Annotated in this window: 67 protein-coding genes and 1 riboswitch (2 of these 68 cut by a window edge); of the genes, 3 read left to right on the top strand and 64 right to left on the bottom strand. The window is 42.7% G+C overall.

Translation table 11 applies throughout. The features are described 5' to 3' along the window. A protein-coding gene (locus NSQ99_RS09380; RefSeq protein ID WP_251666582.1) for a prephenate dehydrogenase crosses the window boundary here: on the bottom strand, positions 1–511 show its beginning. The gene continues 581 nt to the left of window position 1, outside the view; only the first 511 of its 1,092 coding nucleotides appear in the window; it begins with the start codon at positions 509–511; its stop codon lies off the left edge, out of view. Positions 512–514: 3 nt separating this feature from the next. Continuing rightward, on the bottom strand, positions 515–1,612 hold the full coding sequence (hisC, locus tag NSQ99_RS09375; protein ID WP_340836299.1) for a histidinol-phosphate transaminase: 1,098 nt from the start codon (positions 1,610–1,612) through the stop codon (positions 515–517). Between the two features lie 325 nt (positions 1,613–1,937). On the opposite strand from hisC, the gene NSQ99_RS09370 reads away from it, so the two are divergent. Continuing rightward, the gene (locus NSQ99_RS09370) at positions 1,938–2,336 is read left to right on the top strand and encodes a DUF6843 domain-containing protein (RefSeq protein ID WP_340836298.1); all 399 of its coding nucleotides are present in this window, start codon (positions 1,938–1,940) and stop codon (positions 2,334–2,336) included. A gap of 194 nt (positions 2,337–2,530) precedes the next feature. Here NSQ99_RS09370 and trpA read toward each other — a convergent pair whose 3' ends face one another. The 39 genes from trpA to NSQ99_RS09175 all read right to left on the bottom strand — a co-directional run bounded on the left by trpA (position 2,531) and on the right by NSQ99_RS09175 (position 33,924). Then, a complete protein-coding gene (gene trpA / locus NSQ99_RS09365) occupies positions 2,531–3,337 on the bottom strand; it encodes a tryptophan synthase subunit alpha (protein WP_251666585.1) in 807 nt (268 codons plus the stop codon). Next, a complete protein-coding gene (gene trpB / locus NSQ99_RS09360; protein ID WP_251666586.1) occupies positions 3,334–4,530 on the bottom strand; it encodes a tryptophan synthase subunit beta in 1,197 nt (398 codons plus the stop codon). The genes trpA and trpB overlap by 4 nt, the downstream gene beginning before the upstream one ends. Next, positions 4,527–5,210, bottom strand: a complete 684-nt coding sequence (locus tag NSQ99_RS09355) for a phosphoribosylanthranilate isomerase (RefSeq protein WP_340836296.1) — start codon at positions 5,208–5,210, stop codon at positions 4,527–4,529. Before NSQ99_RS09355 ends, trpB begins: the two co-directional genes overlap by 4 nt. After that, positions 5,207–6,004, bottom strand: coding sequence for an indole-3-glycerol phosphate synthase TrpC (trpC, locus tag NSQ99_RS09350; protein WP_340836294.1), 798 nt, complete (start codon positions 6,002–6,004; stop codon positions 5,207–5,209). The genes NSQ99_RS09355 and trpC overlap by 4 nt, the downstream gene beginning before the upstream one ends. After that, on the bottom strand, positions 5,994–7,037 hold the full coding sequence (gene trpD / locus NSQ99_RS09345; RefSeq protein WP_340836293.1) for an anthranilate phosphoribosyltransferase: 1,044 nt from the start codon (positions 7,035–7,037) through the stop codon (positions 5,994–5,996). Before trpD ends, trpC begins: the two co-directional genes overlap by 11 nt. A 12-nt stretch (positions 7,038–7,049) precedes the next feature. Next, on the bottom strand, positions 7,050–8,600 hold the full coding sequence (trpE, locus tag NSQ99_RS09340; protein ID WP_251666590.1) for an anthranilate synthase component I: 1,551 nt from the start codon (positions 8,598–8,600) through the stop codon (positions 7,050–7,052). A 260-nt stretch (positions 8,601–8,860) separates the two neighbouring features. Continuing rightward, positions 8,861–9,226: a chorismate mutase gene (gene aroH, locus NSQ99_RS09335; protein WP_251666591.1), complete on the bottom strand. Its 366-nt coding sequence runs from the start codon at positions 9,224–9,226 to the stop codon at positions 8,861–8,863. A 2-nt stretch (positions 9,227–9,228) separates the two neighbouring features. Next, positions 9,229–10,323, bottom strand: coding sequence for a 3-dehydroquinate synthase (gene aroB, locus NSQ99_RS09330; protein ID WP_340836292.1), 1,095 nt, complete (start codon positions 10,321–10,323; stop codon positions 9,229–9,231). Position 10,324: 1 nt separating this feature from the next. Next, positions 10,325–11,494: a chorismate synthase gene (aroC, locus tag NSQ99_RS09325; protein ID WP_251666593.1), complete on the bottom strand. Its 1,170-nt coding sequence runs from the start codon at positions 11,492–11,494 to the stop codon at positions 10,325–10,327. Between the two features lie 183 nt (positions 11,495–11,677). After that, positions 11,678–12,460 (bottom strand): CheR family methyltransferase, encoded by a 783-nt coding sequence (locus tag NSQ99_RS09320; RefSeq protein ID WP_340836291.1) that lies wholly within the window; start codon positions 12,458–12,460, stop codon positions 11,678–11,680. 21 nt (positions 12,461–12,481) lie between these two features. Then, complete coding sequence (ndk, locus tag NSQ99_RS09315; RefSeq protein WP_251666595.1) at positions 12,482–12,925, bottom strand: nucleoside-diphosphate kinase; 444 nt, start codon at positions 12,923–12,925, stop codon at positions 12,482–12,484. 26 nt (positions 12,926–12,951) lie between these two features. Next, on the bottom strand, positions 12,952–13,926 hold the full coding sequence (locus tag NSQ99_RS09310; protein ID WP_251666596.1) for a polyprenyl synthetase family protein: 975 nt from the start codon (positions 13,924–13,926) through the stop codon (positions 12,952–12,954). 45 nt (positions 13,927–13,971) lie between these two features. Next, positions 13,972–14,688 (bottom strand): demethylmenaquinone methyltransferase, encoded by a 717-nt coding sequence (locus NSQ99_RS09305; protein ID WP_340836290.1) that lies wholly within the window; start codon positions 14,686–14,688, stop codon positions 13,972–13,974. After that, entirely contained in the window at positions 14,685–15,542 is an 858-nt protein-coding gene (locus tag NSQ99_RS09300) for a heptaprenyl diphosphate synthase component 1 (protein ID WP_340836289.1), read from the bottom strand. Before NSQ99_RS09300 ends, NSQ99_RS09305 begins: the two co-directional genes overlap by 4 nt. A gap of 109 nt (positions 15,543–15,651) precedes the next feature. Further along, positions 15,652–16,182 carry a hypothetical protein gene (locus tag NSQ99_RS09295; RefSeq protein ID WP_251666598.1) on the bottom strand — a complete coding sequence of 177 codons (531 nt, stop codon included), beginning with the start codon at positions 16,180–16,182 and terminating at the stop codon, positions 15,652–15,654. Between the two features lie 166 nt (positions 16,183–16,348). Then, a complete protein-coding gene (mtrB, locus tag NSQ99_RS09290) occupies positions 16,349–16,570 on the bottom strand; it encodes a trp RNA-binding attenuation protein MtrB (RefSeq protein ID WP_251666599.1) in 222 nt (73 codons plus the stop codon). 142 nt (positions 16,571–16,712) lie between these two features. Continuing rightward, positions 16,713–16,988 carry an HU family DNA-binding protein gene (locus NSQ99_RS09285; protein ID WP_251666600.1) on the bottom strand — a complete coding sequence of 92 codons (276 nt, stop codon included), beginning with the start codon at positions 16,986–16,988 and terminating at the stop codon, positions 16,713–16,715. A gap of 350 nt (positions 16,989–17,338) precedes the next feature. Continuing rightward, positions 17,339–18,817 (bottom strand): stage IV sporulation protein A, encoded by a 1,479-nt coding sequence (spoIVA, locus tag NSQ99_RS09280; RefSeq protein ID WP_251666601.1) that lies wholly within the window; start codon positions 18,815–18,817, stop codon positions 17,339–17,341. 473 nt (positions 18,818–19,290) lie between these two features. Then, on the bottom strand, positions 19,291–20,022 hold the full coding sequence (locus NSQ99_RS09275) for a DUF3939 domain-containing protein (RefSeq protein ID WP_340836288.1): 732 nt from the start codon (positions 20,020–20,022) through the stop codon (positions 19,291–19,293). Positions 20,023–20,037: 15 nt separating this feature from the next. After that, positions 20,038–20,385 (bottom strand): 2Fe-2S iron-sulfur cluster-binding protein, encoded by a 348-nt coding sequence (locus NSQ99_RS09270; protein WP_251666603.1) that lies wholly within the window; start codon positions 20,383–20,385, stop codon positions 20,038–20,040. 20 nt (positions 20,386–20,405) lie between these two features. Further along, positions 20,406–20,702 carry a 2Fe-2S iron-sulfur cluster-binding protein gene (locus tag NSQ99_RS09265; protein ID WP_251666604.1) on the bottom strand — a complete coding sequence of 99 codons (297 nt, stop codon included), beginning with the start codon at positions 20,700–20,702 and terminating at the stop codon, positions 20,406–20,408. A 26-nt stretch (positions 20,703–20,728) separates the two neighbouring features. After that, entirely contained in the window at positions 20,729–20,908 is a 180-nt protein-coding gene (locus NSQ99_RS09260; RefSeq protein WP_251666605.1) for a DUF2768 family protein, read from the bottom strand. Positions 20,909–21,421: 513 nt separating this feature from the next. Continuing rightward, positions 21,422–21,694 carry a stage VI sporulation protein F gene (locus NSQ99_RS09255; protein ID WP_251666606.1) on the bottom strand — a complete coding sequence of 91 codons (273 nt, stop codon included), beginning with the start codon at positions 21,692–21,694 and terminating at the stop codon, positions 21,422–21,424. Between the two features lie 79 nt (positions 21,695–21,773). After that, on the bottom strand, positions 21,774–22,799 hold the full coding sequence (locus NSQ99_RS09250; RefSeq protein ID WP_340836287.1) for an NAD(P)H-dependent glycerol-3-phosphate dehydrogenase: 1,026 nt from the start codon (positions 22,797–22,799) through the stop codon (positions 21,774–21,776). 2 nt (positions 22,800–22,801) lie between these two features. Then, on the bottom strand, positions 22,802–23,422 hold the full coding sequence (gene plsY / locus NSQ99_RS09245; protein WP_251666788.1) for a glycerol-3-phosphate 1-O-acyltransferase PlsY: 621 nt from the start codon (positions 23,420–23,422) through the stop codon (positions 22,802–22,804). Between the two features lie 8 nt (positions 23,423–23,430). After that, on the bottom strand, positions 23,431–24,753 hold the full coding sequence (der, locus tag NSQ99_RS09240) for a ribosome biogenesis GTPase Der (RefSeq protein WP_251666789.1): 1,323 nt from the start codon (positions 24,751–24,753) through the stop codon (positions 23,431–23,433). A 63-nt stretch (positions 24,754–24,816) separates the two neighbouring features. Beyond that, positions 24,817–25,449: a hypothetical protein gene (locus NSQ99_RS09235; RefSeq protein WP_340836286.1), complete on the bottom strand. Its 633-nt coding sequence runs from the start codon at positions 25,447–25,449 to the stop codon at positions 24,817–24,819. A gap of 115 nt (positions 25,450–25,564) precedes the next feature. Beyond that, on the bottom strand, positions 25,565–26,782 hold the full coding sequence (gene rpsA / locus NSQ99_RS09230) for a 30S ribosomal protein S1 (RefSeq protein WP_340836285.1): 1,218 nt from the start codon (positions 26,780–26,782) through the stop codon (positions 25,565–25,567). A gap of 73 nt (positions 26,783–26,855) precedes the next feature. Next, complete coding sequence (locus tag NSQ99_RS09225) at positions 26,856–27,449, bottom strand: lysophospholipid acyltransferase family protein (RefSeq protein WP_251666610.1); 594 nt, start codon at positions 27,447–27,449, stop codon at positions 26,856–26,858. Next, positions 27,450–28,145, bottom strand: coding sequence for a (d)CMP kinase (cmk, locus tag NSQ99_RS09220; RefSeq protein WP_340836284.1), 696 nt, complete (start codon positions 28,143–28,145; stop codon positions 27,450–27,452). Positions 28,146–28,245: 100 nt separating this feature from the next. Further along, positions 28,246–28,425 carry a hypothetical protein gene (locus NSQ99_RS09215; RefSeq protein WP_251666612.1) on the bottom strand — a complete coding sequence of 60 codons (180 nt, stop codon included), beginning with the start codon at positions 28,423–28,425 and terminating at the stop codon, positions 28,246–28,248. Between the two features lie 61 nt (positions 28,426–28,486). Beyond that, on the bottom strand, positions 28,487–29,149 hold the full coding sequence (locus NSQ99_RS09210) for a flagellar brake protein (protein WP_251666613.1): 663 nt from the start codon (positions 29,147–29,149) through the stop codon (positions 28,487–28,489). Between the two features lie 63 nt (positions 29,150–29,212). Then, positions 29,213–30,541: a germination protein YpeB gene (gene ypeB / locus NSQ99_RS09205; protein WP_340836283.1), complete on the bottom strand. Its 1,329-nt coding sequence runs from the start codon at positions 30,539–30,541 to the stop codon at positions 29,213–29,215. Between the two features lie 95 nt (positions 30,542–30,636). Continuing rightward, positions 30,637–30,789, bottom strand: a complete 153-nt coding sequence (locus NSQ99_RS09200) for a hypothetical protein (RefSeq protein WP_340836282.1) — start codon at positions 30,787–30,789, stop codon at positions 30,637–30,639. Positions 30,790–30,837: 48 nt separating this feature from the next. Continuing rightward, on the bottom strand, positions 30,838–31,533 hold the full coding sequence (gene prsW, locus NSQ99_RS09195) for a glutamic-type intramembrane protease PrsW (protein WP_340836281.1): 696 nt from the start codon (positions 31,531–31,533) through the stop codon (positions 30,838–30,840). A 139-nt stretch (positions 31,534–31,672) separates the two neighbouring features. Then, positions 31,673–32,287, bottom strand: coding sequence for a genetic competence negative regulator (locus tag NSQ99_RS09190; protein ID WP_340836280.1), 615 nt, complete (start codon positions 32,285–32,287; stop codon positions 31,673–31,675). A 353-nt stretch (positions 32,288–32,640) separates the two neighbouring features. Beyond that, positions 32,641–32,973, bottom strand: a complete 333-nt coding sequence (locus NSQ99_RS09185) for a hypothetical protein (RefSeq protein WP_340836279.1) — start codon at positions 32,971–32,973, stop codon at positions 32,641–32,643. A gap of 99 nt (positions 32,974–33,072) precedes the next feature. Next, positions 33,073–33,318, bottom strand: coding sequence for a hypothetical protein (locus tag NSQ99_RS09180; RefSeq protein WP_251666619.1), 246 nt, complete (start codon positions 33,316–33,318; stop codon positions 33,073–33,075). Between the two features lie 3 nt (positions 33,319–33,321). Continuing rightward, complete coding sequence (locus NSQ99_RS09175; protein WP_251666620.1) at positions 33,322–33,924, bottom strand: CPBP family intramembrane glutamic endopeptidase; 603 nt, start codon at positions 33,922–33,924, stop codon at positions 33,322–33,324. A gap of 60 nt (positions 33,925–33,984) precedes the next feature. On the opposite strand from NSQ99_RS09175, the gene NSQ99_RS09170 reads away from it, so the two are divergent. Both NSQ99_RS09170 and serA read left to right on the top strand, forming a co-directional pair. Then, entirely contained in the window at positions 33,985–34,899 is a 915-nt protein-coding gene (locus tag NSQ99_RS09170; protein WP_251666621.1) for a hypothetical protein, read from the top strand. Between the two features lie 215 nt (positions 34,900–35,114). Next, positions 35,115–36,704: a phosphoglycerate dehydrogenase gene (gene serA / locus NSQ99_RS09165; RefSeq protein ID WP_251666622.1), complete on the top strand. Its 1,590-nt coding sequence runs from the start codon at positions 35,115–35,117 to the stop codon at positions 36,702–36,704. A 148-nt stretch (positions 36,705–36,852) separates the two neighbouring features. Here the strand turns inward: serA and NSQ99_RS09160 are convergent, their stop codons facing one another. The 23 genes from NSQ99_RS09160 to sigF all read right to left on the bottom strand — a co-directional run. Next, entirely contained in the window at positions 36,853–38,316 is a 1,464-nt protein-coding gene (locus NSQ99_RS09160) for a HAMP domain-containing sensor histidine kinase (protein ID WP_251666623.1), read from the bottom strand. Next, complete coding sequence (locus NSQ99_RS09155; protein WP_251666624.1) at positions 38,317–39,033, bottom strand: response regulator transcription factor; 717 nt, start codon at positions 39,031–39,033, stop codon at positions 38,317–38,319. It lies immediately after the preceding gene. Between the two features lie 36 nt (positions 39,034–39,069). Further along, the gene (gene ccsA, locus NSQ99_RS09150; protein WP_251666625.1) at positions 39,070–40,332 is read right to left on the bottom strand and encodes a cytochrome c biogenesis protein CcsA; all 1,263 of its coding nucleotides are present in this window, start codon (positions 40,330–40,332) and stop codon (positions 39,070–39,072) included. After that, the gene (resB, locus tag NSQ99_RS09145; RefSeq protein WP_340836275.1) at positions 40,329–42,005 is read right to left on the bottom strand and encodes a cytochrome c biogenesis protein ResB; all 1,677 of its coding nucleotides are present in this window, start codon (positions 42,003–42,005) and stop codon (positions 40,329–40,331) included. Before resB ends, ccsA begins: the two co-directional genes overlap by 4 nt. 2 nt (positions 42,006–42,007) lie before the next feature. After that, positions 42,008–42,535, bottom strand: coding sequence for a redoxin domain-containing protein (locus NSQ99_RS09140; protein ID WP_251666627.1), 528 nt, complete (start codon positions 42,533–42,535; stop codon positions 42,008–42,010). 94 nt (positions 42,536–42,629) lie between these two features. Next, positions 42,630–43,370: a pseudouridine synthase gene (locus NSQ99_RS09135; protein WP_251666628.1), complete on the bottom strand. Its 741-nt coding sequence runs from the start codon at positions 43,368–43,370 to the stop codon at positions 42,630–42,632. 58 nt (positions 43,371–43,428) lie between these two features. After that, entirely contained in the window at positions 43,429–43,962 is a 534-nt protein-coding gene (locus NSQ99_RS09130; protein ID WP_251666629.1) for a spore maturation protein, read from the bottom strand. After that, on the bottom strand, positions 43,955–44,635 hold the full coding sequence (locus NSQ99_RS09125) for a nucleoside recognition domain-containing protein (protein WP_251666790.1): 681 nt from the start codon (positions 44,633–44,635) through the stop codon (positions 43,955–43,957). The genes NSQ99_RS09130 and NSQ99_RS09125 overlap by 8 nt, the downstream gene beginning before the upstream one ends. A 27-nt stretch (positions 44,636–44,662) precedes the next feature. Next, positions 44,663–45,820, bottom strand: a complete 1,158-nt coding sequence (locus NSQ99_RS09120; RefSeq protein ID WP_251666630.1) for a D-alanyl-D-alanine carboxypeptidase family protein — start codon at positions 45,818–45,820, stop codon at positions 44,663–44,665. 157 nt (positions 45,821–45,977) lie between these two features. Then, positions 45,978–46,499, bottom strand: a complete 522-nt coding sequence (gene ytfJ, locus NSQ99_RS09115) for a GerW family sporulation protein (protein ID WP_340836271.1) — start codon at positions 46,497–46,499, stop codon at positions 45,978–45,980. Between the two features lie 84 nt (positions 46,500–46,583). Beyond that, positions 46,584–47,255: a DUF2953 domain-containing protein gene (locus NSQ99_RS09110; protein ID WP_251666632.1), complete on the bottom strand. Its 672-nt coding sequence runs from the start codon at positions 47,253–47,255 to the stop codon at positions 46,584–46,586. A 67-nt stretch (positions 47,256–47,322) separates the two neighbouring features. Further along, positions 47,323–47,928 (bottom strand): SMC-Scp complex subunit ScpB, encoded by a 606-nt coding sequence (gene scpB, locus NSQ99_RS09105; protein ID WP_251666633.1) that lies wholly within the window; start codon positions 47,926–47,928, stop codon positions 47,323–47,325. Continuing rightward, positions 47,897–48,679, bottom strand: a complete 783-nt coding sequence (locus NSQ99_RS09100; RefSeq protein WP_251666634.1) for a segregation and condensation protein A — start codon at positions 48,677–48,679, stop codon at positions 47,897–47,899. Before NSQ99_RS09100 ends, scpB begins: the two co-directional genes overlap by 32 nt. 30 nt (positions 48,680–48,709) lie before the next feature. Further along, positions 48,710–49,180 (bottom strand): 6,7-dimethyl-8-ribityllumazine synthase, encoded by a 471-nt coding sequence (ribH, locus tag NSQ99_RS09095; protein ID WP_340836270.1) that lies wholly within the window; start codon positions 49,178–49,180, stop codon positions 48,710–48,712. A 63-nt stretch (positions 49,181–49,243) separates the two neighbouring features. Then, positions 49,244–50,458, bottom strand: a complete 1,215-nt coding sequence (locus NSQ99_RS09090; protein WP_285855649.1) for a bifunctional 3,4-dihydroxy-2-butanone-4-phosphate synthase/GTP cyclohydrolase II — start codon at positions 50,456–50,458, stop codon at positions 49,244–49,246. A gap of 38 nt (positions 50,459–50,496) precedes the next feature. Next, complete coding sequence (gene ribE, locus NSQ99_RS09085) at positions 50,497–51,153, bottom strand: riboflavin synthase (protein ID WP_251666636.1); 657 nt, start codon at positions 51,151–51,153, stop codon at positions 50,497–50,499. A gap of 28 nt (positions 51,154–51,181) precedes the next feature. Beyond that, positions 51,182–52,291 (bottom strand): bifunctional diaminohydroxyphosphoribosylaminopyrimidine deaminase/5-amino-6-(5-phosphoribosylamino)uracil reductase RibD, encoded by a 1,110-nt coding sequence (ribD, locus tag NSQ99_RS09080; protein ID WP_340836269.1) that lies wholly within the window; start codon positions 52,289–52,291, stop codon positions 51,182–51,184. Positions 52,292–52,485: 194 nt separating this feature from the next. Further along, positions 52,486–52,650, bottom strand: a riboswitch (FMN riboswitch). A 29-nt stretch (positions 52,651–52,679) separates the two neighbouring features. Next, the gene (locus tag NSQ99_RS09075; protein ID WP_251666637.1) at positions 52,680–53,111 is read right to left on the bottom strand and encodes a peptidylprolyl isomerase; all 432 of its coding nucleotides are present in this window, start codon (positions 53,109–53,111) and stop codon (positions 52,680–52,682) included. Between the two features lie 52 nt (positions 53,112–53,163). Further along, on the bottom strand, positions 53,164–54,495 hold the full coding sequence (lysA, locus tag NSQ99_RS09070) for a diaminopimelate decarboxylase (RefSeq protein ID WP_251666638.1): 1,332 nt from the start codon (positions 54,493–54,495) through the stop codon (positions 53,164–53,166). A 117-nt stretch (positions 54,496–54,612) separates the two neighbouring features. Beyond that, a complete protein-coding gene (locus tag NSQ99_RS09065) occupies positions 54,613–56,319 on the bottom strand; it encodes a spore germination protein (RefSeq protein WP_340836267.1) in 1,707 nt (568 codons plus the stop codon). A 26-nt stretch (positions 56,320–56,345) separates the two neighbouring features. Next, entirely contained in the window at positions 56,346–56,774 is a 429-nt protein-coding gene (locus NSQ99_RS09060) for a stage V sporulation protein AB (protein ID WP_251666639.1), read from the bottom strand. Further along, on the bottom strand, positions 56,767–57,420 hold the full coding sequence (locus NSQ99_RS09055; RefSeq protein ID WP_251666640.1) for a stage V sporulation protein AA: 654 nt from the start codon (positions 57,418–57,420) through the stop codon (positions 56,767–56,769). Before NSQ99_RS09055 ends, NSQ99_RS09060 begins: the two co-directional genes overlap by 8 nt. A 97-nt stretch (positions 57,421–57,517) precedes the next feature. Further along, positions 57,518–57,671: the final stretch of an RNA polymerase sporulation sigma factor SigF gene (gene sigF, locus NSQ99_RS09050; RefSeq protein ID WP_251666641.1), read on the bottom strand. 602 nt of this gene lie beyond the right edge of the window; 154 of the gene's 756 nt are visible here — the last part of the coding sequence; its start codon lies off the right edge, out of view; its stop codon occupies positions 57,518–57,520.

Below are 57,671 nucleotides of genomic sequence, written 5' to 3'. Positions count from 1 at the left end.
TTACAATATGCGCTCTTGTATAGGAAAGGAGCTGCTCTAGCTCCTCTATAGCATGCGGAGGCGTATCCTGCTCTGCAGTTAGTACATAAAAGGCATTCTCCAACAATCTGCTCGAGGCAGCCTCGACACCGGAACGCTCTGAGCCTGCCATTGGATGTCCACCAATAAATATAACATTTTGGGCTGCTAACGCCTTCGCCGAATTCATCACCGAGAGCTTTGTACTGCCCACATCAGTAATGATACAGCCTTCCTTTAGTGGAATCGTGCTCAGCTTTTGAATATAATCATCCATCATTCCGACAGGTACGCATAGAAATATAAAATCAGCATCACTCGCTGCTTCCTCAACAGACGTTGTTGCATAATCAACAACGCCGCGCTCAACATACTTCTTCGCTGATGCTTCTCGATTAGAATATCCGCATAGCAGCAAATCCTGTTGTCCTTTAAGAGAAAGTGCGATGGAGCCACCGATAAGACCGACACCGAAAATCGCTACTTTTTTCATCGTTTAATGTAGCACCGCCAATTCTGTTAACACTTCCTCCAGCTCTCGCACGAATTTAATATTTTCCTGCTCTGTTCCAACAGACACACGTATCCATGTAGGGTAATGCTTCCAGCCTGCACGAATAATAATGCCCTTACGAAGCAATAAATCGAAAATTTGCTTTGAAGGTGTACGTACATCTACCAATATAAAATTACCATGACCTTTAAAATATTGCAGACCTAGACGATCAAAAGCTGAATGCAAATAGTCCAGTCCAGCCGAATTTGCAGCAACGCTGCGCGCTAAAAACTCATCGTCAAGCAGCGACGCTTTCGCTGCCACTTGTGCCAGTCTACCTGTATTGAATGGCTCACGCACTTGGTTAATGGTTCTGATTACGCTTGCTTCACCAATTCCATAGCCAATACGATTAGCAGCCAGACCGTACACTTTGGAGAATGTGCGTAGAATTACGACATTAGAAAATCGCGGAAGTAATGATACGCCATCAGTGAAATTATCCGCCGTAACATATTCACAATACGCTTCATCGAGAACGACGAGTACATGCTTCGGCATTTTCTCTAAAAATTGAACGAGCTGCTCATGCTCTACGACCGTACCTGTAGGATTGTTAGGATTACAAATCCAAACGACCTTCGTTCGATCCGTTACAGCAGCAAGCATGGCATCTAAATCATGTCTGCCATCCTTTAAAGGCACCTCTACAATTTTTGCATTCTCAATCTCACAATTATGCTTATATTGTGAGAAGGTTTCATTCGCCATTACCGTCTCGTCCTCAGCTGTTAAGTACGCTCGGCATATCATAAGTATAATATCACTGGAGCCTGTTCCGAAAATGATTTGATTTTCTTGAACTCCGAGCCTTTTTGCCAATACAGCAGTAAGCTCGACGCTTGCTCCATCCGGATAAATATTTAATTGGTCTATTTCATCAAGCATAGCTTCTCTAGCCTTCGGAGAGTAGCCAATTGGATTTTCATTCGAAGCTAATTTGATCACTTCATCTAATCCAAGCTCACGTTTTACATCCTCAATCGGTTTGCCCGGTTGATATACCGGTAAGTGCATAATGTTAACTTTAGGCTGCATGAGCCATTCACCTCTTCGTCATAATTACTTTAAAGCGTTAATTAGCGACTGCTTTTAACTATTTTCTCATAACTGACCCTGCATTTAAAGTAAATCTTTAAAACAAGCGTTTCGACACTACGAATATGCTGTAGTTTCTATTCTCTTGGGGTCTAGTAACCAATAACCACTATACTACCAACAAACCTCTCTTTTCCTGCTGCCAGCATAGTTCCAATATATACAGGTGCTCACGATCCATGGACGCAGTTATACTGAAAGTAAACGAAAATAATTTTTCTTACAAACTAAGCATTATATTGGAATAGAGAGGAAGAACCTTGCCTTGAAAAGATATATATTTGCAGCTCTATTTTTCATGGTGGCTGCTGTCGTTTTTCTATTCGCTACAATCAATAAAAATCCACTGCATATTTACTTAGTACCTGAACATTTTACTGGTGAAGTAGTAGTTACCTTTAATCAAACAGATTCCCAGCTCCTTGCAAAAGAAAAAAATTCATTTGTTTACTCCATACCTGATTCAGGCAAGTTAAGTACCTCATCTGCCCTAGAAAGTGGGCCAGTGGAAGTTTACTTTGTTGACAGTCAGGGTCAACGTATAAAAGTAGATCAAGAAATCCTTCACGGCGTAGCTTCTACACATGGTGGCGACCGAGAAACGATCTCAAAATTTTTTATCGGTACAAGGGAGCAATACGAAGCTTATGTTAACCAACAATAGCTTCACACATATGACCACATGATCCCCAATAAAGATTCTTAGAAATGAATACTAAAAAAACAGGATGGAAAAATGACCGCATTTTTCCATCCTGTTTTTTCATTAATGGAGCTTGTTAGCACCATTTTATATTACAATCTATCATTTCAAATCGCATTCAACGATTTCATTACGATAAATAATTGCATGAATAATTATCCCTTTAACGCTGCCACGAATTGCTTAATATTGTTAAGCCCCTCTTCTCTTGTTGCAGCATTTTGCAAAAGTGGCACATTGTTCTCGATCGTACGAACGATGGCGCTGCCGACGATGACACCGTCACATTTTTGCTCAAATCTAGCAACCTGCTCGCGGGAGGATATACCAAAGCCAATTGCAATCGGTACATCACTGGAGCGTCTTACAAGATCTAGAAACTCATCGACTTCCGTATGGAAATCAGAACGTTCACCCGTTACACCAAGCGACGATACGCAGTATACGAAGCCTCTAGCCTGCTTCGTAATGCGCACAACTCGCTCTTTGGAGGTTGGAGCAACAAGCGGAATAAGGTGAATATTATACTGCTCAGCAAGTCTGCGTAGCTCTTGATCCTCTTCGATAGGCAGGTCTGGTACAATTAATCCGCTAATATGATTTTGAACGACTAGCTCAAAAAAAGCCTCCATTCCAAACTGATAGATTGGATTGTAGTACGTAAACAGAATGAGCGGAATCGTTACACCTGCTTCACGCAGTCTACCGCCGAGCTTAATGCAATCAGTAAGGGTTACTGAATACTTCAATGCACGCTCAGACGCTCGTTGAATAACAGGTCCATCCGCAAGCGGATCGGAATATGGCACGCCTAGCTCAACCATATCTGCGCCTGCCGCTTCTAACGTCTTAACAATATCCACCGTATCATCAAGCGTTGGATCACCGCAAGAAATAAAAGGTATCAATGCATTCTTCTGCTCAGCTTTAAGCTCAGCAAATTTCTGATCAATTAAATTCATGATTCGTTCCCTCCAAGGTATCCCATGATCGCTTCAACATCCTTGTCTCCTCGTCCAGATAGGCTGACAACAACAACCTGATCCTTATTAAGCGTTGGAGCAAGCTTAATCGTCTGAGCAATCGCATGGGCTGATTCCAATGCAGGGATAATTCCTTCGGTACGGGACAGCTCCTGCAGCGCATCCAATGCTTCTTGGTCTGTAATCGGCACATATTGCGCTCGACCTGCATCCTTTAAGTAGGAGTGCTCAGGACCAATTCCAGGATAATCCAAACCAGCTGAGATGGAGTGTGCTGGAAGCACTTGACCGTGTTCGTCCTGTAGCACATAGCTCATCGAGCCCTGGAATACACCGTGGCGGCCTTTCGTCATCGTAGCCGCATGCTCTTCTGTATCAACACCACGTCCTGCTGCTTCAACACCTAACAGCTTAACGCCTTCATCTTCTATGAATGGATAGAACATCCCGATTGCGTTACTTCCGCCGCCAACAGCTGCAACGACATAGTCTGGCAGTTTACCTTCATATTTCATTATTTGCTCACGAGACTCGTCTCCAATAATGCGCTGGAAATCACGAACCATCATTGGATAAGGATGTGGCCCAGTTGCCGAGCCAAGAATATAGTACGTGTCCGTTACGTTACTTACCCAGTAGCGAAGCGTCTCGTTGCAGGCATCCTTCAGGGTACGTGTTCCGCTCGTTACAGGCACGACCTCAGAGCCTAACAGATTCATGCGGAAAACGTTCAGCTGCTGACGCTTCATATCCTCTTCACCCATAAACACTTTACATTCCAAGCCTAGCAGCGCAGCAATGGTAGCCGAGGCAACCCCATGCTGACCCGCCCCTGTTTCCGCTATAACCTTTGTTTTGCCCATACGCTTTGCGAGTACCCCTTGTCCAATCGTATTATTGATTTTGTGAGCACCTGTATGGTTAAGATCTTCGCGTTTTAAGTATATTTTAGCGCCGCCAAGCTTCTCACTTAAATTTTTTGCGTAATACAGTGAGGTTGGGCGACCGGAATATCTATATAGCAAATCTAGCACTTCTGCTTTGAATTCTGGGTCCTTGCTGTAGTGAAGATACGCTTCCTCCAGCTCAAGCAATGCGTTCATTAATGTTTCAGGTACGTATCTTCCACCGAATGGCCCGAAACGACCATTGGAATCTGGATATTGTGTCATGCGTCTATCACCTTTCTAACAAACTCTTTTATTTTAGCGATATCTTTTTTACCATCTGTTTCTACTCCGCTCGATACATCAATGCCATCCACATCGTAATGCTGGAGCAGCTCAGTAACATTACCAGCATGTAGCCCGCCAGCAATGAGTAGCGGCTTGTTAAAATAGTTCGCTGCTTGTTGATAAGCATTAATCGCTTCCCAGTTGAATGTTTTTCCTGTTCCTCCGCCTGGGGCATCAATTAATATGCGTTCGACATACGGCATAAATGGTTCTAGCTCAGCAATTAGCTGAGAAAGCTCTATCTTCTGCACATCTGCAGCAATAGATATAACTTTCCATAGCACTTGCCCCTTAAGCCTTGCATGCAGCGCTGCATAGTAATCAAGCGACTCTGTGCCGTGAAGCTGAATAATATCAAGCTCTACCGTATGCAGTAGCTCAGTCATATCTTCAAGTGGCATGTTTACGAAAACACCCGCTGCCCGTGGCGGCTTTCCATCTCTGCAGACAAGCTGCTTAATAGAAGTAGTGAGTTCTATCCCCTCTTCTACCGAAACCTGTCTCTTACTTGGAGCAAAGACCAGTCCAATTTCAGTAATATCAAGTCCGTCCATCGCAGCTATCGTGGACGTATCTCGCAGCCCACAAATTTTGATATGCGGAGTGATACTACTCATTGCTCCACCTTACCCATTAACGTTTCTATTGCCGCACCAACATCACCTTGACGCATAAAATGCTCACCGATCAATAATCCTTCTGCACCAACAGATCTTACATATTCATAATCCTCATTGCTCAAAATACCACTCTCACTAATTTTGATTACGTTAGAAGGAATAATTTCTATCAATTTAGCTGTCGTTTCAAGGTTGGTCTCGAACGTATGAAGGTTGCGATTGTTAATGCCGATCAATGTCGCTTTATTCATCTGCAGTACACGTTGAAGCTCTTTCTCATCATGCACCTCAACTAGCACATCCATTCCTAGCTGCTTAGCAAGATCGTAGTAATCACTTAATTGTTGATCTGATAATATGGCTACGATTAACAAGATACAATCTGCACCGATCAATCGTGCCTCATAAATTTGCAATGGATCAATAATAAAGTCCTTGCGCAATAGTGGTAAGTTAACTTCGCTGCGAATATCAGTTAAAAATTGATTTTTGCCCTGAAAGTACTGCTCATCTGTTAAAACAGAGATGCAGTCTGCTCCTGCTGCCTCATAGCCTTTCGCTAACGCTACAGGATGAAAATCCTCTCTAATGAGACCTTTAGATGGTGAAGCCTTTTTCACTTCAGCAATTAATCCTAACGCTCTATGACGATTACCTGCACGGAGAGCTTTCTCGAAGCCTCGACAAGCCGGCAGCTCTGCAATCTTCTTCTCTGCCTCAGCAATCGTTAATTGCCCAGCCAATTGTTCAACCTCTTGTTTTTTCGTTTCAACGATTCGATTAAGAAACATGCGTCAATTCACCTGTCTTCTCAATTAATTGGTTTAATTTTAGTGCTGCTTTACCTGAATAAATAATGTCAGCAGCAATGGCAACACCTTCACGATGACTATCTGCAAGACCACCAAGATAAATGCAAGCTCCTGCGTTAGCCAGTACTATCTCACGATACCCGTCTTTTCGTTTACCGTCAAATATTTCACGAATGATTTGAGCATTATATGTCGATTCTCCACCTAATATCTGCTCCAGTGGATACCGTGTTAACCCTAGCTCCTCAGGTGTAATATAATAGGTAGAGACACGACCGTCCTTAAGCTCTGAAACCTTTGTAGCCGCAGAAATACTAATTTCATCAAGTCCATCATCACTGCTGACAACAAGAGCTCTTGTAATACCAAGCTCACCAAGCACTTCAGCAATAACCTCTGTTTTACTAGCATCATATAAGCCAAGCAATTGACGATCGGCATTCGCTGGGTTCGTAAGCGGACCAAGCATATTAAAAATCGTGCGTGTCCCGATTTCCTTTCTCGGAGCAGCCGAATATTTCATAGATGGATGATAGAGCTGAGCAAACATAAAGCAAATGCCGACTTCGTCTAAACAATCCTTTGCTTGCTGAGGTGTAATGTTAATATTGACGCCAAGCGCTTCTAGCACATCTGCGCTTCCAGACTTTCCAGACATCGCACGATTTCCGTGCTTCGCTACATGAATGCCTGCCGCAGATGCGATGAATGAAGAAGCCGTCGATATATTGAACTTGCTGATGCCGGAGCCGCCCGTTCCGCACGTGTCCAGCAGACCCGATCTACTGCTGTTCACACGATTGGAAAAGCTTCTCATTACTTCTGCAAGACCAGTGATTTCGTCCTTCGTTTCACCCTTCATACGAAGTGCAATCACCGCTGCGCCGATCTGAGCACCTGTCGCTTCCCCACTCATAATTTGACGCATCACACCACGCGCTTCTTCACGCGTAAGGTTATCCCCATTAACAAGCTTTTGAATTGCTGCCTGCATCGTTAATTGCTCACTCATCTCAATCTCCTCCTACTTTACGATTTCATAATCAGAATTAACCGCTGTTTGGTTCACTTGACGATTCGGTGAGAACATTTGCTCTGCCACGCGAATTGCCTTCAGACTTGCTTTCGCCTTGTTCACCGTTTCTAAATACTCACTTTCAGGATTCGAATCCCATACGATTCCTGCACCGCTTTGCACATAGGCGCGATTGTCTTTGAAAATAATCGTCCGAATCGTAATACAAGCATCCATCGAGCCGCCAAAGCCAAGATAGCCAATTGCTCCTGCGTAAGCTCCGCGCGCCTCATTTTCCAGCTCAGCAATGATTTCCATCGCTCTAAGCTTAGGCGCTCCTGATACGGTGCCAGCAGGCAAGCAGGATATGAATGCATCGAAAAAGTCTTTATCTTCACGAAGCTCACCAGATACATTAGATACGATGTGCATGACATGAGAATAACGTTCTATCTCCATAAATGAGTCACAGCGTACGGAACCAAACTTTGAAACCTTTCCGATATCATTGCGACCTAGATCAACAAGCATAAGATGCTCCGCTCTTTCCTTCTCATCTGCAAGCAGCTCTTGTTCTAGTCGCTTATCCTCTTCTACCGTTGCCCCGCGTGGACGCGTACCTGCAATTGGGCGAGTTTCTACCTTGCCATTGCTTACCTTAACGAGTGCTTCTGGTGATGTTCCGACGATGACCTGCTCTCCCATTTTTAGATAATACATGTAAGGAGACGGGTTCATGACGCGCAGGACGCGATATACATGTAGTGGATCAACTGTTGTTTCGATATTGAAGCGCTGGGAAAGCACGACTTGGAAGATGTCTCCTGCTCGAATGTAATCCTTCGCTTGGTTAACATTGGCGATAAATTGCTCTTTTGTAAGATTCGATTCGACCTCACCTAGCTCTGGATCCATATCTAAATTGCCATTCGGTATATCCGTTACGATGTTGACCGAACGAATTTCATCCGTCAGCGCATCAATTTTATTCAACGTTGCGTTATATGCTTCCTCGATCTCACGATCATTCGCTCCATCGGCAATATGAATATTGCTTACTAATAGTAGTTGCTGTTTTAAGTGATCGAATACGATGATCTGATCACAAAACATAAACTGAATATCATTCATACCCATATCGTCGATCCGATGAGCAGGTAGCTTTTCATAATATTGCAGAAGATCATAACCAAAAAATCCGATTGCTCCACCTGTAAAAGGAGGAAAGTCCTGAATAACTGGCGTACGGAAAGCTCTCAGCTTTGCTTTAAGCAGCTCCAGCGGCTTATCATACAGCACTTGCTTGCTTCCTTGCTGCTCAAGCACCATTTCACCGTTCTTACCGTACAGCATCATGAATGGATCAGTTCCAATAAAGGAGTAGCGAGCCCATTTGGCTCCCCCCTCCACACTTTCAAGTAAGAAAGCATGCTCCTTCTTCGCAAAATGCTTAAACAGTCGAATGGGTGTTTCAGTATCTGCCATTACTCTGCGAACGATTGGAATTAAATTATAGCTGCTTGCCATTGAAATAACTTGCTGTAGCTCCGTTGTCATCATAGGCACTCTCCTCTAGGCTTTTCGCCGAATCTTTTGTACAAAATTTATGATATAAAAAAGGCCCCTGCCAATGAGCAGGAGCCGTTAGAATTCAATTCAAATAGAAAATAAGTATAAAAAATGATGCCAAAGCTAGAGTGTATTAAAATACACATACTTCAGCCTACCTATTCAACTATTCTCGTCTCATCTCTAAAACATCTCATCTAAACTCATCTCATCTAATTTTTACTATACGCTATTCACCTTAAATTTGTCAATCACTTTACCAAATCAGGTCGAAGCACCTTAGCGCCACCAAGATAAACATGCTTAATCTCATGCTGCGCCTTTTCTGTATTTACAAGGACCATCAAACGCACACATTTTTCGAGACTACCCTGCACAGGAACCTCTAAGGAACACATTAATGGTACGAGCTCCCAGCCTGGAAGCTGTCGAATCGTTTGTGCTGGAAACGCCTGATCCAAATCCTGCGTTACCGTAATGAGAATGCTCGCAACATCTTCAGGCTGTACATCATTCTCCTGGATTAGTGTCTGTAGCATCGCTAGTGTAACTTCTTTAATCTGTGCTGCATCATTCGCCTCAACAGTTGCAGCTGCTCTAATTCCACGAACTCTCATGATTATGCCTCCTGCTTAAGCTCTTCGATTATTTCTCTTACCCACTGTACAGGTACATCTGGCTTTATCTCCACTTTACCGATTTCGGTTGGAACAACAAAAACAACCGTTCCTTCGGAGAACTTTTTGTCATGCATCATCGCTGCAATGATATCATCTGTATCATAATGTGCTGGGATACGCGTTGGCAGTCCACAGCTTTCAAGCGCTAAAGTCGTAACGCGTAAAAGCTCTTCAGAAGCGCCGTATCGCACCCCTAGCTTAGCTGATCCAATCATCCCGATGGAGATCGCCTCTCCATGCAGAAGCTCATTGTAGCCAGCGACAGCTTCTAGTGCATGACCGATCGTATGACCCAAATTCAAAATTGCTCTTAGACTTGATTCTTTTTCATCTTGTGACACAACCTGTGCCTTCACGCCGCACCCTTTATATAACGCATAACCTAAAGCATCAGGCTTCATCTTGATTAAGTCATTGGCATGCTCGATGCACCACTGAACGAATGATTCATCCCAAATCAAGCCATGCTTAACCACTTCAGATAATCCAGCCTTTACTTCACGCTCAGGTAAGCTTTGCAATGTGTTTAAGTCATACAACACGAATTCAGGCTGATGGAATGCTCCGATAATATTTTTAGCCATCGGATGGTTCACCGCAACCTTGCCGCCAACACTGCTATCATGTGCAAGGATCGTCGTAGGAATTTGGATAAATTTTACACCACGCATATAAGACGCAGCAGCAAAGCCAGCCAAGTCTCCGACAACTCCACCACCAAGCGCTATAATCGCTGATTTACGGTCCAAGCCGCCTTCCAGTGCTTTGGAAACAAGCTGTTCCAAATTCGCCAGTGATTTTGACTGCTCACCTGATGGAACGACTGCAGATACTACGCGATAGCCAGCAGACGATAGTGAAGCAGTAAATTCATCTAAGTATAGAGGAGCTACCTTCTCATCCGTCACAATCATGAGTGGAGATTTTTTGCCTATACCATGATTCTCGAAAAAAGAAGAGACCTCAGCTAAGAGGCCTTCCCCTATATAAATCGGATAAGAACGTTCGCCAAGCTCAACATTCAGCTGACGCATTCTAGTAGTTCTCCAATTGCTCTTTATAGTTTTTAAGGTTAGCGTGAATTTCCTCGATCGAATCTCCACCGAATTTCTCAAGGAATGCACGAGCAACTTCCCAAGTTACAACATGTTCTAGCACGACGCTTGCAGCAGGTACCGCACAGCTGTCAGAACGTTCAACCTGTGCTGTAAACTCTTCTTTTGTATCAATATCTACACTACGAAGTGGCTTGTACAGTGTTGGAATTGGCTTCATAACACCACGCACAACGATCTGCTCTCCGTTTGTCATACCGCCTTCGAAGCCGCCTAAGCGATTCGTTGCACGATGATAACCCTTCTCTGGTGTATATAGAATTTCGTCATGTACCTCTGAGCCGCGCAATTGTGCTGCTTCAAATCCAATACCGATCTCTACACCCTTGAACGCGTTAATGGATACAACTGCTTGAGCAATACGTGCATCAAGCTTACGATCCCACTGAACATGACTGCCTAGTCCGATTGGTACCCCTTCAATGATACATTCTACAATACCACCAATGGAGTCGCCTTCCTGCTTAATTTGATCGATGTAAGCTGTCATTTTTTCTTCCGTCTCTTTGTCCACAACACGAACTGATGATTCCTCAGTACGAGCGATAAGCTCATCAATTGGAAGGTTATTTTTAGGTGCCTCAATCTCACCAATACGAATAACCTGACCCGCTACTTTAATACCAAATTCAGCCAGAAGCTGTCTTGCTACTGCACCGACAGCAACACGAGCAGCCGTCTCTCTTGCGGAGGAACGTTCAAGTACGTTGCGCAGATCCTTCAAGTTATACTTCAAGCCACCATTAAGATCAGCATGACCTGGACGTGGACGGTGAACGCGACGTTTTGTCTCATCATTGCCTTCAATCGGCTCGATATTCATCACTTTCGTCCAATGCTTCCAGTCGTTATTCTCAACAACTAGCGCTACAGGCGCACCTGTCGTTTTACCGTGACGAACACCACCTACAATATTCGCAGTATCCTTTTCGATTTGCATACGACGTCCTCTGCCGTGGCCCTTCTGACGACGCTGTAGCTGAAAATTCAGCTCTTCAAAATCTAGCGTTAAATTACTAGGTAATCCCTCTATAATAGCGGTCAGCTGAGGACCGTGGGTTTCCCCTGCTGTTAAGTAACGTAAACTCAAAACTAGCTCCTCCTTCAACATGCAAAACATTGTTCTGCTTTAGTGTAATGCCGTAAACATCTTTGCTCATTATAGTACAGCACTGCGGGTTTGACAAGAAACTGCAAGCAAAAGCAGAACAAGGTGAGCTGTGCGATCAATATGAAGGCACCTGTGCTCACCTCATCATTACAGCCTTGATAGTTAGCATTTTCGATAGAAAAATGTATCGGCAGTTTCAAATCCATATTGTGATGGAGTGAAGATTTGCTCGGTACTGCCAACGAACAATATACCACCCTTTTTCAGCGCTTTTGCGAATTTATGATACAAATCATGCTTAGCTTCTTCTGTAAAATAAATCATGACATTACGACACACAATGAGATCAAACTCCGAATCGAATGCATCGTACAATAAATTTTGCTGTCTAAAGTCGACCGCGCGTTTCAATTCAGGCTTTACGGAGTATACGCCTTCTTCTTCCAAAAAGTATTTTTTTAGAAAGGATGCAGGCACATCTCTTACCGAGCGATCCAAATAATAGCCCTGTTGCGCCTTTTTCAGCACACCTTGATCTAGATCCGTTGCCAGCAAGTTTGTTTTATGAAGAGCTCCCAGATCATCAAGAATCATCGCAAGCGTATACGGCTCTTCACCCGTAGAACAAGCAGCACTCCATATTTTCAGCTTGGATGAGGACGCGCTAATCATATCCGGTAAAAACTGCTGACGCAGTATGTCCCAGCGCTGAGGATTTCTCCAAAACTCCGAAACATTAATAGTCATCCGGTCTAGAAACTCCTCAAGCATAGCTGGTTGCTGCACAAGCGCCTCGTAATAGGTTTCGAACGTTGTGTATCCATGCTTAAGACGAAGAGTAGTGAGTCTGCGCTTCATCTGAGCTTCCTTGTAAAGCGATAAATCTATCGCAGTCTTCTTCTTTATGTTGTCAATAAATCGTAGAAAGTCCAAGTCGTCTGTCATATTTAAGCCCCCCTATCAAGCTTAAATCCAGCGCTGGATGCTATGCTCATACTCGACAAGCTCCTGCTTAGAGAAGAAGATAGATATTTCTCTAGCAGCGTTCTCTTCGGAATCAGATCCATGGATAAGATTAAAATTCGTATGTACTGCATAATCGGAACGGATCGTTCCCGGTGCTGCTTCAACTGCATTGGTTTTACCAATCATCGCACGTGTTAAAGCAATGACATTATCGCCTTCCCATACCATTGCAAATACAGGTCCGGATGTAATGAATTCAACTAATTTATCGTAAAATGGCTTTCCTTTATGCTCTCCGTAATGGCGCTCAGCAAGCTCTTCTGATATCTTCATAAACTTTGCAGCGACTAGCTTCAAGCCTTTTTTCTCGAATCGTGTGACGAGCTCACCAATTAACCCTCTTTGTACGCCATCAGGCTTAATCATTAAGAATGTTCTTTCCATCGATAATGCCCCTTCCCCTAAGCGCATTAGTAATTTCTCTTACCAACAAAATGAGCAATTTCAGTTAGGCTTTTACGTGCTGAATTAGCGGGCAGTTGCTCCAGAACCGCTAACGCTTTTGCAATATAACGATTGGCCAACTCATCTGCAAGCTGGCTTCCCTCGCTTCTACGAATGTAATGAATGGCTTTGCTCGTATCCGCACCGTCGCCCTCGGAATGGATTCTTTTAATCTCCTGAAGGAGAGGCTCACGAACAGCTTCATCCTGCAATGCAAGAATGACCGGAAGCGTAATGTTGCCTTGGCGAATATCTGATCCTGGAGGTTTGCCAATTTGCTTCTCTGTTCCGTACAGATCGAGCAAATCATCCCGAATTTGAAAAGCCATACCAACATTGTAACCATAACGATATAACGCATTATAATGCTGTGGGCTGCACCCGGAGACAATTCCACCGAGCTGTGTGCTAATCGCAAGCAGCAATGCCGTTTTCCGTCTGATGCGCAGCAAGTAATTGCGTATCGACTGATCCGTATTAAAGAAGTCGCGTATTTGTTCCATTTCTCCAATACACATCTCTACAAGTGCCTTTGACAGCATTTGATGTACGATCGGGTTATTAATTTGAGCAATTTGCGTTAACGCTTGGCCGTGAATATAATCCCCTGTGTACATCGCAATACGATTGTCCCATTTAGACTTTACAGTTAATTGCCCTCTGCGCGTAGTCGCATCATCGATTACGTCATCATGCACAAGCGAAGCCATGTGTATAAGCTCGAGTGTGACGGCTACCTTTTTAAGCTCCTCAAAATGATACGACCCAAACTTTCCGCCAAGTAGTACGAAGATTGGTCGTATCCGCTTGCCACCTGCTTTCAGCAGATGAAGCGCCGCATCTGATAGCAACGGTTGCTCGTCCGTCACGACACGCTCTAGCTCATTTTCTATTTTATTAATATCGCCCTTCATTTTGGCATATATTTCCATCAGTTTCATATTCTCACCCTAACCGTTGCGGCAACTATACTTTTTCTCACCCGCTTACTTTTGTCCGATATGCAACGCTGCAATACCGAAAAAAAAGTTTTTTACATAGACGTTTTTGGAGCCTGCTTCCTCAAACAGTGCTTTAAGCTCTTTCGCATCTAAAAAAAGCTGTAAGGAATCTGGCAGCCACTTGTAGGCTGCAAACTGTTTTGCAAAAGCTTTACCAAGCAACGGTACAATTTTCTCGAAGTAAAAATAATAAATGCTCTTAAATGGCTGCGCCTGAGGCTTTGACATATCAAGGCAGACAATTTTCCCACCTGGCTTTACTACGCGCAGCATTTCGGATACGACCTGCTTATAATCAGGTACATTCCTAAGCCCAAATCCAATCGTGACAAAGTCAAACGAGTTATCAGCAAAAGGAAGCTCCATTGCATTACCTTGCACAAGCTTAATTTGGTCACTTAATCCAGCAGCTGCTACTTTGCGTTTGCCAACTGCTAGCATCTGCTCACTAAAATCAAGACCAACTATGTTACCTGTTCCACTAGCCTTAGCTAAATCAATCGTCCAGTCACACGTACCGCAGCATAAATCGAGTGCGGTTTGCCCTGACTTCACATCCATGAGCTGCATCGTTTTTTTGCGCCAAGCCTTATGCTGCCTGAAGCTCATAATATCATTCATTTTATCGTATTTCGGTGCAATATTTTCGAATAGATCATGCACATGACTTTTAGAAGAATCTTGCATAGAGTTAGAACTCATTGGGCCTCCACTCGTTTCATTGAATATTTCGCAACTTTCATCGCCATTTCCTCCATTAATGCATGAAGCTCAAGCTTCAGCTCGGAAAAATGCTCATGATCTAACAAGCGATGAATCGCTTCATGCGCTGTATGTAGCTTGTCTAGCATAAAATGCTGAATCTTATATTTTTCAAGTAAATGCTCATATTCATTTTGTTTAATTAATGTTTTTTCCTCAGCTGTTATCGTCATGCCGAGCAATGACCAGTAAGCGAAGCTGCGCGCATAGCCGCCCGCTGCCAAACTGTTTTTTAGCTCCTCATAGATTACTTCAAAACGAGACACATAGTGAAGCAGCTCTTCCCATGTGCTGTGCAGCGGATCTTCAAAGAATCGCTTAAAAGGCTGAAACATCTCACTTTTAAGATTTATTCGGCTACTTAAATAGTCCTCTGCAGAAAGAGTAGCTGCCTGAACCTTCTCATATAGCGAAACCTTCATGCGATTCACATCTGCAACCGCTTTACTTAATAGCCCAATAAGCTCCACTTCTCCAGCCTTAGCCAACAAGTGGTAAAAGCGCGCACTAAAGTAATCACCTGCTAAAATTTTTAATTGTCTTGAACGCATTTGCTCTTCCGTTCGTTGTCCAATCTCCGTATCGATAAGATCATGGGTATCCATACCTAGTTGAACTAAAGCTGTTACTATATTATATAGCTCCGAACGCTCCATATTGATATTAGAGCTTCTAAGGGCACCGAATAGCAACTGCAATCTAGGCTCTGCATACGCAGGGAGCTCTGTATGTTGCTGAATCATATCATATTGGACAAATGGTGCTGCAGCATCGGCTACACGGTATTTTTTCATTGATGAAGCCTCCGAACAAAAATAGGTAACATTCCTCTTTACAATGCAAATTATTATATCATATATTTTCTGTCATTCCTAGAAAGGTTATTACGACATCGAATCTTTCTTAAATCTCATAGTGTAATGGCCAAAAAGCTGACTTTCTGATTCGAAGCCATTCATTCCAAGTCCGATCTTCAAGCCAATGGATATCCTCTAACTGCTCAAGCCCTTTTTCAAGCCAAACGTCGTCTTGATGAATCGTAAGCTGAAGCAATTGTTGCTGCTCTTGCTTAAACTTCTCTTCTCTGTATACCTTCAGCTTCAGCTGTTCAATATTGTTGCCGTAGTAAAATGCAAGTGCAATATACATAGGTACAACTCGATATAACTGCTCTTGAATCGTTTCGTCTTGCTTTAACAATAACTCAACTTGCAATACACCGTGCTGCAGCTTAATCGCACTTAGCGTCGTTGTATCAATATGTTCAGACAGTACATCAACGAGATTATTGTTAGTCAACGGCTCACTTTTATGATGTGTCATCGCTGCCAAATGAGTTTTTGGCACTTCGACATAACGGCTGACTATTAAAACGATTCCCAATAACAGGATGACGACAACTAATCCTTTAAGCAGTGCTAATGCTATTCTCATTAACAATCGCTCACTCTCTACATCATTTATAACAGTGTACGGTTGACTTGTACACAATATTCAACTTTTCGAGAGTTTTATAGTGATTGCTGCACAATCAACGACAATTAGTGTTAAGGATATAGAAAAATCCCAGCTCTAGTTGCTGGGATTGACTATATATCCACTATTCATCCGTATGAATTTCGCCGTAACGCGTTAAGACGTGAGCCTTACCTCGAATTTTGATTGCAGAAGTATGGTCTGTAAATTGACATATCAGCACTTCGTTTTTATCTAGCTTTTCTGTATGATGAAATCGAGTATCCTGTCCACGAGTTAATCCCATGATCGTTACTCCTGCGTCTTTCGCTCTAATAACAACATAATCACCTGTTTGCTGCTCCATTGTTTATACCTCGCTTTCTGTAACAAGCATTCTCATGCATTATATTGGATATTCGATGAATTCGCAATGCTGAACCGTTCAGTTCCATATAAAAAAAGCTACAGCAGTCATAGAAGACCCGTAGCTTTAATTTTCACATGCACTATTGTGCAACGATTTCTTTTAACTGCTTACCAGGCTTAAACGCTGGGATTTTGCTTGCAGCAATTTCGATTTCTTCACCTGTTTGTGGGTTACGGCCTTTGCGTGCTTGACGCTCGCGCACCTCAAAGTTACCAAAGCCAACAAGTTGAACTTTGTCCCCGCTCTGTAGCGCATCACCGATTGCTTCAAATACAGCATCCACTGCTTTACCTGCATCCTTTTTTGATAGACCAGATAGCTCTGAAACCTGATTAATTAAATCCGTTTTATTCATAGTTTCACCTCCTTAACGTAGGCTGTTATTTCTCATATTGACCTTTTTCTAGAAATATATACCTTTTGACAATAAAACTATAGTAATACAAGGGACGAGCAAATACAAGTATTGCTGTAACTTTTATATAATTGCTTGAAGTGACTTGTCTTTTCTAAGTTTTGAGCTAGGTTTGTTTCATCTTAATACGATTCTTTCAACGAAGCTAGTAGCCTCAGAACTATTTCCAAATTCGCTTGTCCTATTCCAAGCTATCTTTACTCTTTCAACGTACTATCTTACATACGATACAAAAAACCTCCTGTTATCGTCATCGATAACAGGAGGTTTTTGACTAACAGCTTGGAGCATTATAATATGATTGCAATTAGACCACCAGAGCCTTCATTTATAATTCGGCCAAGTGTTTCCTGTAGCTTATAGCGTGCATTGTCAGGCATCATTGCAATTTTTCCTTGGATGCCTTCTCTTACGATGTTATGCAGCGAACGTCCGAATATATCAGACTCCCAAATCTTAATTGGATCGTTCTCAAAGTCCTGCATTAAGTAGCGCACTAGCTCTTCACTTTGCTTCTCAGTACCGATGATCGGTGCAAATTCTGATTCAACATCAACTCTAATCATATGGATTGACGGAGCTGTTGCCTTCAATCTTACACCAAAGCGTGAGCCTTGACGAATCAGCTCAGGTTCATCCAGCGCCATTTCTGCAAGAGAAGGTGCTGCTATGCCGTAGCCTGTCGTTTTAACCATCTCAAGTGCCTCAGCAAATCGATCATATTCCTTCTTCGCATGAGCGAATTCCTGCATCAGTGCTAGCAGATGGTCTTTGCCGCGAATCTCAACGCCGACCACTTCCATAAGAATTTGATCGTATAGCTCATCAGGAGCATATAGATCAATTTCAGCTACACCCTGACCCATATCCATACCGCTCAAGCCTGCACGACTAATGAACTCGTACTCCATGAATTGACCGACAACACGATCAACATCGCGTAATCTGCGAATATCCTTCACCGTGTCACGGACACAATTCTCAAAGTTCGTACGAAGCCAATGCTGCTCGTTTAATACCATAACCCAGCTAGGTAAGTTAACATTTACTTCGTGTACTGGGAATTCATACAGCACCTCACGTAAAACAGCTAAGCCCTCTTCTTCGTTCATCGTTGCAACGCTTAAGGCGATAACCGGAATATCGTACTTTTCTTGAAGCTCATCTCGTAACGCTAATGTTTCTTCACTGCGAGGCTTAGTAGAGTTCACGATTAGCACGAAAGGCTTACCGACCTCTTTAAGCTCTTCAATGACACGTTCTTCAGCTTCCACGTACGAGCTGCGAGGGATCTCAGCTATGGTACCATCGGTTGTAACTACAACACCTAACGTGGAATGCTCTTGAATCACTTTACGGGTCCCAATCTCTGCAGCTTCCTGAAACGGGATCGCCTCATCAAACCACGGTGTAGTAATCATACGCGGACCGTTTTCATCCTCATAGCCCTTTGCCCCGTCTACAGCGTAACCTACGCAGTCAACAAGCCTCACATTAACCTCAAGTCCCTCGGAAACTCTTAGTTGAACCGCTTGATTAGGTACAAACTTCGGTTCAGTCGTCATAATTGTTTTTCCTGCGGCGCTTTGCGGCAGCTCATCAACAGCTCGGACACGCTCAGACTCTACTGGAATGTTGGGAAGTACCACAGTCTCCATAAATCGTTTAATGAAGGTTGATTTGCCCGTACGGACAGCACCGACTACTCCGAGGTAAATATCCCCGCCAGTTCTTTCGGCAATGTCCTTGAAAATATCTACTTTATTCACTGAATATCCCCTCCCAATTGATTTTCCGGTTCGCCGCCATCCACCGGACAAAAGGGCAGGCCAGCGACGCAACTCGTACATACTTATTGGACTTGTAATATCATATGTTTGCTTTGTCCAAATATTCCGATAGCATACAATTTTTCTCACTGCTCCGCTATCTCTCTTCCAAGACTGAAATATATGTATCACTCTATCGTTATATTCATAGTTGCTTATGTTTATGACCAATTGTAGAATGTGCTGAATACATGAAAACGTAAAAAGGCTTGCTTTTGGGTGGTTAAGTGCTCAACCAAACAAAAGCAAGCCTTTTAGAGGTAGTTCAAAAATCTCAATTTTGATCACGAAGTGACACTGAAGGTGGCTCGACGGCGAAGCTTGAATTCAGCCGAGATTTCCGGTGCTCACGTACCTATTGCGTACGCTGCGCTTCTCAATCTCTAGCTTCATTCGATCTTCTTAGTAAAGTGTTATTCATATGGTACAGGCTCATCGTTTTGCAGCCTGTACTTGGCTGATTTCACAGGCACGTAATCACTGTACATGACAAGCAGCTCGCGTAGGTCGTTTTCATCGGTAAGCTCATAATCAGGATGCTGCATCATCATTTGATAAATATCGCTAGCATAATTAATATAGACAGTGCCGCTTTCGCCGAGCAGCAGCTCAGATATGCTGCCTGAGTAGATGCTGTGAAGCTGAGGAGCCTTCATATCCAATGCTCCGTAATCTATAGCGTAAAAGCCGTCATAGACTTGATCAGCTACGGGTAGCACACCATTGTTACCCTTATAAGCATCCACCTGTCGCTGTACATCGATTATTTTTTGGATCAAGTAAATGCTTTGTGCCTTGACTGTAGGCTTTGTATCCTCATTAAGAATTAAGAAATAATAATTCCCACCGCCCTCGAACGAAGAGCTTGGCAATACTTCTACATAACCTTCCTGCTTCAGCATATCAAAATTGACACGGAATTTTTCATAACGATCTACAGTCGAATCGCTATTATGAATCGGCAAAATACCTTTGTCAGTCATATATTGATCCACTGCCGCCTGTACATTGCGCATTGATTCCTTCGATACTATAGTTGACGAAGAAGAATCCGTTTGCGGATACAAGCAGCCTGATAATAGTAAGGCGATAAGTGTAACAGTTATTGAAAGCTTAATTTTATTCATATTGTAATGCTTCGTCATGTATCTAGAACTCTCCTACCATAAAGTGTCCTCCTCCTGCCGCTGTGCCAGCTGCTTGGCAATCGCAGCTCGCAACGGATCAGGTGGAAGCTGTATTACCACTTGTCCTTCCTGCAAGACTGTCTGGCAAGCCAAGCGAGTTCCCGTTTGCTCTAGCCCAGACAGCTTTCGTCGTTCATTCTCCTTCATAGGTGCGAGACCCGTCCAATCTTCGATATGAACCTTACACATAAAGCACGAGGCATTACCACCGCAACGAGTTACTATTGCGACGCCTGCTCTTCTCGCAGCCTGTAGCACTGTTGTCCCTGAGCGGACCTTTACTTTACGAGCGAGCGGCTCAAACGTTACTTGTACGTCCATTGGGAGCACCCCCGTATCACTTAAAAATATGTTTTATTTTTGGCTACAATCTTTGCGTCACTGCTGTTTATGACGGCCTGACAGCCTAAACGGTAGCCTTCATCAAATTCTTCAGGCTCCAATCGATCCCATTCTTCATCCGTAATTTCTTCTAAATATTGCGCGCCCTCAACAATGAGACAGCGACATCTTGCACATGTTCCTCTTGTGCAAGAAAAGCTCCAGTCCACATTATGCTTAATCGCATGATCTAGCAAAGTTAATCCTTCTTCTGCTTCTACTTTTTTGGTGATCGTCCGACCAGTTAATTCAATCATATTTTACCGCTCCTAATCGTTATGCCTTATATTATTGAGATGACTCCGAGAAAAAAACCGATAATTAAGCTGAAAAATGCAATTGTTGAAAGTACAAATTTAATTACACCCTTTGTCTTATAGCGCGCAAACGTAATTAAAAATGCGGCAAGTGCCATAAGACCAATGCCAATAAGTGAAACCCACATCTTTGTCATCGGATCCATAAACATAATTCCCCTATCCTAAATATGTATGTAAACGTTAATCGTTTCTATTATAGCATCACTCTAGTAATGTGACAAAGCTTGTCGGCGCTCCGTACATAGTGAGGTTTCAATTGCTGTTGTCAGCGCACATAGTGAGGCTTCAATTGCTGTTGTCAGCGCTCCGTAAAGGTGTTGTTTCAATTGCTGTTGTTCCCAGATTTCTCAAAGTATTTTATTGGTCGAAATCTGGATACAAAGGCAACCGCTTCGCTTTTACGCTCTCACTATTACTCCGCTGGGGCTCTTTGCGGGCTCGCTACGCGGGCTTGCCTCACTATTACTCGCCGGAGCGTTTTTTAGGCAAATCTTCGTAGAGATAACCTCACTATTACTCCTCTGGGGTGTCTTTGGGGCTACTCCGGCGATGTGCACCTCACCATCTACTTCGCCGCACAACAAAAACAAACAAGCGCTGAGGAAGCTTATCCTCACCGCTTGTTATGATTATTTCATATCATATTGTTACTGGACTTATTTCATCATTATCTTCATTAGCGATTCAAGGTTGGAGGTTTTCACTCCACTTGATTGGATCGTATGAGCAATCTCATTGATCTTCGCATCTGTCAGCTTAATATTCGCCATCGTGGCTACACGTTTAATTAGCTTTCTTAGCTCAACGTCGTTCTCTAGCGTGTCGGGTTGTACGGTGCTGGCCACTTTGCTTACTGATGTCGTTGAAATATTTTTTCCTGTTTTCCGTTTAATCGCGCCTAGCACATCTTTCGATAAATCCTTTGACATATTCTTACCTCCTCCACTTCGCACATTTCTGTACATCATATGTGGAGATAAGCTATCTGGTTACGAAAAATACTTTGGCCTACGAATTCATCTCGTTCGTTTTCATCCGTCCCATTAATGCTTCAATAGAACGATCGATTGGCTGGTCACTAAACAACACCTCATACAATTGCTCCGTAATCGGCATCTCTATGTCGTATTTCTTTGCAAGATGGTAAGCGGCCCGTGTCGTTTTAACCCCTTCCACGACCATACCCATTCGCTCCAGTACAACTTGAAGTGGTGTACCATCGGCAAGCATATATCCTGCACGCCAGTTACGGCTATGCTGACTTGTAGCTGTGACGACAAGATCTCCGACTCCTGCTAATCCTATAAAGGTCAGTGGGTTTGCACCCATTGCTACGCCGAGGCGTGAAATTTCAGCAAGCCCTCTCGTAAGCAATGCTGCCTTGGCGTTGTCGCCAAGCTGCAAGCCATTCACAAGCCCAGCAGCTAGCGCAATAATATTTTTTAGCGCCCCTGCCACTTCGATCCCTACGACGTCTGTATTCGTGTATACGCGGAATGAAGAATTCATAAACGCCTCTTGAGCTTTCTCAGCGATCTCATCCTTCTCCGATGCTACCACCACCGTCGTAGGCAGCTTTAGAATGACCTCCTCAGCATGTGAAGGGCCTGAGATGACTGCTATTTCGTCCTGTGGACGACCTAGCTCCTCGGCTAACACAACAGACATACGCTTCAAAGTCTCAGGCTCGAAGCCCTTCGTTGCATGAACGATAATACTCGATGGATCAATAAAAGGAGCAGCAGCCTCTGCCACTGAGCGCATCGCACTTGATGGCGCAACAAATAGTGTGATGCTAGCGCCCTCTAATGCTTGTCTCATATCCGTTGTTGCAGTGATGTTGGGTGGAAGCACTCGATTGGGCAAATATTTTTCATTATGATGCTGCGTAGTGATCTCTTTCGCTTGAGCCTCCGTACGCGTCCACATTGTCACTTCGAATTGATTACACGCTAGTACATAAGCAAGTGCTGTTCCCCAGCTCCCTGCTACAAGTACAGCTGCCTTCTTGTTTAATGTAGATTCAGTGCCCATAATTAAGCCCCTTTCTTGCTGCCTAGCTTATTCTCTGTCCCATTCCACAGCTTAACGATGTTTGAGCGATGACGTATAAAGGCGAAAATACAAATAATAACAGTACCGATCACATTAGCCCAGCTATATTGGGTACCACCTTGTGTAAAATGGAAAATGGTAACGAAAATCGGTGTTAAAAACGTAAATATTAAAGATCCTAATGATACGTATCGCGTAATAAAAATACTTGCAATCGCAATAATACCAGCGATTAAGGCAGGAATAAAAACAAGAACGGACAATACGCCAATCGCTGTTGCTATTCCTTTTCCACCTTTGAATTTAAACCAAATCGGCCAGTTATGGCCTACAATGGCCGCTAAGCCACATGCAACAGGAAGCCATTCAAGGTCTGATAAGGCGCGTGCAAGCACAACGCCTCCCATTCCTTTCAGCAAATCCAATGCAAGCACTGCAATAGCTGGACCAATTCCTAGTACACGCAGAGTGTTCGTGGCACCAGCATTACCACTACCGTGATTCCGTATATCAATGCCTTTAAACAGTTTCGCAATAACGATACTAAAGGTAATTGAACCTACCAAGTAACTTATGACTATCGCTACAAATGGTAACAATATGCTCTCCCCTAATCCTGATCAGATTTTTTTCGAGAATAGATGCGTACAGGTGTGCCTTCGAAGTCGAACGCTGCTCGAATTTTATTTTCCAAATAACGTTCATAGGAGAAATGCATCAATTCTGGATCATTTACAAAGCAAATAATGGTTGGAGGCTTTGTCGCCACCTGTGTAACATAATTAATACGCAATCGTTTACCTTTATCTGTTGGCGCAGGATTAATGGCTACAGCATCAGACACGACCTCATTTAACAAATGAGTCGGAATGCGTAAGGCATGCTGCTCAGATACATGATTGATGACTGGGATCAGTTTATGTAATCTTAGCTTTGTTTTAGCAGATAGGAATACGATCGGAGCATAAGTCATAAATAAAAATTGCTCACGAATGCTCGTTGAAAAATTCTGCATCGTTTTATCGTCTTTTTCAACAACATCCCATTTATTTACGACGAAGATTGAAGCTTTTCCAGCTTCATGAGCATAGCCCGCAATGTGCTTATCTTGCTCGATGATCCCTTCTTCACCATTAATAAGAACAAGCACGACATCCGCACGCTCAATTGCTTTCATAGCACGCATGACGCTGTATTTCTCTGTCGTTTCATATACTTTTCCGCGTTTTCTCATACCAGCGGTATCAATCAACACATACTTTTGTCCATCAACCTCAAATGGTGTGTCGATTGCATCACGAGTTGTTCCTGCAATGTTACTAACGATTACGCGGTCTTCTCCAAGCAGAGCATTAACTAACGATGATTTCCCAACGTTCGGTCTACCGATTAAGGCAACCTTAATGACATCATCATCATATTCCTCTTCTTTTGGTGCTGGTAATAGTGCAGTAGCAGCTTCTAATAAATCACCTATTCCAAGACCATGAGCGCCAGATATTGCAATCGGGTCACCGAAACCAAGTGCATAAAACTCATAAACCTCTTCCTGTCTATTTTCATTGTCCACCTTATTAACGGCCAATACGACAGGCTTTTTTGAACGATATAGCATTTGCGCTACTTCATCATCTGCGTGCGCAATCCCTACCTTCGCATCAACCATAAAAATAATAACATCAGCTTCTGCTATAGCGAGCTCAGCTTGCATTTTTACCGAGCGCATGATTTCATCATCGCCATCAATTTCAATTCCGCCTGTATCTATTATGCTGAATGGTATTCCGTTCCATTCCGCAGTTCCATATAAACGGTCTCTTGTTACCCCCGGTTTGTCCTCAACTATGGCAAGGCGATCACCAATAATGCGGTTGAAAATCGTAGATTTCCCGACATTTGGTCGACCGACAATTGCAATTACGGGTCTAGCCATATGGATGTCCACTCCTCTAATCATACTTTCGTACTCCATCATAGCAAAAAAGTGTTCGATTGGCTAACTTTTCATCTTTTTTCCTAATGATTGCACGACAGTTAACATTAATCTTCCTACTATCGTCCATACTGATTTGATCACAACTGTACATAACATGGATAATGAAACGTAATCCCACCAAAGCAAGCTACCTAGTGTTCCATTGTATTCTCCACGCTGCTGCCACATAAGCAAAGGCTCCGCGAGCGTCGCTCCCCAGAAGAGAATTAGCGCATAGGTAGAGTAGTGAAGCTGCAATAGCACAAGGAGCATCCCACTTACGAATGCAATATTAACTAATGTAATATTCGCACCAGCCCAAGGTGATATGGCCGTAAATGCTCGCAGCATCGTTAATGATAAGGCAAGCACCATCGTATAAAGCGCGACCAGCTTTAGCTCAATTCTAGTATTCAATATTAGAGCGATGAGCTGCAGCAAGCTAATCACAATAAACGAGGATGAAATAGTAAGCACACTATTGCTTATAAAAACATCAAAGCTCCAATTTATTAATTCTCCGATCCAAATGAGTATAACAATCGGTATAAGAATGACTAGCTTAATATGCCTTTCGATCCAGCGTTTCCAGCCTGTTGCAATCATAATTATGAGCATAACACAGCATAATGCAGTCCAATATCCTTCAACCATTGTGATCACCCCTACATAATATGCACGGTTCGAAGCACAATTATTGCTAAAGCAGCAAAAAGCCCCAACCTGGTCTTCATAAACCAGGCTGAGGCTTCATCACATTAACATTCGCTTACTTAAATTGGCTTAGCTTATCTCCAAAGCGTTCTGCCAAGGAGTAGCTCATATTGTTACCGTTTAAGCTTACATCAGGATTGTTGATTTCCTTCATATCAGGCACTGGATGATCAGTTTCCTCATGAGCTGGAGCCTCTTGTGTTGCTTTAATGCTTAGGCTCACGCGCTTATCAGCTGGATTAAATTCAAGAATTTTCACTTGAACCTCTTGTCCTTCTTTCACTACCTCATATGGGGAATTAACATGACGATGAGCTAGCTGGGAAATGTGCACGAGACCTTCAACACCTGGTGTAATTTCTACAAATGCACCGAAAGTAGTCACTCGTTTCACTTTGCCGTCAACAACGTCATCAACATTGAATTGTGTTGCTGCTGTTTCCCATGGACCAGGCTGAGCTGCTTTAATAGAAAGGCTAATTTTTCCTTTTTCAGCTTCTACCTTCAGTACCTTCACCGTTACCTCTTGACCAACAGATACGACCTCTGCTGGATCTTTTACATGCTCCCATGCAAGCTCAGAAACATGAACTAAGCCGTCTACACCACCAAGATCAACAAAAGCTCCGAATGGCGCAATGCGTTGAACAGTAGCTGTTAGCTCTTGCCCAACCTGCAATGATGCAAGCTTGGCTGCTTTTTCTTTTTCATACTCAGCTTCAAGCACATCTTTTTGAGATAGAATAACTTTATTGTTTTCGCGATCAATTTCCTTAACGATGACGCGAAGTGTACGACCTTTGTAATCACTGAAATCTTCAACGAAATGACGTTCAACCATCGAAGCTGGAATAAATGCGCGTACGCCAACGTCAGCAACAAGGCCGCCTTTTACTACATCAGCAACGACAACTTCAAATACATCACCTTGCTCAAAATGCTTTTCAATGTCATCCCAGCCTTTTTCGTTGTCAACAAGACGTTTGGATAGCGTCATTGTTTCCTTGCTGTCGTTAATGGAAAGAACTTTAAGCTCAACTTCTTCGCCCACCTTAACAACATCAGCTGCTTGTTCTACAGGAACGGATGATAGTTCACGCAGTGGAATGATTCCATCATATTTATAACCAACGCTTACATAAGCTACGTTATCTTCAATTTTAACAATTGTACCCTTCACAGTGTCGCCTTTTTTCAACGACACCATTTCATCTAATGCTGCTTGATTCGATTCCTCAACTACAGAATCTTGAACTTTAGTTTCTTCAGACATGTATATAACCTCCTCAATTCATAAACCTTATTAATATTTAAAGCTCAATACAGAAAGGTATTCAGCAATAAAACTATTTAACTGATGCTTTTAACTTATGAATTTGGTTCATAATTTCTCCTGTAACTGCTTCATAAATGTCCTGTCCTTCACTGGCCGTAACGGCTTCAATGTCAACAGGCTTGCCGTACACGATAAGAGTACGACGAAACAGCTTGTAGTTTCCTACAATTGCGACAGGAACAACAACCGCTTTACTGCGTAGAGCAATCATGGCAGTTCCCTTTTTAGCTCCAAGCGACGCGTTGGGATCATCTGTTTTCTGACGAGTTCCTTCAGGGAAAATCCCCATTACCTTACCTGATTTCAGTATATTGATGGATGACTTAATCGCATCAATGCTTACTCCACCACGCTTTACAGGGTACGCTCCAAAGGATTTAATTAGCGGACCAAGCAAAGGGATTTTGAATAACTCTTCTTTCGCCATGAAATGAACTTTGCGCTCAATGAGCACACCAACAGCTGGCGGGTCTAGTAGACTTATATGATTAGAGGCAATAATTACTGCCCCTTCTGCTGGAATATTCTCAGTCCCCGTAGCTTTAATTCGGAATAACACTCGATAAATAAATCGTAAAATAGCTCTGAATATCGTATAGGACATTTATTCACTTACCCCCATAAGCTTTGTATTACCAAGCTTTACAATGAAGGCTACCACTTCATCAATGGACATATCACTGCTATCAAGCAGCAGTGCATCCTCGGCTTGAATTAACGGGGCAATATCTCTCGTTTCATCGAGTCTATCCCTTGCAGCAATTTCAGCTTCAAGCTGTTCAAGCGGAATGTAATTGCTCTCTGTTAACTCACGATAACGTCGTAAGGCACGTTCCTCAACCGAAGCAGTTAAGAAAATTTTCAGCTCAGCATCAGGCAGTACATGTGTGCCAATGTCACGTCCATCCATTACGATGCCTTTATGCTTAGCGAGCAAGCGCTGCATATCGCCGAGTTTTTTTCGCACATGCTCATCAGAGGCATAATGAGATACCTGAGCAGTTACCTCTCTAGATCGAATCAGCTCTGTAACGTCTTCATTATGTAGCAGGATTTTTTGTCCTTCTGGTGTTGGTACTAGCTTTAGATCTATCGCTTCTACTAAAGCTTGCAGCTCAGACGCTTGCGATGGCTTTATGCCATTGCGTAAAGCGTGCAAGGCAACGGCACGATACATTGCCCCTGTGTCCACATAAACATAGTTCAATGCTGCGGCTACTTTACGAGCAACTGTACTTTTGCCAGCCCCAGCAGGACCATCGATCGCTATATTAATGCGATCAATAGAAGTTAATGTCATAGCTATGGGCAACTCCCTTCAAGATGAGGCCAAACAAAAAGCAGGCCACGCCTGCAATTATCGATTAATATTGTACCATAGTTCTAATTTTGTTGCAAAACTACGGCTCGAGCAGCCGCCTTCCTTCCCAGCGCTCAGTCGGAACGAGAACATCACGTACAATGTCAAATTGCATAAAAAACTGAGTAATAAATATAACAAGCAAGCAGATCAGAACGACCATTATCGCTCGCTTACAGTAGTGGTCGATCCATTTCGTATAGTGACGCCAAGGCTTCATGGGATCCTCCTTTTTGGATGATATCATTATCCTTACCGCCTATACTCCAAATATTCACATATTAACGATCACGGAACTGAATTTGCTTCTCGAATAAAAATCGAATGACGCGCTGACGTTCTTGCTCGGCAATTTCATCAAATTTAACCATAATAATTTTGCGACCAGTTTCTAGTTCCTTTTCTCGCAGCACCTCTGCTTCAAAACAGCTGTGCTCAATCGTTCCGTTACGGTGTGGCAGAAGCAACCAACAGCTAAGCTTCTCACCAGGTTCGAATGATTGATTACGATTAATCATAAAGGAAACACCGCCGCCACCGATATCATCGGTTTTGAATACGAATCGCTGACCTTGTTTATTTTTTACTGCTATATCCACCTCAATATCAATCCGGAAAAAATTACGGCGTTGGACCGAGGTCATCGCATCTTCTGAAGGTCTCGCGATCTCATAGAAAATCAGCTCACCTTCTGCGGCCTCTCTAACCTTCGTTACATAGGTTTCGAAAAAATGCTTTACTCCTGTATTGGTTATAAATGAGGCACTTAGCACATCCCCGGCTTGAAGGCGCTTCATGCGTCCGTTTTTCGTATTAATAGGTAGTTCAATCACAAGCACCTGCTCATTCTCATCTGCTACCCTAGTTTTATATTCTACAGGTTCTTTTGTTAATTCTTCTTTAAGCTGAAATATAATAACCTGACTAACCTTTGGCACGATCACAAAAACTCCTCCCTCCGTAAGGGATATTATACCACTTACGTACTAGAGGAGCTATATTAACTTTTAGCTAGATACCGCCTGATCACTGCGACTCATTTTTTCTATTTTCTCTTCAATACCTGTTTCAGCATTGATATAGATACGATAAAGCTGATCATTAATATTGCCAGTAAATTCGTAGCATAATACCTCTTCTCCCAATTCTCCGTCTATTATCGCTAATCGTTGGTCTTTGATCGAAAAATCAGGATTCAAAGCAGTTATGGCTTGATTTAGAGATATGCTTGGTTTATTCATTTGGCGATCACGGTGATGCGCTGCATAATCAGCAGCGTGAAAACCGATGACTTCGCCATCATCTAACGCTACCTTTACTGTTATTTTATCTGGATATACGAGCGTATCGTCTTGCATTTCATATACATAGGTGAAGGTACCGGTATTATAATATTCATCATAGCTTACCGCCTCCATATCATCATAGCCATGCTTCTCAATGAAGCTTTCTGCTTTTTCCTCAGCCTGATCCAGCGTTAGCGTCGCTTCAGAGACATCTCGATAATGTGCATACATAACAAGCTTACCGCCCTTTGCTGCAATACTCACCTTCTTGTCTCCATCAGCATCATCCTTTACTGAAGCCATATACGTAGGGAAATCACTATCCTTACCATTCTCTTTAATTTCTATGTTTGAAACATCTGTATCCATAAACTTAGCAGCGATTTTCATTGCTTCCTCTGCAGTAATAGGCTTACCGCTAAGCAGTTTAACACGCTTATCCGTATACATACTGTTAACTGCAGGTCCCCACTCTACTTCGCCATACTGAGTCGACTGATCGTTGACGTGACGCAAGCTGCTTACGACAGGGTTAGATGTTCCGCTTTCGTTAGCTGATAATGCAACCTCAACATCCATCCAACGCAGGCTGCTGCTCATAATATTATTTTGAAGCTCACTAAGTTGAGATGAGATTTGATGTGAGCTGTTATAAAGTGATTTTAATGTTTTAAATTCCTCACCGCTAAGCGGTTGTTTACCTAAGTCGCGCACCGATGTTTTATAAGCAAAGTTGGAAACGCGTGACAAGAAGTTTTCAGTATCAGCAAATGGAAGGTAGCTTAGTGGAAGCTGACTAATCGCATGCTGAGCCTCACTTGTTATTCGCCAGACATTAACAAGCCCCTTACGTTGAAAATCTTTAGATGCGGAATTCACGGCAAGCGTATTTCCAAGTTCATCGTTAAGCTTATGAACATAATATGTTAAGTCACCGAAAGCACGTTGGTAACTATTCTCCGCCTTAAGCAGCACATTGTTTTTCTCTTGGTGTTCCTGATAACCCCAATACATCGCACCGATAAAAAGCACAGTCATTATCGGAAACATTATCATACTTAGACGTCTGTACATACAAAAAGCTCCCTTCAAGTTCCAATCTAATCTTAGTTTGGATCGTTAAAGGAAGCTTTATACATCAAACATTACATAGGATGTTCCTCGATTTCTAGATCATCCACATTATCACAAATACACATTTTGAAACCTGTTTCATAGATTCCCTTATCTCTTCGGCCACGCAAAATATATTTTTCCCCGCATATCCTGCAGCGAATGACAACTTTCACTCGCGTCATGCCAACCCTCCTAATACAATTCTTATTGCATTAGTATGGACCGGAATACTATAAATTAACCTCATCTTTCGGACGAACATATCGAAAAGGAGATTTTACATGAGCAGATTTCATTTTAGATAGACCAAATAACCATAGCAAAGCCATGAAAGGTATAATGGCGATTAGCCAATCGTTCTCTCTCCATACAATAATCCAATCATAAAGTCCATGAAGGATGATCGGCAGCAATAACGATAGTATTAAATGAAGGTTACGCCTTTTTGAATTAGAGAATTTGGCCCTTCCTAAATAATATCCCATAACAATACCAAACAGCATATGACCAGATACAGGTAGCATTGCCCGCATGAGCATCGCACTTAAGTCTGCTGGCATAAATATGGAATACAACAAATTCTCTGTAGTAGCAAACCCTAAAGAAATCGCTCCTGCGTATAAAATACCATCATACGGCTCATCAAACTCAACATGATTATAGATGAGATGGAATAACACAAACCACTTAATAAACTCCTCAACACTGGAGGATTGAATAAAAGCCATAACAAAGCTGCTGTCACCAAGCCATATCTCTACTCCACGCTGTAATACCATTATAGGAATGACAAGCAAAATGCCGACTAAGAAAACTTTTAGTACCATATGGATTGGCTCTGCCTCGTATTTATCCTTAAGGTATAGAAAGGTCAGCAAGGATAAGCCTGGCGCCAATGCAGCTGTAATTATGGAAAAAATGACCATTCGTTTTCCTGCTTTCCCTGCGCACAACGTATCGTGCAACATTTAAATATAATCTAATGGTTATATTATAACGAAGATTTAAACAAAAAAGAACATTGACTTTTTGCCGTCAATGTTCTTTCCTCCTGTGTACGTATATTTACTGAAAGTGAGTACAAATTTGCGTAACTGCATCATCAGCCATAATGATCTTTCCGTATTCCTCTAGCATGGCATAGGTCACGGATGTTGCATCACCATATTCGGCTAATACTGCAAGCACCGAGTTAAACGTTGATGATTCTATATCTGATGGTTCAATGGACAAGATCCATTTATTGTTATAAGAATATAAGGTTCCGCCCTCGGTGAGCTGCGATGCCTTTAAACTTTTACATACCGAGATGACATGTTCAAAATCATTGAACGAATACATGATGATATCGCTATGCTCCATCGTTACATCCAGATCATAAATATCATCTTCTAGCTCGTCGTCCTCACCAAATCCGTCTACAGTATCGCCTCCACGTTTACCACGTGTAACAACTACAAACATCCCCTGTGCAGGCATTGCGTATACTTCCACAGCTAGAGGTCTGCCACTTGCTTCAAAGCCGAGCTCATTATAAGCCTGCTCCATAAGTTCCATAAAAAGATCATGAAGCTTTGGAGGCTCACGTAACATGTCTTCCTTTTGGATACCCCGCTCCAACAAATCGTCGTAAGTCAGGAAAATCCTAATCTTGTCCTGACCCAATCTTTCGATCTTCATGACAGGATCCTCCTTTGCAGCATCTGACTATAGCTTATGTATTTCAAATTAGATTGTGACCAATTCTACATACAATAGCCTTATGTTTACTTTAACATGTCTTTCTCTTTATTGCACTACTTTAGCAAAAATTAAGTCATTCATTAAGTAGTCCATACGAAGTTGTAGCGAAATCGTTTCATAAATTATGTAGTACTAAGTTTTTTTGCTGATAATTATTATTTTTATGCGTAAATATACGCCTTAATGAGTACCTAAATAAACTTTAGCAATTTTCAAAATCTTTTACCTTCATATCATAAAGGGAGCTGGCTTACTAAGAAGCCAGCTCAGCTGAAGTTATCTTTAAAGAATTAGTGCTTAATGGATGAGGAATCACTTTTAATATCTTCGACTGTCGCTTGCAGCTCAGGATCGCTGTTAATAATTCCTTCAATCATCGACACATTCATTTGATGGTTTGCAGGAACATTAGATGTGCTGCCGGAGCTTTGCTTCTGTGCTTGACCTTGACCTGCTTGATTCGTTGCTTCACTTTTCGTAAACTTTGACATTGCCTTAGACATGACATTGCCCTTCATATCAGACATTGCAGTTTGTACGGCCTGTGCCATTCCTGATTTACGCTGCATAAGCATGACAGCTCCAACCATACCTAACATACTCCCTAGAAAAAAGCTGGTCATTCTCATCTTGAACACCTCTCTTTAATATGACTTCACATGTAGCTTGACCTGAATACAGTGGAGTCATACAAGTTAGGTTTAGGTAAAACAACCAAACAGCTACTGTGTTTCAGTTGTTGTTGGATAGTAGCTGCTGCCGTACCACAGAAGGAAAAGCACAAGCGCTACAAACAGCACAAATACAACATTATAATAAATTCTTGTCAGTTTACCTTTGCTCGAAGGGTATTTTTTGGAGCGAGGTGGAAGGGAATTTTCTTCCGCATCCTCGAAGTTATGAATAGCACGGCCAGTCTCATGGTGTTTAGCTCTGTTTGCTCGACTGAACTTTTGCTTTCTACTCATAAATTATGATTCCCTCCTATATTTGATCATTAGTCCCATTATAAAATCAAATAAGAAATGTGCAAACATCGGTGCCCAGATCGTGCCAGTTTTGATATAGATCCATCCTAAGGCATAGCTAATACAAAACACTAGCCCTGTTGGGATCCAATGTTTTAAATATCGAACATGTATAACTGCAAAAATAATACTTGTCCAATAAGGACCGATGGCATGCTGAATTGCTCCACGGAATAGAAGCTCCTCACAAAAACCAACAATTAGACAGATGACTGCAATGTGCCACACTGGACGGTTAGCGAATATTTTTTCATTGATTCCACCGTCATCTGCAAATTCATCAGGTACGAATCTTGACAGAAAAAAGTCTGCCGCTACCGCAGCTAGCGCTAATCCTCCCCCCCAAAATAGAACATCAACAATTTCGTCAGGTATCGACAAAAGTGAAAGTAAATTTTGGTGTTGAAAAAATACCCATATTAAGCCGATAATAAGAGTAAGTGCTTGGGTGAGATATAAATTAATAAGCAGCGTACGATCATCTAGCTCATCGATAGACACCTGCCGGAATTGAATTTTTCTGAATTTGAATTTATTTCTTTTCACCAAAACACTTCCTATTCTGCGTTAATTCTACAAATGAACATATCATAAAGGAGCAATAACATGGACAGAACCTTCAATCGCAATGCAATGATTTTTAGTACATTATTTTTAGTGATGCTTGTCGTCTCAGTAGCCGCATTTTTCTATGGGCTAAATATTGGAACTAAAAAAGTGGAGGCAAAATATGCACACTTAATAAGTCCTGAGTCCACAGCAAATGATTATGTGTATCAGCAGCAAGATCTTGTGTCATTCTACTTAACAGTATACGCACCTTATCGTGAATTCCAGCTATCATGGAATGATGCGCTGAAAAAAATCTCAAATAATGAAGTGAGCAATGTAGCTTCACTTTACAAGGAAATCGAAGGGCAAGCAAGTAAAAAAGCTGAAGAAGCTGCTAGCTTTAACTTACAGCACGCCGGTTTGCTCGGTCAAGCACAGCAAAGCTATATTCGTAGCTTAGATCAATTTGAAAAAGTAGCTGTCGTTCTTCAACGAAAAAATGCAGCAACCACGTATGAAGGTATTACAAACTCCCTTAAAAATAATGATGTATACCAAGCTGCCATATCGCAGGCATTAACTGGACAAGGACAGTTTTATGAAGCTATGGTACAATGGGGAATATCAATAGATCCGAACATTCCAAGTGAATATGACCGGAATGTTAGCCAAAAACTAACGGATTGGAGCAGTAAACCACTGTTAATTAAGAATGAAATCATTGCCAACTATTTACTTGATTCCAAGCAGTTTGTGGAATATTTGCCACATGACTTAGTAAGTAGCATCGATCAATTTATTACATCTGGACAAGCTGAGTCTATGAATCTTACTACAGTTGAGGGCATTATTTCTCTTCTAATGAATACTGCTGCTGTTCGTGCAGGAGACTATAATCTGCATCGTAACTCACTGTACACAGATGAATTTTTGCCACAAATTCCATTTTTCTATCCAAATGTGGACTAAATAAGAAATTAAATAAAAATTGTTGAATGTTAGTGAAATTTCGTCTTTTTGTTTATGCTAGAGATTGATTTAAATAGAGTACTTGCTATAGAATAGGAATTGACCGTTATGTTCGTTGATGAAACTCTCGCCCACATCCTTCATCGATGCGGCGAGAGTTTTTTAGTTTACATTATTTGCGAGCAGTCGCACACATTCAGGAGGTAGTTATCGTAATGTTTAAAGTTTTAGTTTCCGATCCGATCAGTGACCAAGGAATTCAACAGCTAGTCGATGCTGCAGACATTGTAGTAGACAAAAAACCAGGTCTCTCCGAAGATGAATTAGTAGCCATTATTGGTGAGTATGATGCTTTGCTTGTTCGTAGCCAGACGACAGTTACGGAGAAAATTTTAGAGGCTGGAAAGAAACTAAAGGTTGTTGGTCGTGCAGGTGTAGGCGTTGACAACATTAACCTTGAAGCTGCAACAAAGCTTGGCGTAATCGTTATTAACGCTCCAGACGGCAATACAATTACGACATGTGAACATACGTTTGCAATGATGATGGCGTTAGCTCGTCACATTCCGCAAGCATATAAGAAAACTACTGAAGGCGTTTGGGATCGCAAATCCTTCCTGGGCGTTGAGCTTCGCAATAAAACACTAGGCGTACTTGGTATGGGCCGTATCGGTAGTGAAGTTGCCAAGCGTGCAAAGGCATTTGGTATGAAAGTGCTTGGTTACGATCCTTTCCTAACTGAAGAACGTGCTCAGCAGCAAGGGATTACACTTGCATCTGTTGATGACATCGTGCGTAACGCTGATTTCATGACTGTTCATACCCCGCTTACTCCTGAGACAAAGCATATGATTGGTAAAGCACAATTCGAGGTAATGAAGCCTGGCATGCGTATTGTGAACTGCGCTCGCGGTGGAATTATTGATGAGGGCGCACTCGTTGAAGCAATCGATCAAGGAATTGTTGCAGGTGCTGCATTTGACGTATTCGAGGTAGAGCCCCCTGCTGCAGATCATCCATTCCTGAATCATCCGAATATTATCGTAACGCCGCATCTTGGCGCTTCCACTGTAGAAGCACAAGAAAACGTTGCGATTGATGTTTCCGAGCAGGTGCTTCACATTTTACGTGATGAGCCGTTTATGAATGCTGTAAACATGCCTCCAATTCCAGCAGAGGTTCGCAAAGTGCTTGAACCATACTTTGAGCTTGGAGAAAAGCTTGGTCATTTCATCGCTCAAAGCACTGAGGGTGCAATTGAAGAGATTACAGTAAGCTACTCTGGTGAATTATCTGAGGTTGATACACAGCCACTAACTCGTTATATCGTTCGCGGCGTACTAGCTCATCATCTTGGAAAAGACGCGGTCAACGTCGTCAACTCTATGCATATTGCTAAGCAACGCTCATTGAATATTGTGACGAATAAATCACGTGCAGCACATAACTTTACTAACCTGGTTACTGTTTCACTTCGTACGAACAAAGGTAACCGCTCTGCTTCAGGTACATTACTTGCTGGTTACGGAGCTCGTATCGTACAAATCGACAGCTACAACATTGACCTTACGCCAGAAGGACATTTCATCCTTATCTCACATAACGACAAGCCTGGTATCATCGGTCGCGTAGGTACACTACTTGGCAACAATGATGTAAACATCGCAACGATGCAGGTTGGTCGTCAAGATAAAGGCGGATCTGCTATTATGATGCTTCGTGTAGATAAAGGCACACCTAAGGAAGTACTAAAACAGCTATTAGATATGCCTGAGCTTATCAGTGCTAAAGAAGTTATTCTGTAGTTCATAAAGAAAACGCGCCAGAGACGCTGTAAGCGTCCTTGGCGCGTTTTTATGTTGTTCCACGACAAACAATAACTTTCCTCTTCTTCCGTCCTGTATCGACGTGTATGGACGTTTCTCGTTGAGGATTTATATCGAATCATTTACTTTATTGTATCTTTTCATGAATGGATATAGGCAACAGAATCGTAAATGTCGTTCCTTGCCCAACCGTGCTTTCTACCGCGATCTTTCCTTCATGCTGATCAATAATATTTTTAACGATAGCAAGACCTAAGCCAGTACCTGATCTGGAGCCGCGCTTTCTTGCTTTATCTGCTTTATAGAATCGTTCAAAAATGTATGGCAAATCTTCGGCAGGAATTCCTTGGCCTTCGTCTTTGAATTTAAGCTGGACGAATGAGTCATAGTTTAATGATACGACACTAGGAAGAATCATTACACGCTTTCCGGTGTCTGTATGCCTTAAAGCATTATCGATTAGGTTAGTAAATACCTGCTCTAAACGATCCTCATCTGCATGCTGCAGCACAAGCGACTCTTCTGATGGAATATATTCAAGCTCTATCCCTCTTTCCTTCGCATATACGAAAAACTTTCGAAAAACACGCAGCAGTATATGACTGACATCAACAATTTGATATTTCATATTGATATGACCAGCTTCCATGCGTGCCACATCGAGAAAATCATTCACCAGTCTTCCCATTCGAACGGATTCATCATGGATAACCTGCACAAGCTCTTGTCTTTCCTCAGGGGATACGACGATATCATCTATGAGTGCCTCACTATAGCCTTGCAGCATTTGCAAAGGTGTACGAATTTCATGAGAAATATTTGCAACGAAATCACGACGAATTTTATCTATTTTGTGTTCTTCTGTCACGTCACGAATAACAGCTACGACTCCTCGCATAATACCGTTAGATAGCAATGGTGTTAATACTACAGACCACATATAGCTTTGTACATGAACTTTATCTGTGCTGTCCTTGCCGTGATTGAGAACTTTGATATAGTTTTCTCGAATAGGCGCTGGAACCTTAGGATAATTTAAGCCTTCACTTAACACCCATTCATCTTCAATCGCCTGCCATTGGTTCAGTAGGATATGACCCTGCGGATTGGTAAGTATAACCTCTCCATTAGCATCGAACGTAATAACCGCATCTCGAATACTCCGAATTACGTTAGACAAATGATTACTCTCATGATTAAGGTCATGGATCAGCTTTTCAAGCTTTTCAGTCATCTCGTTAAACGTATCAGCTAACTGACCAATTTCATCAGACGATGAAATATTGACACGTGTAGAATAATTACCCTTTGATATTGAAACTGCTGCATCCTTAAGCTGCAGCAGAGGCTGCTGTAGCTTTGCTGATAAGAAAAATGCGAAAAAGGTTGATAATAAAAAACCTATAATCGCCGTAATGATGAACAGCAGCTTAATGTCATGTGCATCCTCAGCAAATGAAACATCAATATACTGCAGCAAAAATGCACCTAGTATCAATAATACGACAGCTACAAGCACAATAATCGTCACCCATAGCTTACCGATTACACTATGCCACAGTAGATTGAATATTTTACGCAGCCACCCCATTTACTTAGGCACCTCAAGCTTGTAGCCAACGCCCCAAACCGTTGTAATCATGCTAGCAGCCTCACTAGACACTTTATTCAGCTTTTCACGTAGACGTTTGACATGCGTATCTACTGTTCTTAAATCTCCAAAAAACTCATAGTTCCATACATCCTTTAGCAGCTCTTCACGAGAGAACACCTTATCTGGCGATATCGCTAAATAATGAAGCAGCTCGTACTCCTTAGGTGTTAAGCTAACCTCTTGTCCACCTGCTGTTACACGATGAGCATCATGCTCAATAATAAGGTGTGGGAACACAATACTGTTAGATGTATTCATTTCCTTTGTTAAAAAGGCTGTAGCAGATGAACGCCGCAAAATCGCTTTAACACGATAGATAACCTCACGAGGAGAAAATGGCTTTACAACATAATCGTCAGCACCTACTTCAAAGCCCTGCACACGATTCATCTCTTCTCCTTTCGCCGTTAACATAACGACAGGAGTAGCCTTAACCTGACGAAGTCTTGTGCATACCTCGATGCCATCGATTCCTGGAAGCATAACATCAAGTAAAATTAGCGCATAGTCTCGATTCATTGCTAATTGCAATGCGCTTTCGCCGTCCTCGGCTTCATCAATTTCATAGCCTTCCTTCTCAAGATACATCTTCAATAAGCGACGTATACGCTCCTCATCATCAACAACTAGAATACGATTAAAGTAATCAGCCATAGCAACAAGCACCCCTTTCAATTATTCAGCTTAACATTAATCTACCCCTGCATATGAATGCATACCGGCAATAAGTAGATTTACTCCGACTAACGTAAATAGAACGATAACAAATCCAATAACAGCTAGCCATGCAGACGGTCTACCATGCCAGCCGCGTGACAATCTAAAATGCAAGTACGCACTGTAGTACAACCATGTAATTAGTGCCCATACCTCTTTCGGATCCCAGCCCCAGAAACGTCCCCATGCAATCTCTGCCCATATCATCGCAAAGATTAATGCTCCGAGCGTGAAGATTGGAAAGCCTATAACGATCGCACGATAACTAATTTCATCCAAATCATCTGGATCGATGCCCTCGAGCTTAGGATGTATGGCAGCACCTAACGGTTTGCGAATGATTAAACGAATTATACCATAAAGAATTAGTCCTACAATAATCGACCAAACGACCGTATTCAGCTTACGTCCAGAGTTCACTCCGTTGAACCATGATGGTGTCTCGAACAAGCCATCGGTCATTCCTAAAAACTCAGTCACTTGCAGTGCTTCACTATTATATGGTTTGAAAATAGGGGGCATCGTATACTCAACAACATCATATGATGTAGTAAGCTCGCCTACTTGTGATACATCTACTGTTTCTTGCTGAAATTGTGCAACGTAGCCAGCACCCTTAAAGCCAAATGCCGCTACGATAAAGCCGATTACAATGAAAATGGAAATAAGCGTGAACTCAAGCCAGCGCTGTGCTCGTTTCCCTTTTTTCGTATGATCGTTATAGTCAATAACGCGTAAAAGGTACATGAGCCCTGCTGCGAAACCAACTGCAAAGAATGCCTCACCTAATGCTGCCATTGTTACGTGGATTTTCAGCCAGTTCGATTGTAGTGCTGGTATTAACGGCTGGACCTCTTGGGGAAATACAGACGCATACGCAATGATAATAATCGTTAGTGGTAATGCGAACATCCCAAGCAGCGGCTTTTTATATATGAAATGAATAATGGTATAGGCAATCATGATGGTCATGCCTAGTAGCGTTATAAATTCATACATATTGCTCGTTGGGATCTGGCCACTGCCAATCCATCTTGTAAAGAAAAACGAAAGATGCGCAAGTAAGCCAAGAGAAGACGTTATAAATGCTATTTTACTCCAGCGCGCCTCATGCTGCTTAGCATCTCTTTTCCCCCATTTCTTACCTGCTACGGCAACCATATAAAAAATAAAAGCAAACACATATAAAAAGAATGCAGCAATAAAGCTTGAACTACTAAAATCTAACCAATTCATCCTTTGTGTCCTCCATTATCAAGACTTTTGGGATCAAGCTCAATGCCGCAACGCTTCAATGCGTATGCTGCATCCGCCCGCAAGCCAAACCAGTTTTTATTCGTGTGAGCTCCTAGCGTCAGCTGATTGTCATCGATGCGCAGCCATATTCTTCGATGCTGCCAATACGTTCCCATAATCAAGCCAAGCATACTAAAGAATGCTCCGATCCAAAGAAACTTCACTGCCTTATCAATACGAACATTTAAATACGTTGTAGCTGCAGAGAAATCAACGTTTTCCATGCCATCAACCTTAATCTCTAGCTTATTGGCCAGCTCACGATTAATCGTATCCTGTGAGAAGCGTACTTTATCCTTCTCTAACGGAAAATACATAAACATTTCTCCGTCTTCAGCTAAATTAGGACCCTTTATATTAAAAATAAAGGCTGGAGCGTTCGGACTGCTTGAAAGTGTAATCGGCTCACCTTCACTATTAATTGAAAAGTCCATATATTTGTCGATTAACTCCATAGAGTACGGTCCAACCTCGTAATAAAGCTCAGGATCAACCATTGTTAAATGAAATGGCCCGTAGCTCTCTCCTGTTTCTTTATTAATGATCATTGGAGAAACTGCATTAATTCTAGGTGTTAGATTAAAATCAAACTGATGAAGCTTTAACTCTTTATAGCGAAGCGGATCGTTAACAAGAATCGTATGCTGTTTAACCTCTTGAAGCTCTGGCTGTAGAAAATCGTCTCCACAATTAGCTGCACACTCGTATAGAACAACATCCGTTTTGAACGTCTTCACTCGACCGGAGTCTTTAAGCTCGATGGGCAGCTCATCGTTATCGTACAATTCCATAGAGAAGCCATCGCTTTTTACATAGTAGTTCGTTCCAACGATCGGAACGGTATCTCCATCCGTAATACTTACATATGTATCTACATTCCAGTCAGGAATGCTACGAGCTAGAACCGCTAAAAGAAATAATATAAGCCCAATATGGTTAATATAGGGACCCCAGCGGCTAAAACGGTTCTTTTCTGCTAGTAGTGCAGTGCCAGACTCATCGATATGTACCTTGTAGCCCTTTTTCTTCAGAGCCTCTCCATACTGCTTTGTCCATTGAACCGGCTCGTCTGTCACTTGACCGCTATAGGTCGCTTTTTGACGTTTTAAGAAGGCGTGGTGCTTTCTAATTTGCTGCTTGTTCAATGCACGATACAATGGCAACACACGGTCAATACTGCAGATGACAAGTGAGGTTCCGATCATCACTAAAAGTGTAATAAACCACCAGCTTGAGTAGGTGTTGTGCAAGCCAAGGAAATAATAAATTTCCCCTGCCAGTCCATACTGCTCACTGTAATAAACTTTTGGATTGAAAGTGGCAGAAATAAATGTAGAGGCCTGCGGGAAAATCGTTCCGAGCATTGCGCCTAAGAATGTAATAATAATGAGATAAATGGCAATCTTAACGGAAGAGAAGAAGTTCCAGATCTTATCTAGAAAATCTGGATTCGCCTTCTGTGAACGCCGAGCAACGCCATCATAACGCATTTCGAGCGGTTCATTTGACTTCATTAGCTGCTCTTCAAGTGGCTTACCACATGCTTCGCATAATACAGTCCCGACTGCATTTTGATGGCCGCATTCACATTTTGAGTTCACAGGTAATAGCACAGTTAACCTCCTACTATTTTTTCAATATGCTCATGAATTTGAGATTCCTTCATCTCACCGACAAAAACAGAGGATAATGTCCCATTCGGGTTCACAAAAAATGTTGTCGGATAGGAGCGTAGACCGTATTTTTTTTCTGTTTTGCGATCAACATCACGCAATATGGTGTACGTTACACCAAGCTTTTTCACATAATTAGAAACAGTCAACGTATCTTCGCTCAAATTAATGGCAACAACTTCAACACCCTTATCCTTCCACTCTTCATACTGTCGTTCGAAAGAAGGCATCTCTCGTATGCAAGGCTCACAAAAAGTACCCCAAAAATTAATGACGAGGGGTGAACCATTATAATCTTGCAGCGAAATTGGCTCTCCTTGCAAATTAGCCAAGCGAAAATCTGGTACAGCCTGTCCTTCTTTTATCGTTCCTGGAGTATCGTTTGTAAACGTTTGAAAAATTGCATACCCACCGATTACAAATGCAAATAGAAGAACGATGATTTGAACTTTTTTGCGGTTTTTACCCAATATGTATTACACCACCTGCATAAGTAGTATCCATGCTACAATACAATTCTCATTATAACGAAAATTCGACGGCACGATATGCCGTCGTCTCTTCTTATTTTTGAACTTTATGTGACTTACGCGCCTCTTGTAACATAGCCTTCACTTCATATTCCGTCAAATGACGAAACTTCCCTCGAGGCAGCCCCTCTAAAGTAAGCTCTCCAAATCGAACACGCTTCAGCTTCATCACCTTATGACCAATCGCATCAAACATTCTACGAACCTGCCGATTACGGCCTTCATGGATCGTAATCCGAATCGTCGCTTCATTCGATTCCATCTTCACATCATGATACTCTACCTCAGCAGGAGATGTGATGCCGTCTTCAAGCATAATTCCTTGCTGCAGCTTCTCTAGCGCCGTACCATGCGGCACTCCCTTTACTGTTGCATGATAGGTTTTTGGTACATGATGCTTAGGATGCGTCAGTAAATTTGCAAATTCACCATCATTGGTTAGCAGCAACAAGCCTTCCGTATCATAATCAAGTCTTCCGACTGGATATACCCGCTCCTTAATGCCCGGAAGGAAATCTGCAACGACCTTGCGGCCTTGAGGATCCTTAGCGCTTGTGATTACGCCTTTTGGCTTATTCAGCATTAAGTATATCTTTTTCTCACTACGAATTGGACGACCATTCACAGTTATGACATCAACGGCAGGGTCTGCCTTCGTTCCTAAAGTTGTGACTGGCTCACCGTTCACTTCTACAGCACCTGACAAGATCAGCTCTTCACATTTTCGCCGAGAAGCAACCCCTGCTTGAGCTAATATTTTTTGTAATCGTTCCAATTATGTTCACCTCATCTACCATCATAACGAGTTCATGAAAAAAGCACAAGCATTGCTGTTAGAATACGAGCATACAGATGACAATTGCCGCGACAAATCCAACAACATCAGAGAAAAGTCCAACCTTTAATGCGTATTTTGAATTTCTAATGGCGACTGCTCCAAAATAAACAGTAAGCACGTACAATGTCGTATCCGTGCTGCCTTGAATCGTGGAAGCAATTCGACCAATAAGAGAATCGGGTCCGTGAGTAGCAATTAAGTCTGCTGTAAAGGCAAGTGAGCCTGCACCTGTTATCGGTCTTAGAATACCTAGAGGAAGCACTTCACTAGGTACACCAAACCAATCGAACACTGGCTTGACCACCATCAGCATCGCATCCATTGCTCCAGATGCTCTAAACATGCTAATGGCCACCATCATACCTACCAGATGAGGTATGATGCCTATCGCCGTATCAAATCCATCCTTCGCACCATCGACAAATACCTCGTAAACCGGCTGCTTCTTACGCAGCATCGCATATAAAGGAATGAATACGATTATTGCAGGGATCATATAGGCGGATATTTGCGAGAACAGCTCAACCATTTCCGCTACCACCTCCTATTGCAGTTACCGTCGATGGAGTATGGACATCTGGTGCCGTACTTAAGCCATTTTGTTTCTTATATGGCACAGGCGGCCCTTTATCTCTATTGCGATACCATCGATCCGCTAATATAGCTGCACCTGTAGCGATAAAAGTAGCAGCCAAGGTAGTACCGATAATCTCGGCTGGATTAGCTGAGTTATAATTCATGCGAATAGCAATTAATGTAGTTGGCACTAACGTGATGCTGGACGTATTCAAGGCAAGCAAGGTACACATAGCCGGCGTTGCTGTATGCTTATCGGGATTTATACTCTGAAGCTCCTGCATCGCTTTGATACCCATTGGTGTTGCAGCATTACCGAGCCCGAACAGATTCGCACTTAAATTACTCATTATGTAGCCCAGAGCCGGATGATCCTTAGGTACATCTGGAAATAACCAACGAACGACAGGATATAGCATGCGGGAAAGCTTTTCCAGCAATCCCGCCTGCTCTGCTATTTTCATCATCCCTAACCAAAATACCATAATGCTTATTAACCCAAAGCTAATCGTCACTCCTGATTTGGCCCCATCAAAGGCTGCCTGAGTGATGCCATCCATATTGCCGTTAATCATTCCAAAAATTACGCTAATTACAATTAAAAAAAGCCATATCCAATTGACCATCATTCATGCCTCCCCCAACATGAAATGTTATTCAAACCATTCTTTTAATGTACCTAGCAAGCCTTGCTCCATCCAATTTTGTCGTTTAAATTGTGTAAAGCTTTGCTCTGCACGATGTTCATGCTTTTTCAACCGCGAGCTCCCCTTTTCGTACAGCGGAACAGAACCGATTGGTTCACCATTTAAATAAAATTGCATGCGTCCTCGTTCTCCAAGTATATAGTGTGGACCACTTGGATGAATAAGAGATACGGTAGCTTGAATATTGCCTAATTCATCCTCCTTAAGAGGATAGTTAAAATTTGCTCCGTATACGAGCGAACTTCCCGGTACTTCCTCATGTACTTCAGCTAGCCTTGATAGCGGAAAATGCTTAAAGCCCCAGTCTAATAAGTTTCGATGATCTCTCCAGTCATCACCATCATTCAAGGTTACAGCTACAAGCTGCTGACCATTCCTTGTCGCTGAGCTTACTAAGCAACGGAACGCTTTCTTTGTAAAGCCTGTTTTCACCCCGTCTGCCCCTTCATACATTCGCAGCATTTTGTTTTTGTTACGCCACGAATAATTCCACTTTTCGTTTGGATTAGGTGCCTGCTTAAATTCGGTTTTTACGATTTCCGCGAAGATTTTATTTTTAAGTGCATATGCGGTCAGTACTGCCAAATCATTAGCGGACGAATAATGACCATCTTCATCCAAGCCGTGTGGATTACGGAACTGCGTATTCCTTAGCCCCAATTCCTCTGCCTTTTGATTCATTAAAAACACGAAGCCGGCTTCTGATCCACCCACATGCTCAGCTATAGCTGTAGCCGCATCATTCCCTGACCTGAGCATTAAGCCATACAATAGGTTGGAAAGTGTAATTTCCTCACCAACTTTTAAATAAATCGATGAGCCTTCCTTACCCGCTGCACGTCGAGATACTGTTACCTTATCCGATAAATCACCTTGCTCAATAGCAACAATCGCTGTCATTATTTTCGTCAAGCTTGCAATACGTGTTTTTACATCCCCATTCATGTTGTATAGCAATCTTCCTGACTGCACATCGATAAGAGCCGTTGCATAAGCATTAGTCGAAATGGAAGGCGATGCGTGTGCCGGATGTCCACCAATGCCTGTTACGAAACAAGCTGCAATCGCAATATAGGCAACAATCATCTTAAGCTGTTTGTTCATAGTTGTCCTCCTGCATTTCTTTTGCTTATATCTCGTCTTTAGTATATGCAGATGCTCGTCTTTGTAGACGAGCATTCATCGCTTTCCTTAATCTGCTTACGATTAACAATAAAAAGCACATTGCGATTTTCCCGCAATGTGCCACTAATGAAGCTCGTTATTGAAAAGTAGTGCCGCTACCGCTACCCGTAGATGAAGTTGTCAGATCAGAGCTTGAACCGGATAATGTTGCAGAGGATGGATTCACTTGGCTAGCTTGACTTGAGCCGGTGCTGCTATTAGAGCTGCCACCAAACATGCCAGACATTTTATCGATAATTGCCGGCGCAGAGTCAATCACCTTATCCAGTAAATGCGTTTGATTATCCAGCGGAACAACCTTCACACCCTGAACACCAACGACTAGAAATGCGATCGGTGTAATCGAAACACCACCGCCGCTACCTCCACCGAATGGCAATGAGTTTGGATGAATGGAGCCGTGATGTGCTTCCTCTTGATCCATGCGAAGCTCACTGCCTCCAGCGACAAAGCCTACGCCAACACGTGAAATTGGTAAAATCGTATCGCCCGTAGGCGTATGGATAGGGTCGCCAACTATTGTGTTAATTCCGAGCATTTCTTTAATCTGTCCTAACGATACACCAACTAAGCCTTCTATATTATTGGTTGTTGTCACAATCATCCACTCCTAACGTATACGTATTAGTAAATACGCAGTTAGTGTGCTCAATTCTGCTTTCATTATTAGGGTAAGTTCTGGCTAAACCTTAGATACAAAAGCTTTCCATAAGCTTATCCCTCTACGTAATGTTGAAAAATGGAAAAGTAAGTAGACAGACGCGAGCAGCAAAGCTCCTAGCTTTAGCTTAAGCTTGCATGACCATTCTGTTGAAAACCATTTTTCTTGATAAAGGGGACTTATTGTGACACTCGGTGTGTTGACCACCTTGACGTAGCGAGATACCGTTCCAAACAGCAAGCCCTTAACTGACCATAGCATTCCGCACGTGAGTGCAGCTGACATCGCTTCACCTGTACCTGCTCGACTATGCCAGCTCCAATCTGACAATTCAATTTTTCGCAGCAACGCAAGAAACCATGATTTAAAATCTTTAAAGATATCGATCGCTTCATTCATACTACGATATTTAGTTATTGCCTTTTTCACATCAAGCTCTGCATCTGTTTCTTGCCCGCTTTGTCCCTTCACCTCAAAACCGATTCCTTTTGCATTTAATCTAAGCTTAGGTAGCTTAAAGGTGTAAGACACAATGCCTGACAGCGCTGAAACCTTAATCTTTGCGTCATCATTCTCTTTTTGTCTGCGAGCATATAGCTCTAACGTTATTGTAGTAAAGCAAGCTGCAACAATACATATAACCAAAAAAAGACTGATCCATAGCGGCCAGTAGCTTGCAATGATAGGAAGCATATCCTCCCTCCCAACTGTAAACATGACCATAGTATGAACCAGTCTTCTAAATTATATGAATAAGTAATTAGTCCTTCACTTCGTCCAGCGTCATCTGACGACCTTCAAACCGCTCAAATAATAGCTGCGATTGCTCCTCGAAATCTTCGTCCTCAAGTGATACATCCTTCGGCTCCGGCAGCTCTTTTAATGACGCAAGGCCAAAGCTATCAAGGAATGCCTTTGTCGTTCCATATAGTATAGGGCGACCAATCGCATCGGCGCGACCAACTTCCTCGATCAAGTCCTTAACAACTAACGTATGGATCGCACGCTCACATTTAACGCCGCGTATCTCTTCAATCTCCACACGTGTAATGGGCTGCTTGTAGGCAACGATCGACAATGTCTCCAGTGCCGCCTGTGATAGCTGCGCCCTTGTCGGGGTATACGCCATTCTTTCGAAATATTCGGCATGCTCCGGGTGGGTAGTTAACCGAAAAGCACCTGCCAAGATTCCGATTTGCACTCCTCGTTCTTCCCGCTCCAAATCACGCTGTAAATCAAGCACAAGCTCCTCAGCATAATCCGCATCGATAGACATTATATCAGCCAGCTGTCGCTTCGTTAAGCCCTCGTCTCCGGCCATAAATAATAGTCCCTCAATAATCGATTTCAATTTCTGAAATTCCATCTACAGCCCCTTCTCCTCTCCACTGGATCACAATATCATCGAAGAGTCCGTGCTGATAGCAACGGATATGCTTCATCTTCATTAATTCAAGGATAGATAAGAAAGTAACAACAATCTCCGGCTTGCTCATATGATCTCGTATAAGCTTGGAAAATCGAACCGTTTCAAATTGCTTCAATACGTCAACAATATCGCGAATACGATCCTTCACGGATATTTCATCCCGCTGTACCGTTGCAATAATATCTCTACGATTGGCTCTTCTTAGCGCCTTTTGGAATGCTCGGACAAGCTCTGAAACCTGTAAGCCTTCAAGCGGGTTCACAGAGGTTTCCTTCATATATTCGGACAAATCATCCGGCTCTCGTGAGAACACAAGACTGCGTGCATATTCCTTTTCCTTGAGATCCTCTGCAATTTGCTTGAACTTTCGATACTCGATTAGCTTTTGAATGAGCTCCTCTCGTAGATCAGGCCCATCATCTATCCACTCATCAAACTCATTATCAAAAACAGGAGGAGGCTTTGGTAGCAGCTGCTGGCTTTTAATGCTCAGTAAAGTGGCCGCCATTACCAAAAATTCACTTGTTATGTCTAGCTCCAATTCCTTCATGGCATGCAAATATTCCATATATTGTGTAGTAATCTCACTAATGGATATTTCATGGATATCGATCTCAGCACGATCGATCAGATGGAGCAATAGATCAAGCGGACCTTCGAAAGAATCCAGCTTATAAAGTACGGACACACCACAACCTCCTGTTACGAATATTGCTTATTATGCTTGTAATGCTTTTGTTAGGTTAGCCATTTCAATAGCAGACACAGCCGCTTCGTAGCCTTTGTTGCCAGCCTTTGTGCCTGCACGCTCTATCGCCTGCTCAATGGAATCAACAGTAATGACACCGAAAATAGATGGCACGCCTGTTTTTAGCGCAACCGCTGATACACCCTTCGCTGCTTCATTACATACAAAGTCAAAATGCGGTGTTGAACCACGAATAACTGCGCCTAATGTAATCACTGCATCATACTTTCCACTTTCTGCCATTTTTTGTGCGATCAATGGGATTTCGAATGCTCCAGGTACCCAAGCTACTTCAACATCTTCTTCTGCTGCACCGTGACGCTTAAATGCATCAAGCGCACCAGATAATAGCTTGCTGGATATAAATTCATTAAAACGGCCTACCACTACACCATATTTTAAACCTTCAGAAATAAGATTGCCTTCATAAAATTTTGTCATCTCATATTCCCCTCTCTTATTTTAAGCATGTTTGTCGAAAATTGCATTACTTTTATTTTCAAACTAAAATTTAAGCATATGTCCTAGCTTCTCTTGCTTCGTATGCAGATACTTTTCGTTATCCTTATTGTGCTGCAGTTGAATCGGTACGCGCTCCACAATCTCTAGACCATAACCCTCTAAGCCTTTAATTTTACGTGGATTATTCGTTAGCAGACGAATTTGTCGAACACCAAGATCTTTAATAATTTGTGCACCAATACCATATTCGCGCAAATCAGCCGGGAATCCGAGCTTAATATTCGCCTCCACGGTATCATAGCCTTCCTCCTGAAGCACATAGGCCTTCAGCTTATTGATCAAGCCAATGCCTCGGCCTTCCTGTCTCATATACAAGACTACGCCAGTACCTTCCTCTTCAATACGTTTCAAGGCAGCTTCTAGCTGTGGCCCGCAATCGCATCGATGCGAATGGAACACATCTCCAGTTAAGCATTCGGAGTGTACACGCAGCAGCACTGGTTTCTCTGGATCGATCTCGCCTTTTACGATCGCTACATGCTCTTTGCCATCAACGACATTCGTATAAGCAACGATACGGAACTCACCGAAGTCAGTAGGCAGCTTACAGGATACTTCGCGTGTAACGAGCTGTTCCTTGCAGCTGCGATAAGCGATCAGATCTTTAATTGTAATAAGCTTCAAATTATGCTTCTTGCGAAACTCCATTAGATCATCCATACGAGCCATGGAGCCGTCCTCTTTAATAATCTCACAAATAACGCCCGCTGGTTTCGCTCCTGCGATGATAGCAAGATCGATTGCAGCTTCAGTATGACCAGCACGCTGCAGTACTCCACCTTTTTTAGCAATTAGTGGGAACACATGTCCAGGACGACGAAAATGCTGGGGCTGTGCATCATCTGCGATTAATGCCTTAACCGTTTCTGCCCGTTCATGCGCAGAAATGCCCGTTGTTGTTGACACATGATCGACGGATACTGTAAATGCTGTGCCGTGATAATCCGTATTATGGTTAACCATTAATGGGAGATCAAGCTCTAATGCACGCTCCTCAGTAATAGGCGCACATACAAGACCTCGACCTTCCTTAATCATGAAATTAATCGTCTCCGTTGTCGCATATTGAGCTAATGCAACTAAGTCGCCTTCGTTCTCACGATCCTCATCGTCGACTACGATGACAACCTTGCCTTGCTTAAGATCCTCAATCGCTTCCTCAATTTGATGAAACAAATATTGTTTGTTGTCACTCATGCTGCTTCCTCCTTCAGTATAATGCCTAATCATGCCTATTACATAAAGCCATGTTCCTGTAAAAATGATGTAGTAATGTTTGATTGTTTTGCGACATGACCTGATCTAAATGATAATAAGTGCTCAACATATTTACCAATAATATCGCACTCTATGTTAACGAGATCTCCCGATTTTCTATATTGCAGAGCAGTTTCAGCCAAAGTATGTGGAATAATCGAGACAGAAACTTTACTGTTTTCTACATTTACCACGGTTAGGCTTATTCCATCAATTGTGATCGAGCCCTTCGGTATTATATAGCGAAGCTGTTCTTTATCCTGCAGCTCAAGCTCATATACGACAGCATTTGCATCCTCATAAACCGATGAGATTATCGCTAAGCCATCCACATGTCCCTGTACAATATGTCCGCCAAACCTTGCTCCGAGCTGCATCGCGCGTTCTAAGTTCACGGTAGATCCAGTCTTAAGTGAAGACAATGAGCTTTTACGATAGGTTTCTGGCATAACGTCTGCAGAGAAGCTAGAATGGTTAAAGCTTGTTACCGTTAAGCACACACCGTTGACCGCAATACTATCTCCAAGCTTTACTTGCTCCAGCACCTTATTCGCGCGTAGCGTGAGCACCATCGCTTCCCCTTTGCTTGATACATGCTGTACATGTCCAACCTCTTCAATTAATCCAGTAAACATAGCGTTCTCCCCCTTCCAACCAAGCTTGCTACTCAATACTTCGTTTTGGGTAACCACTCACACGAATATCTTTTCCTATAAGCGCTACTTCTACCCCGTCAAGCGTATAAGCATCATGCATTAGCTCCACACCGCTCATATCAAATAAGGAAGGGGCTTGACTTCCTCCAACGATTTTCATGCCGTAATAAACGATGACTTTTTGAATGAGGTCTGCCTCCAGCATTGCACCGTTAAGCTTTCCTCCGCCCTCTAACAGTATCGAGCTGATCTCGTGCTCACCGAGCCATTGCATCGCCTGATCTAGATCAACACGATCACCGCTACCGCAACGAACAACGGTAACGCCTAGCTGCCTCAGCTCTTTCTCCTTCTCCTCAGAAGCAGCGTCTGTTGTTATGATGATTGTACGTGTCCCACTAAGCTCTATAACTTTTGCGGTAAGTGGTGTTCTTAGCTTAGCATCAACGATAATAGGAATCGGATGCTTCGCTTCAACCTCTAATCTTGTCGTGAGCGATGGATCATCCTTCAGCAGCGTATTGACACCAATCATAATAGCTTCATGCTGATGTCTAAGCGTATGTACCTCTGCTCTTGCTTCTGGTCCGCTTATCCATTGAGAGCTTCCGCTATAAGTAGCAAGCTTCCCATCAAGTGTAGAAGCTGACTTTAATGTCACATAAGGCCTTCTCGTCGTAATATAATGATTAAACTTTTCATTAAGCAGACGGGATCTTTCCTCCAGCACACCTACCGTTACTTCGACTCCCGCTGCTTTCAAGCGCTCAACACCGCTGCCAGCAACGATAGGGTTCGGGTCAAGTGCCGCAATTACTACTCGCTTGATACCGCTAGTAATTAGAAGCTCTGCACAGGGTGGAGTCTTGCCATAATGACTGCAAGGCTCTAACGTCACATAAGCAACTCCGCCCAAAGATCGCTCTCCTGCCATTCTGATCGCTTGCACCTCAGCATGACCTTCACCTCTGCGCAAGTGTGCACCCATCCCAACGATACTGCCTTCATTCGTAATCACACAGCCTACAACAGGATTAATTCCTGTTTGACCCATTGCTTTACTTGCCATTGAGATAGCTAAGTCCATGTAGTATTCATCATTGATGATGTCCAACAAACAAAAAACCCCCATAACAGCAACAGAGCCATTCGGGGGTAAATATGATATGAGAAAAAGTTTCGACACCAAAAAGAGCATATAGCTATACCGTAAAATTATACCTTGTGAATTTTAGCACAAAAGCATACGAAATAAGCTATACTTGATCGTCATATTAAAAAAAACATAACGAAATGCAGAAATGCCGAAAATTTCTCCTTCTCCCATCCAGACTTTACTGTCGGTTCTAGATTTGCACTAGATCAGCCGACATACAAATTGCATATGCCGGGTCACGGACTTACTGTGAAAGAAGGCAAATGCCTTCTCCACAGATCACCGCCGGTTGGGACTTTCACCCGACCCCGAAGGAGTTACTAATTATTTAATTGATATTACTTTACCATTATACTTCGTAAACTTCAACTGTTTCCATTTGAGAGCCATTAGACAAAGCGTCAACAAACTCCATGCCTTTAGCAACTTTACCAAAAACAGTATGCTGTCCATCTAGATGCGGCTGTGCTTGATAGCAAATATAGAATTGGCTACCACCTGTATTACGACCTGCATGAGCCATTGCTAGAGTACCACGCTCGTGCTTGTTAGGATTTATCTCACAATCGATTGTATATCCTGGACCACCAGTACCTCTACCCTCTGGGCAACCGCCTTGAGCTACAAAGCCAGGAATGACACGATGGAAAATCAAACCGTTATAGAAGCCGCTATTAGCAAGCTTTTCAAAGTTGGCAACCGTATTCGGTGCGTCTTGGTCGAATAGATCAAGAATCACTTCGCCGCCTGTAGCGAGTTTAATTTTTGCTTGTTTTGCCATGAATGACATCACCTTTCTAAGTTAAGATAACATAACGTTACCAATTTCCAGCTTATTTCGCAAGTGAAGATTTCTGAAGTCGCGCAGGAATGACGTCATTGCACACAATATTGTCAAGAGATTCACGTTGAACGACGAGATCCGCTTGACCATCCTTTACAAATACGACAGCTGGTCTGCGAATACGATTATAGTTGCTAGCCATCGCATAATTGTACGCACCCGTACAGAAAACAGCTAATAGATCTCCGCTTTTTGCTTCTGGCAGCTTCAAGTCCCAAATCAGCATATCGCCGCTTTCACAGCATTTTCCTGCTATTGAAACTTCCTCTGTTGCTTCTTCATTTGCTCGGTTCGCGAGAATTGCTTCATATTTTGATTGATAAAGCGCTGGACGAGGGTTGTCCGTCATACCACCGTCAACCGCTACATATTTGCGAACGTTTGGAATATTTTTGCTCGTACCCACTGTGTAAAGTGTTGTACCCGCATCGCCTACCATACTACGACCTGGCTCAACCCAAATTTCAGGCAATTCATAATTTGCCGCAGCAAAGTTTGTTTTAATGGCATCTGCGATGGCTTGGATGTATTCAGCAATTGGCAGTGGAGAATCTCCTTCTACATAGCGTATTCCAAAGCCGCCGCCAACATTGATAACTGAGAACAAGATGCCATGATCATCACGAATTTGTACAGCAAATTGAGTCACTTTCTCAACAGCCATACGGAAGCCTTCTACCTCAAAAATTTGAGATCCGATGTGAGAATGTACACCAAGCAGGTTGAGATTAGCAAGCTCATTAGCCTGAACAATCGCCTCACGAGCTGAACCATTACCCAAATCAAAACCAAATTTTGAATCTTCTTGACCTGTAGAAATATAATCATGCGTATGTGCCTCTACACCAGGTGTAATGCGAAGCAATACATTAACTACTTTATCCTTTTTCGCTGCCAGCTCATTAAGCATGTGAAGCTCGATAAAGTTATCGACAACAAAGCAGCCAATCTCTACATCAAGCGCCATGTTGATTTCTTCCTCGGTTTTATTGTTACCATGGAAATGAATTCGCTCTGCTGGGAAGCCTGCTTGTATTGCAGTATATAGCTCACCATCGGAAACGACATCCAACGATAGATTTTCTTGCTCGGCAAGCACACACATTGCTTTTACAGAAAAAGCTTTGCTTGCATAAGCCACTTGGAATTTTAAGCCTGACTCGCGAAAGGCTTGAACATATTCACGTGCACGTTGACGCACAAGTGCTTCGTCAACAACATATAGTGGTGTTCCGAATTGCTTCGCCAACTCGACAGCATCTACGCCGCCAATTTCTAAATGGCCATTATTGTTAATTTTACTTGTTCCGTGTAAATACATAGTTCCCCTCTGCTTTCCTCTATCATTGCAAGATAGACCCATTTATATCATATTCCCCAGTATAACCTATAACACTTGCCCGGTGAAATGGATATTTGCGCACTAAATTTGTATTATTTAGTTGGATTCACCGGAATCATCATTAGGCATACGATCAGATTGCTGTGGTCTCATAATATTTGGACGTGTTCGATTATACAACACTGGCTTGCGAATGAGAATATTCAAAGCAGCTTTTGCATCAAATGGGATGAATGGCCATAAGTATGGACGATTCACTGAACGCTCCATCGTAAGCAATATTGTGATTAGCGTGACCGGAATAATGAGTCCTGCTAAGCCGAACCAGGCGACAGTACATATGAGTACTAGTCTTACGAGTCGATTAGCAAGCCCAAGCTCATAGCTCGGTGTGGCGAACATCCCGACCGCTGCAATCGCAATATATAGGATGACCTCGTTAACGAATACACCGGTCTGTACTGCTATATCCCCGATTAATATTGCTGCAACTAAGGACATCGCTGTGGCTAATGAGCTCGGTGTATGCACAGAAGCCATCCGCATCAGGTCAATCCCTATCTCCGCCAATACAAATTGCAAAATAAGCGGTATTGCACCTGTCTCCTTTGGTCCAAGAAAGGCTAAAAACTCTGGCCTGTACTCTGGATATTGGACGAACAGCATCCATAGTGGCAAGAGCAGCAGCGATCCAATAATTCCGATAAATCGCACCCAGCGCAAGTATGTACCGACGAGTGGTGTTTGACGGTTTTCTTCCGCATGCTGCATTAGATCAAAGTACGTAGTAGGAAGCGTCATTACACTTGGAGACGTATCAACGAATATAGCGATCGCGCCCTCCATTAAATGAGATGCTACCGTATCTGGACGTTCAGAATATCGTACGAAAGGAAAAGGATTCCAGCCACGCTTAATCGTCGCTTCCTCTAGCTGCTTATCGGCAAGCGGCAAACCGTCAATTTTTATCATTTCGATTTTACGCTTAACCTCCTGAAGCAGCTGCTTATCCACGATATCATCGATATAAGCGATACATACATCCGTTTTCGTACGCGCACCGACCCGAACCAGCTCGTAGCGAAGCTTAGGGTCCTTCAGGCGGCGGCGAACGAGAGATACATTGACCATCAGCGTCTCGATAAAACCGTCTCTAGAGCCTCGTACAACCTTCTCAAGAGAAGGCTCCTGTAGTCCGCGAGCAGGGAAATTACGTACCTCTATGGCAAGCGCAGTAGGCTCTCCATCGATATAAAGTACACATTCTCCTCCCATCGCAGCCGCAAGCGTTAGGTTCCAATCTTCTTCCTTGCGAACCTGGGCAGCAGGAATATAGTATGTGAAGAAGCTTTCCAGTACGTCAGGACCAACCTGTCTTGCTTCAAGATAGGTTAGTCGCTTGAGAACCTCTAGCATAATCGTGTCCTTGACTAGTCCAGTCATACATAGCATAGCGATCCGTGTCTTGCCGATGGTCATCTCACGAACAGCTACGTCAAAGCTTTTTTTATAGCCAAGCTCTGTTTCCAAGCGCAGCAGGATCTCATCCATACTTGTTGGTATAGGCTCAAGCGGCGCAGTTTGGATTTGTTCCTTTTGATCGTCCTTCAGTCCATGCTCATTCTTCTCGTTCTGGGGCCCAGGGGAAGGAGAAAGCCACACTCCATAATCGACAATATTGCGGAAGCCGCTATTGCTTTCCTCTTGTTCTTTTTTTAGCTCATCTTGCATTTGAAAAGGTTGAAATGACTGCTGTTGATGTTGTCCGTTACTTGTATTTGTGTTTTGATCTTGATCTCTCAATGTCTACACCTCACTAGATTACGAAATTACTTATGAAACAAAAGCCAGTCGACAAGTGAACCTGTTATTTTCCCAAGCACCATCGCCATCATTAATGCAACCATAGCCTGTGAAATTTTTAAGCGCTTCGCAATAATGGGAAGCACGTTCATCACTTCCGTTAGCGCAGCTGCAAGCATGCCAACAAACATCCCATTGAACAAACCGGTAATGATGTTACTAAGCACGAATGGCAGCTTTATCGTAATATCAAATTGATCTGCAACTATAAAATATAGTGCTCCACTTATTAATGCTGTTTCAAACCAATGCGACAAATGATAGGCATTCGACAGCTGAGCAAGCCTTGGAATAAGGTCAAATATAACAAGCAATGCAACAAAGCTTGTTCCGACAACAATACCGCCTGCCAATGCTATAAAAACCGTTGCAGCTAGTTGAGCAGCGTTAATCATAGCCTTCTTCTCCTAGCTTTTGCGCTTCTCGCTTACCACGATTGCGAATTTCTTCAGCAATGACATAGGTATTAACGTTTTCCTGATACATAAACATTTCGACCTCTAAAGGATTCGGTTCCTCATTAAACTTCTTTTTGAAAATATGATTAAAAAACAGAACCATCCCTGCTCCGACGCCGATTGAATAAGGAATTTGAAACCATAGTGGACGCTCCACCCGCTGGCCTGTAATGAGCTCGACGATTCGAATATGCGTCTCCTTCATATTGACATCCGAATGAAAGTTCATAAGTGCAAGCCCTGAGCCGCAAAACAGCAGCAGCCATGAAACAACGAGCACAACATAATGTGGCTTCCGTCCTCTCTCTGAAACCATAACGAGAATCTGAGGATCACCGTAAACATCAATTTGCAGGTCTGGCCATTTCTGTTTGAGCAGCGCGATAATTTGCAATAAATCAATGACGACACGATTACCATCCTGCTCCTTATGGCGGTATAGAATCATATCTTTCAGTTGCTGTTCAATGCTCTTGTCATCTGCTAATACATGCGCGGCATCCTTAAGCTTAACAATCTGCTTTTTGCTTATACTGATCCGTTTTTTCAGACGTAAATAGATAGAGGCAGACGAATTCGCCATATTAACCCCCCTCTCATGTCTATGTAACCTCTCGTTAGTATGAACAAATCAGCTATTTTTATCCTAAAGTCATCGACAATAAAAAAGATCAGATCACCTATAAGGCGATCTGATCTTTAATAAGCTTTAATATTTTCTTCTCTAAACGAGACACTTGAACCTGAGAGATGCCGAGCCTGCTGGCAACCTCGGATTGCGTCTTGTCTCTGTAATACCGCAAATAGACGATAGTCCGTTCACGCTCGCTCAAG

The organism is Paenibacillus sp. FSL W7-1287, assembly GCF_038004245.1.
GTDB lineage: Bacteria > Bacillota > Bacilli > Paenibacillales > Paenibacillaceae > Pristimantibacillus > Pristimantibacillus camelliae.
Note: the sequence above shows the minus strand (reverse complement) of the source record. Positions and strands in the feature narration are given on the sequence as shown.

Coding starts and splice junctions, on each gene's coding strand:
- hisC (WP_340836299.1), bottom strand. CDS start 1,612: ATGCAGCCTAAAGTTAACATTATGCACTTACCGGTATATCAACCGGGC.
- trpA (WP_251666585.1), bottom strand. CDS start 3,337: ATGAATTTAATTGATCAGAAATTTGCTGAGCTTAAAGCTGAGCAGAAG.
- trpB (WP_251666586.1), bottom strand. CDS start 4,530: ATGACACAATATCCAGATTCCAATGGTCGTTTCGGGCCATTCGGTGGA.
- NSQ99_RS09355 (WP_340836296.1), bottom strand. CDS start 5,210: ATGAGTAGTATCACTCCGCATATCAAAATTTGTGGGCTGCGAGATACG.
- trpC (WP_340836294.1), bottom strand. CDS start 6,004: ATGTTTCTTAATCGAATCGTTGAAACGAAAAAACAAGAGGTTGAACAA.
- trpD (WP_340836293.1), bottom strand. CDS start 7,037: ATGAGTGAGCAATTAACGATGCAGGCAGCAATTCAAAAGCTTGTTAAT.
- trpE (WP_251666590.1), bottom strand. CDS start 8,600: ATGATGACAACGGAGCTACAGCAAGTTATTTCAATGGCAAGCAGCTAT.
- aroH (WP_251666591.1), bottom strand. CDS start 9,226: ATGAGAGTTCGTGGAATTAGAGCAGCTGCAACTGTTGAGGCGAATGAT.
- aroB (WP_340836292.1), bottom strand. CDS start 10,323: ATGCGTCAGCTGAATGTTGAGCTTGGCGAACGTTCTTATCCGATTTAT.
- NSQ99_RS09320 (WP_340836291.1), bottom strand. CDS start 12,460: ATGACAGACGACTTGGACTTTCTACGATTTATTGACAACATAAAGAAG.
- ndk (WP_251666595.1), bottom strand. CDS start 12,925: ATGGAAAGAACATTCTTAATGATTAAGCCTGATGGCGTACAAAGAGGG.
- NSQ99_RS09310 (WP_251666596.1), bottom strand. CDS start 13,926: ATGAAACTGATGGAAATATATGCCAAAATGAAGGGCGATATTAATAAA.
- NSQ99_RS09305 (WP_340836290.1), bottom strand. CDS start 14,688: ATGAGTTCTAACTCTATGCAAGATTCTTCTAAAAGTCATGTGCATGAT.
- NSQ99_RS09300 (WP_340836289.1), bottom strand. CDS start 15,542: ATGAAAAAATACCGTGTAGCCGATGCTGCAGCACCATTTGTCCAATAT.
- NSQ99_RS09295 (WP_251666598.1), bottom strand. CDS start 16,182: ATGAGAATAGCATTAGCACTGCTTAAAGGATTAGTTGTCGTCATCCTG.
- mtrB (WP_251666599.1), bottom strand. CDS start 16,570: ATGGAGCAGCAAACAGGTGATTATGTTGTTATTAGAGCGAAAGACGCA.
- NSQ99_RS09285 (WP_251666600.1), bottom strand. CDS start 16,988: ATGAATAAAACGGATTTAATTAATCAGGTTTCAGAGCTATCTGGTCTA.
- NSQ99_RS09275 (WP_340836288.1), bottom strand. CDS start 20,022: ATGACGAAGCATTACAATATGAATAAAATTAAGCTTTCAATAACTGTT.
- NSQ99_RS09270 (WP_251666603.1), bottom strand. CDS start 20,385: ATGGACGTACAAGTAACGTTTGAGCCGCTCGCTCGTAAAGTAAAGGTC.
- NSQ99_RS09265 (WP_251666604.1), bottom strand. CDS start 20,702: ATGATTGAATTAACTGGTCGGACGATCACCAAAAAAGTAGAAGCAGAA.
- NSQ99_RS09260 (WP_251666605.1), bottom strand. CDS start 20,908: ATGGATCCGATGACAAAGATGTGGGTTTCACTTATTGGCATTGGTCTT.
- NSQ99_RS09255 (WP_251666606.1), bottom strand. CDS start 21,694: ATGTCAAAGGATTTATCGAAAGATGTGCTAGGCGCGATTAAACGGAAA.
- NSQ99_RS09250 (WP_340836287.1), bottom strand. CDS start 22,799: ATGGGCACTGAATCTACATTAAACAAGAAGGCAGCTGTACTTGTAGCA.
- der (WP_251666789.1), bottom strand. CDS start 24,753: ATGGCTAGACCCGTAATTGCAATTGTCGGTCGACCAAATGTCGGGAAA.
- NSQ99_RS09235 (WP_340836286.1), bottom strand. CDS start 25,449: ATGGTTGAAGGATATTGGACTGCATTATGCTGTGTTATGCTCATAATT.
- rpsA (WP_340836285.1), bottom strand. CDS start 26,782: ATGTCTGAAGAAACTAAAGTTCAAGATTCTGTAGTTGAGGAATCGAAT.
- NSQ99_RS09225 (WP_251666610.1), bottom strand. CDS start 27,449: ATGTCCTATACGATATTCAGAGCTATTTTACGATTTATTTATCGAGTG.
- cmk (WP_340836284.1), bottom strand. CDS start 28,145: ATGACATTAACTTCTATTGATCGCATTAATATAGCGATCGATGGTCCT.
- NSQ99_RS09215 (WP_251666612.1), bottom strand. CDS start 28,425: ATGAAGCCTTGGCGTCACTATACGAAATGGATCGACCACTACTGTAAG.
- ypeB (WP_340836283.1), bottom strand. CDS start 30,541: ATGTTTCCGATAATGACTGTGCTTTTTATCGGTGCGATGTATTGGGGT.
- NSQ99_RS09200 (WP_340836282.1), bottom strand. CDS start 30,789: ATGACGCGAGTGAAAGTTGTCATTCGCTGCAGGATATGCGGGGAAAAA.
- prsW (WP_340836281.1), bottom strand. CDS start 31,533: ATGGTCATTTTTTCCATAATTACAGCTGCATTGGCGCCAGGCTTATCC.
- NSQ99_RS09190 (WP_340836280.1), bottom strand. CDS start 32,287: ATGAAGATCGAAAGATTGGGTCAGGACAAGATTAGGATTTTCCTGACT.
- NSQ99_RS09185 (WP_340836279.1), bottom strand. CDS start 32,973: ATGACCAGCTTTTTTCTAGGGAGTATGTTAGGTATGGTTGGAGCTGTC.
- NSQ99_RS09180 (WP_251666619.1), bottom strand. CDS start 33,318: ATGAGTAGAAAGCAAAAGTTCAGTCGAGCAAACAGAGCTAAACACCAT.
- NSQ99_RS09170 (WP_251666621.1), top strand. CDS start 33,985: ATGGACAGAACCTTCAATCGCAATGCAATGATTTTTAGTACATTATTT.
- serA (WP_251666622.1), top strand. CDS start 35,115: ATGTTTAAAGTTTTAGTTTCCGATCCGATCAGTGACCAAGGAATTCAA.
- NSQ99_RS09160 (WP_251666623.1), bottom strand. CDS start 38,316: ATGGGGTGGCTGCGTAAAATATTCAATCTACTGTGGCATAGTGTAATC.
- NSQ99_RS09155 (WP_251666624.1), bottom strand. CDS start 39,033: ATGGCTGATTACTTTAATCGTATTCTAGTTGTTGATGATGAGGAGCGT.
- ccsA (WP_251666625.1), bottom strand. CDS start 40,332: ATGAATTGGTTAGATTTTAGTAGTTCAAGCTTTATTGCTGCATTCTTT.
- NSQ99_RS09130 (WP_251666629.1), bottom strand. CDS start 43,962: ATGGTTGAGCTGTTCTCGCAAATATCCGCCTATATGATCCCTGCAATA.
- NSQ99_RS09125 (WP_251666790.1), bottom strand. CDS start 44,635: ATGGTCAATTGGATATGGCTTTTTTTAATTGTAATTAGCGTAATTTTT.
- NSQ99_RS09120 (WP_251666630.1), bottom strand. CDS start 45,820: ATGAACAAACAGCTTAAGATGATTGTTGCCTATATTGCGATTGCAGCT.
- NSQ99_RS09110 (WP_251666632.1), bottom strand. CDS start 47,255: ATGCTTCCTATCATTGCAAGCTACTGGCCGCTATGGATCAGTCTTTTT.
- scpB (WP_251666633.1), bottom strand. CDS start 47,928: ATGGAATTTCAGAAATTGAAATCGATTATTGAGGGACTATTATTTATG.
- ribH (WP_340836270.1), bottom strand. CDS start 49,180: ATGACAAAATTTTATGAAGGCAATCTTATTTCTGAAGGTTTAAAATAT.
- NSQ99_RS09090 (WP_285855649.1), bottom strand. CDS start 50,458: ATGAGTGACAACAAACAATATTTGTTTCATCAAATTGAGGAAGCGATT.
- ribE (WP_251666636.1), bottom strand. CDS start 51,153: ATGTTTACTGGATTAATTGAAGAGGTTGGACATGTACAGCATGTATCA.
- NSQ99_RS09075 (WP_251666637.1), bottom strand. CDS start 53,111: ATGGCAAAACAAGCAAAAATTAAACTCGCTACAGGCGGCGAAGTGATT.
- lysA (WP_251666638.1), bottom strand. CDS start 54,495: ATGTATTTACACGGAACAAGTAAAATTAACAATAATGGCCATTTAGAA.
- NSQ99_RS09060 (WP_251666639.1), bottom strand. CDS start 56,774: ATGATTAACGCTGCTCAACTAGCTGCAACGGTTTTTATAGCATTGGCA.
- NSQ99_RS09055 (WP_251666640.1), bottom strand. CDS start 57,420: ATGGCGAATTCGTCTGCCTCTATCTATTTACGTCTGAAAAAACGGATC.